This is a genomic window from Halorubrum tibetense (genome assembly GCF_055396225.1).
In genome coordinates this window covers 946744-1002675 of the sequence record NZ_AP043742.1, presented here as the reverse complement: position 1 = coordinate 1002675, position 55932 = coordinate 946744, and the positions used below count along the sequence as shown (strand labels likewise).

Annotated in this window: 58 protein-coding genes (2 of these 58 cut by a window edge); 33 read left to right on the top strand and 25 right to left on the bottom strand. The window is 67.2% G+C overall.

What is annotated here, in order from left to right:
- Together ACZ5TV_RS05085 and ACZ5TV_RS05080 are read right to left on the bottom strand one after the other, a co-directional pair.
- On the bottom strand, positions 1 to 1330 hold the 5' portion of the coding sequence (locus ACZ5TV_RS05085) for a stage II sporulation protein M (protein WP_379781589.1). It extends 179 nt beyond the left edge of the window; only the first 1330 of its 1509 coding nucleotides appear in the window; it begins with the start codon at positions 1328 to 1330; its stop codon lies off the left edge, out of view.
- Between the two features lie 78 nt (positions 1331 to 1408).
- Positions 1409 to 2047, bottom strand: a complete 639-nt coding sequence (locus ACZ5TV_RS05080) for an MBL fold metallo-hydrolase (RefSeq protein ID WP_379781587.1) — start codon at positions 2045 to 2047, stop codon at positions 1409 to 1411.
- A gap of 133 nt (positions 2048 to 2180) precedes the next feature.
- On the opposite strand from ACZ5TV_RS05080, the gene ACZ5TV_RS05075 reads away from it, so the two are divergent.
- From ACZ5TV_RS05075 to ACZ5TV_RS05025, 11 genes are all read left to right on the top strand, one after another.
- Complete coding sequence (locus tag ACZ5TV_RS05075) at positions 2181 to 2363, top strand: DUF5786 family protein (protein WP_379781585.1); 183 nt, start codon at positions 2181 to 2183, stop codon at positions 2361 to 2363.
- 1 nt (position 2364) lies between these two features.
- Positions 2365 to 2937 (top strand): endonuclease dU, encoded by a 573-nt coding sequence (locus ACZ5TV_RS05070; RefSeq protein ID WP_464384189.1) that lies wholly within the window; start codon positions 2365 to 2367, stop codon positions 2935 to 2937.
- A gap of 101 nt (positions 2938 to 3038) precedes the next feature.
- The gene (locus ACZ5TV_RS05065) at positions 3039 to 4550 is read left to right on the top strand and encodes a glycerate kinase type-2 family protein (RefSeq protein WP_464384188.1); all 1512 of its coding nucleotides are present in this window, start codon (positions 3039 to 3041) and stop codon (positions 4548 to 4550) included.
- A 124-nt stretch (positions 4551 to 4674) separates the two neighbouring features.
- The gene (locus ACZ5TV_RS05060; protein WP_379781912.1) at positions 4675 to 5286 is read left to right on the top strand and encodes a uracil-DNA glycosylase; all 612 of its coding nucleotides are present in this window, start codon (positions 4675 to 4677) and stop codon (positions 5284 to 5286) included.
- A 135-nt stretch (positions 5287 to 5421) separates the two neighbouring features.
- The gene (locus ACZ5TV_RS05055) at positions 5422 to 6495 is read left to right on the top strand and encodes a substrate-binding domain-containing protein (protein ID WP_379781914.1); all 1074 of its coding nucleotides are present in this window, start codon (positions 5422 to 5424) and stop codon (positions 6493 to 6495) included.
- Positions 6496 to 6522: 27 nt separating this feature from the next.
- Positions 6523 to 7308, top strand: a complete 786-nt coding sequence (locus ACZ5TV_RS05050) for a phosphonate ABC transporter ATP-binding protein (RefSeq protein WP_379781916.1) — start codon at positions 6523 to 6525, stop codon at positions 7306 to 7308.
- Positions 7309 to 7328: 20 nt separating this feature from the next.
- Positions 7329 to 8414, top strand: coding sequence for a phosphonate ABC transporter, permease protein PhnE (phnE, locus tag ACZ5TV_RS05045; RefSeq protein WP_379781918.1), 1086 nt, complete (start codon positions 7329 to 7331; stop codon positions 8412 to 8414).
- A 121-nt stretch (positions 8415 to 8535) separates the two neighbouring features.
- Positions 8536 to 9195: an imidazole glycerol phosphate synthase subunit HisH gene (gene hisH / locus ACZ5TV_RS05040; RefSeq protein WP_379781920.1), complete on the top strand. Its 660-nt coding sequence runs from the start codon at positions 8536 to 8538 to the stop codon at positions 9193 to 9195.
- A gap of 12 nt (positions 9196 to 9207) precedes the next feature.
- A complete protein-coding gene (locus tag ACZ5TV_RS05035; RefSeq protein ID WP_464384187.1) occupies positions 9208 to 11370 on the top strand; it encodes a hydantoinase/oxoprolinase family protein in 2163 nt (720 codons plus the stop codon).
- Positions 11367 to 13016, top strand: a complete 1650-nt coding sequence (locus ACZ5TV_RS05030; protein WP_464384186.1) for a hydantoinase B/oxoprolinase family protein — start codon at positions 11367 to 11369, stop codon at positions 13014 to 13016. The genes ACZ5TV_RS05035 and ACZ5TV_RS05030 overlap by 4 nt, the downstream gene beginning before the upstream one ends.
- Before the next feature lie 106 nt (positions 13017 to 13122).
- Complete coding sequence (locus ACZ5TV_RS05025; protein WP_379782413.1) at positions 13123 to 13293, top strand: hypothetical protein; 171 nt, start codon at positions 13123 to 13125, stop codon at positions 13291 to 13293.
- Positions 13294 to 13354: 61 nt separating this feature from the next.
- Here the strand turns inward: ACZ5TV_RS05025 and ACZ5TV_RS05020 are convergent, their stop codons facing one another.
- From ACZ5TV_RS05020 to ACZ5TV_RS05010, 3 genes are all read right to left on the bottom strand, one after another.
- Entirely contained in the window at positions 13355 to 13843 is a 489-nt protein-coding gene (locus tag ACZ5TV_RS05020; protein ID WP_379782411.1) for a thioredoxin family protein, read from the bottom strand.
- A 94-nt stretch (positions 13844 to 13937) separates the two neighbouring features.
- Entirely contained in the window at positions 13938 to 16016 is a 2079-nt protein-coding gene (gene fdhF / locus ACZ5TV_RS05015; RefSeq protein WP_379782409.1) for a formate dehydrogenase subunit alpha, read from the bottom strand.
- Between the two features lie 70 nt (positions 16017 to 16086).
- Positions 16087 to 17070, bottom strand: a complete 984-nt coding sequence (locus tag ACZ5TV_RS05010) for a hypothetical protein (protein ID WP_464384185.1) — start codon at positions 17068 to 17070, stop codon at positions 16087 to 16089.
- Between the two features lie 118 nt (positions 17071 to 17188).
- Between ACZ5TV_RS05010 and ACZ5TV_RS05005 the strand changes: the two genes are divergently transcribed.
- A complete protein-coding gene (locus ACZ5TV_RS05005) occupies positions 17189 to 17899 on the top strand; it encodes a helix-turn-helix domain-containing protein (protein ID WP_379782527.1) in 711 nt (236 codons plus the stop codon).
- A gap of 102 nt (positions 17900 to 18001) precedes the next feature.
- Here the strand turns inward: ACZ5TV_RS05005 and ACZ5TV_RS05000 are convergent, their stop codons facing one another.
- From ACZ5TV_RS05000 to ACZ5TV_RS04950, 11 genes are all read right to left on the bottom strand, one after another.
- Positions 18002 to 19690: a cobyric acid synthase gene (locus ACZ5TV_RS05000; RefSeq protein WP_464384184.1), complete on the bottom strand. Its 1689-nt coding sequence runs from the start codon at positions 19688 to 19690 to the stop codon at positions 18002 to 18004.
- A gap of 35 nt (positions 19691 to 19725) precedes the next feature.
- On the bottom strand, positions 19726 to 20451 hold the full coding sequence (locus ACZ5TV_RS04995) for a cob(I)yrinic acid a,c-diamide adenosyltransferase (RefSeq protein ID WP_379782531.1): 726 nt from the start codon (positions 20449 to 20451) through the stop codon (positions 19726 to 19728).
- Entirely contained in the window at positions 20448 to 21206 is a 759-nt protein-coding gene (locus ACZ5TV_RS04990; protein WP_464384183.1) for an adenosylcobinamide amidohydrolase, read from the bottom strand. Before ACZ5TV_RS04990 ends, ACZ5TV_RS04995 begins: the two co-directional genes overlap by 4 nt.
- Positions 21203 to 22225 carry a pyridoxal phosphate-dependent aminotransferase gene (locus ACZ5TV_RS04985; protein WP_464384182.1) on the bottom strand — a complete coding sequence of 341 codons (1023 nt, stop codon included), beginning with the start codon at positions 22223 to 22225 and terminating at the stop codon, positions 21203 to 21205. The genes ACZ5TV_RS04990 and ACZ5TV_RS04985 overlap by 4 nt, the downstream gene beginning before the upstream one ends.
- Positions 22222 to 22917 (bottom strand): NTP transferase domain-containing protein, encoded by a 696-nt coding sequence (locus tag ACZ5TV_RS04980; protein ID WP_464384181.1) that lies wholly within the window; start codon positions 22915 to 22917, stop codon positions 22222 to 22224. Before ACZ5TV_RS04980 ends, ACZ5TV_RS04985 begins: the two co-directional genes overlap by 4 nt.
- On the bottom strand, positions 22902 to 23687 hold the full coding sequence (gene cobS, locus ACZ5TV_RS04975; RefSeq protein WP_464384180.1) for an adenosylcobinamide-GDP ribazoletransferase: 786 nt from the start codon (positions 23685 to 23687) through the stop codon (positions 22902 to 22904). The genes ACZ5TV_RS04980 and cobS overlap by 16 nt, the downstream gene beginning before the upstream one ends.
- Positions 23684 to 24811, bottom strand: a complete 1128-nt coding sequence (locus ACZ5TV_RS04970; RefSeq protein ID WP_464384334.1) for a CobD/CbiB family cobalamin biosynthesis protein — start codon at positions 24809 to 24811, stop codon at positions 23684 to 23686. The genes cobS and ACZ5TV_RS04970 overlap by 4 nt, the downstream gene beginning before the upstream one ends.
- A gap of 5 nt (positions 24812 to 24816) precedes the next feature.
- Positions 24817 to 26151: a cobyrinic acid a,c-diamide synthase gene (locus tag ACZ5TV_RS04965; RefSeq protein WP_464384179.1), complete on the bottom strand. Its 1335-nt coding sequence runs from the start codon at positions 26149 to 26151 to the stop codon at positions 24817 to 24819.
- Complete coding sequence (locus ACZ5TV_RS04960; RefSeq protein ID WP_464384178.1) at positions 26148 to 27242, bottom strand: nicotinate-nucleotide--dimethylbenzimidazole phosphoribosyltransferase; 1095 nt, start codon at positions 27240 to 27242, stop codon at positions 26148 to 26150. The genes ACZ5TV_RS04965 and ACZ5TV_RS04960 overlap by 4 nt, the downstream gene beginning before the upstream one ends.
- 134 nt (positions 27243 to 27376) lie before the next feature.
- Positions 27377 to 29506: a type II secretion system F family protein gene (locus ACZ5TV_RS04955; RefSeq protein ID WP_464384177.1), complete on the bottom strand. Its 2130-nt coding sequence runs from the start codon at positions 29504 to 29506 to the stop codon at positions 27377 to 27379.
- A complete protein-coding gene (locus ACZ5TV_RS04950) occupies positions 29503 to 30084 on the bottom strand; it encodes a hypothetical protein (protein WP_464384176.1) in 582 nt (193 codons plus the stop codon). The genes ACZ5TV_RS04955 and ACZ5TV_RS04950 overlap by 4 nt, the downstream gene beginning before the upstream one ends.
- Positions 30085 to 30148: 64 nt before the next feature.
- Between ACZ5TV_RS04950 and ACZ5TV_RS04945 the strand changes: the two genes are divergently transcribed.
- Genes ACZ5TV_RS04945 through ACZ5TV_RS04935 form a run of 3 tightly spaced genes read left to right on the top strand, consistent with a single transcriptional unit; the run spans position 30149 to position 32125 of the window.
- Entirely contained in the window at positions 30149 to 30589 is a 441-nt protein-coding gene (locus tag ACZ5TV_RS04945) for a hypothetical protein (protein WP_209485687.1), read from the top strand.
- Entirely contained in the window at positions 30586 to 31035 is a 450-nt protein-coding gene (locus tag ACZ5TV_RS04940) for a hypothetical protein (RefSeq protein ID WP_209485689.1), read from the top strand. Before ACZ5TV_RS04945 ends, ACZ5TV_RS04940 begins: the two co-directional genes overlap by 4 nt.
- A complete protein-coding gene (locus ACZ5TV_RS04935) occupies positions 31028 to 32125 on the top strand; it encodes a tyrosine-type recombinase/integrase (protein ID WP_379780901.1) in 1098 nt (365 codons plus the stop codon). Before ACZ5TV_RS04940 ends, ACZ5TV_RS04935 begins: the two co-directional genes overlap by 8 nt.
- On the opposite strand, the gene ACZ5TV_RS04930 is transcribed toward ACZ5TV_RS04935, so the two are convergent.
- Complete coding sequence (locus ACZ5TV_RS04930; RefSeq protein ID WP_379780903.1) at positions 32126 to 32725, bottom strand: hypothetical protein; 600 nt, start codon at positions 32723 to 32725, stop codon at positions 32126 to 32128.
- Between the two features lie 411 nt (positions 32726 to 33136).
- Here ACZ5TV_RS04930 and ACZ5TV_RS04925 point away from each other — a divergent pair, with 411 nt between their 5' ends.
- The 5 genes from ACZ5TV_RS04925 to ACZ5TV_RS04905 all read left to right on the top strand — a co-directional run bounded on the left by ACZ5TV_RS04925 (position 33137) and on the right by ACZ5TV_RS04905 (position 37871).
- Positions 33137 to 33298, top strand: a complete 162-nt coding sequence (locus tag ACZ5TV_RS04925) for a hypothetical protein (protein ID WP_379780905.1) — start codon at positions 33137 to 33139, stop codon at positions 33296 to 33298.
- On the top strand, positions 33295 to 36039 hold the full coding sequence (locus ACZ5TV_RS04920) for a phage/plasmid primase, P4 family (RefSeq protein WP_379780907.1): 2745 nt from the start codon (positions 33295 to 33297) through the stop codon (positions 36037 to 36039). The genes ACZ5TV_RS04925 and ACZ5TV_RS04920 overlap by 4 nt, the downstream gene beginning before the upstream one ends.
- A gap of 334 nt (positions 36040 to 36373) precedes the next feature.
- On the top strand, positions 36374 to 37072 hold the full coding sequence (locus tag ACZ5TV_RS04915; protein ID WP_464384175.1) for a hypothetical protein: 699 nt from the start codon (positions 36374 to 36376) through the stop codon (positions 37070 to 37072).
- Between the two features lie 119 nt (positions 37073 to 37191).
- Positions 37192 to 37461 (top strand): DUF8136 domain-containing protein, encoded by a 270-nt coding sequence (locus ACZ5TV_RS04910; protein WP_209485832.1) that lies wholly within the window; start codon positions 37192 to 37194, stop codon positions 37459 to 37461.
- Positions 37458 to 37871 (top strand): hypothetical protein, encoded by a 414-nt coding sequence (locus ACZ5TV_RS04905; protein ID WP_379780911.1) that lies wholly within the window; start codon positions 37458 to 37460, stop codon positions 37869 to 37871. Before ACZ5TV_RS04910 ends, ACZ5TV_RS04905 begins: the two co-directional genes overlap by 4 nt.
- Positions 37872 to 38006: 135 nt before the next feature.
- Here ACZ5TV_RS04905 and ACZ5TV_RS04900 read toward each other — a convergent pair whose 3' ends face one another.
- Positions 38007 to 38378, bottom strand: a complete 372-nt coding sequence (locus ACZ5TV_RS04900; RefSeq protein ID WP_464384174.1) for a hypothetical protein — start codon at positions 38376 to 38378, stop codon at positions 38007 to 38009.
- 210 nt (positions 38379 to 38588) lie between these two features.
- Between ACZ5TV_RS04900 and ACZ5TV_RS04895 the strand changes: the two genes are divergently transcribed.
- Both ACZ5TV_RS04895 and ACZ5TV_RS04890 read left to right on the top strand, forming a co-directional pair.
- Positions 38589 to 38930, top strand: coding sequence for a p24 family protein (locus tag ACZ5TV_RS04895; protein WP_209485828.1), 342 nt, complete (start codon positions 38589 to 38591; stop codon positions 38928 to 38930).
- A gap of 100 nt (positions 38931 to 39030) precedes the next feature.
- Positions 39031 to 39288: a DUF8118 domain-containing protein gene (locus tag ACZ5TV_RS04890; RefSeq protein WP_464384333.1), complete on the top strand. Its 258-nt coding sequence runs from the start codon at positions 39031 to 39033 to the stop codon at positions 39286 to 39288.
- Here the strand turns inward: ACZ5TV_RS04890 and ACZ5TV_RS04885 are convergent.
- Both ACZ5TV_RS04885 and ACZ5TV_RS04880 read right to left on the bottom strand, forming a co-directional pair.
- Positions 39180 to 39626, bottom strand: coding sequence for a hypothetical protein (locus tag ACZ5TV_RS04885; protein WP_464384173.1), 447 nt, complete (start codon positions 39624 to 39626; stop codon positions 39180 to 39182). The genes ACZ5TV_RS04890 and ACZ5TV_RS04885 overlap by 109 nt on opposite strands.
- Before the next feature lie 530 nt (positions 39627 to 40156).
- Complete coding sequence (locus tag ACZ5TV_RS04880) at positions 40157 to 41962, bottom strand: type II/IV secretion system ATPase subunit (RefSeq protein WP_464384172.1); 1806 nt, start codon at positions 41960 to 41962, stop codon at positions 40157 to 40159.
- A gap of 494 nt (positions 41963 to 42456) precedes the next feature.
- On the opposite strand from ACZ5TV_RS04880, the gene ACZ5TV_RS04875 reads away from it, so the two are divergent.
- The 3 genes from ACZ5TV_RS04875 (at position 42457) to ACZ5TV_RS04865 (ending at position 44502) form a co-directional block, all read left to right on the top strand.
- Complete coding sequence (locus ACZ5TV_RS04875; protein WP_379781613.1) at positions 42457 to 42672, top strand: hypothetical protein; 216 nt, start codon at positions 42457 to 42459, stop codon at positions 42670 to 42672.
- Positions 42673 to 42864: 192 nt separating this feature from the next.
- Positions 42865 to 44250: a cryptochrome/photolyase family protein gene (locus tag ACZ5TV_RS04870; RefSeq protein WP_379781615.1), complete on the top strand. Its 1386-nt coding sequence runs from the start codon at positions 42865 to 42867 to the stop codon at positions 44248 to 44250.
- A gap of 45 nt (positions 44251 to 44295) precedes the next feature.
- Entirely contained in the window at positions 44296 to 44502 is a 207-nt protein-coding gene (locus ACZ5TV_RS04865; RefSeq protein WP_379781617.1) for a hypothetical protein, read from the top strand.
- Positions 44503 to 44530: 28 nt separating this feature from the next.
- Here the strand turns inward: ACZ5TV_RS04865 and ACZ5TV_RS04860 are convergent, their stop codons facing one another.
- Positions 44531 to 45820, bottom strand: a complete 1290-nt coding sequence (locus tag ACZ5TV_RS04860) for an MFS transporter (protein WP_379781619.1) — start codon at positions 45818 to 45820, stop codon at positions 44531 to 44533.
- Between the two features lie 166 nt (positions 45821 to 45986).
- On the opposite strand from ACZ5TV_RS04860, the gene ACZ5TV_RS04855 reads away from it, so the two are divergent.
- From ACZ5TV_RS04855 to ACZ5TV_RS04845, 3 genes are all read left to right on the top strand, one after another.
- A complete protein-coding gene (locus ACZ5TV_RS04855) occupies positions 45987 to 46502 on the top strand; it encodes a copper resistance protein CopD (RefSeq protein ID WP_379781621.1) in 516 nt (171 codons plus the stop codon).
- Positions 46503 to 46622: 120 nt separating this feature from the next.
- Entirely contained in the window at positions 46623 to 47207 is a 585-nt protein-coding gene (locus tag ACZ5TV_RS04850; RefSeq protein WP_379781623.1) for a hypothetical protein, read from the top strand.
- 93 nt (positions 47208 to 47300) lie between these two features.
- Positions 47301 to 47750, top strand: coding sequence for an acyl-CoA thioesterase (locus ACZ5TV_RS04845; protein ID WP_379781625.1), 450 nt, complete (start codon positions 47301 to 47303; stop codon positions 47748 to 47750).
- A gap of 507 nt (positions 47751 to 48257) precedes the next feature.
- On the opposite strand, the gene ACZ5TV_RS04840 is transcribed toward ACZ5TV_RS04845, so the two are convergent.
- Both ACZ5TV_RS04840 and ACZ5TV_RS04835 read right to left on the bottom strand, forming a co-directional pair.
- Entirely contained in the window at positions 48258 to 49136 is an 879-nt protein-coding gene (locus tag ACZ5TV_RS04840) for an ABC transporter permease (protein WP_464384171.1), read from the bottom strand.
- A complete protein-coding gene (locus ACZ5TV_RS04835) occupies positions 49133 to 50278 on the bottom strand; it encodes an ABC transporter ATP-binding protein (RefSeq protein WP_464384170.1) in 1146 nt (381 codons plus the stop codon). The genes ACZ5TV_RS04840 and ACZ5TV_RS04835 overlap by 4 nt, the downstream gene beginning before the upstream one ends.
- A gap of 80 nt (positions 50279 to 50358) precedes the next feature.
- On the opposite strand from ACZ5TV_RS04835, the gene ACZ5TV_RS04830 reads away from it, so the two are divergent.
- The 3 genes from ACZ5TV_RS04830 to ACZ5TV_RS04820 all read left to right on the top strand — a co-directional run bounded on the left by ACZ5TV_RS04830 (position 50359) and on the right by ACZ5TV_RS04820 (position 52233).
- Positions 50359 to 50814 (top strand): hypothetical protein, encoded by a 456-nt coding sequence (locus ACZ5TV_RS04830; RefSeq protein ID WP_379783464.1) that lies wholly within the window; start codon positions 50359 to 50361, stop codon positions 50812 to 50814.
- A 69-nt stretch (positions 50815 to 50883) separates the two neighbouring features.
- Positions 50884 to 51831, top strand: coding sequence for an ABC transporter substrate-binding protein (locus tag ACZ5TV_RS04825; RefSeq protein ID WP_464384169.1), 948 nt, complete (start codon positions 50884 to 50886; stop codon positions 51829 to 51831).
- Between the two features lie 153 nt (positions 51832 to 51984).
- The gene (locus ACZ5TV_RS04820) at positions 51985 to 52233 is read left to right on the top strand and encodes a DUF7861 family protein (protein WP_379782666.1); all 249 of its coding nucleotides are present in this window, start codon (positions 51985 to 51987) and stop codon (positions 52231 to 52233) included.
- 37 nt (positions 52234 to 52270) lie between these two features.
- Here the strand turns inward: ACZ5TV_RS04820 and ACZ5TV_RS04815 are convergent, their stop codons facing one another.
- Complete coding sequence (locus ACZ5TV_RS04815) at positions 52271 to 52897, bottom strand: class I SAM-dependent methyltransferase (protein ID WP_379782664.1); 627 nt, start codon at positions 52895 to 52897, stop codon at positions 52271 to 52273.
- 223 nt (positions 52898 to 53120) lie between these two features.
- On the opposite strand from ACZ5TV_RS04815, the gene ACZ5TV_RS04810 reads away from it, so the two are divergent.
- Positions 53121 to 54914, top strand: a complete 1794-nt coding sequence (locus ACZ5TV_RS04810) for an L-aspartate oxidase (protein ID WP_379782662.1) — start codon at positions 53121 to 53123, stop codon at positions 54912 to 54914.
- A gap of 95 nt (positions 54915 to 55009) precedes the next feature.
- On the opposite strand, the gene ACZ5TV_RS04805 is transcribed toward ACZ5TV_RS04810, so the two are convergent.
- A complete protein-coding gene (locus tag ACZ5TV_RS04805) occupies positions 55010 to 55615 on the bottom strand; it encodes a class I SAM-dependent methyltransferase (RefSeq protein WP_464384168.1) in 606 nt (201 codons plus the stop codon).
- Between the two features lie 157 nt (positions 55616 to 55772).
- Between ACZ5TV_RS04805 and ACZ5TV_RS04800 the strand changes: the two genes are divergently transcribed.
- A protein-coding gene (locus ACZ5TV_RS04800) for a metal ABC transporter substrate-binding protein (RefSeq protein WP_379781902.1) crosses the window boundary here: on the top strand, positions 55773 to 55932 show its start. 938 nt of this gene lie beyond the right edge of the window; only the first 160 of its 1098 coding nucleotides appear in the window; the start codon lies at positions 55773 to 55775; the stop codon falls past the right edge of the window.

Sequence of the window (55932 nt, the reverse complement as noted above, 5' to 3'; positions counted from 1 at the left end):
GCGCGCCGGCGACGAAAATGGCGGGGATCTCGAAGACCCCGTGCGGGATCACGAACGCGAGCAGCGCCTCACGGTTCACCTCCAGCGCGGCGGTTCCGCCGAGCACGACTCCGTTGAACACGATCGCCGAGAGCGCCGGGATCACGAGCGCGACCCCGCCGAGGGCGGTCGATATCGCCACGGTCCAGTTGTTCCCGAAGAACTCGAGAGTCGCGACGGGGGCGATGTGATCCGCCAACCGCGCCTCGATCGATGTCGGGACGCTGCCGACGAACGGCTCCGCGATCGTCCAGCCGACGACCCCCGAGCCGACGCCGAGCGCGACGACGAACAGATGGGTCCCCGGCGTTCGAGCGACGAATCCGACCATCTCGCGCCATCCGCGACGGACGCCGCCCGAGAACTGGCTCCGGAGGGAGGCCGCCGGCGGCTCGACCGGATCGACTGTCCCGCGGTAGTCGCCGTAGAGAACGGTCTTCAGCAGATCGAGCGCGGGCGCGACGACGACCGCGCTGATGAGTGCGACGACCGCCCCACCGCCGAGGAACGCGAGCCCGGAGGCGGCGGAGGCGATCGCCACGGTGACGCCGATCGCGACGACGAGATACGCGGCGGCGTCCGCGGGGTTCGAGCGGATGAACCCGCCGGCCCCGCCGAGCGACCCGAAGACGCCGGCGTCGTCGACCACGATCGACGCCGGAGCGAACGCGAACACGATACGGATCGCCACCAGCACGACCGCCCCGACGAGGAACGCGCCGAGTGCCACGACCGCGCCGAGGAACGGGTTGATCACGAACGCGACGGCGATCGCGACGCTCGCGAGCAACACCACGCCGACCCACAACAGGAACTCCGCGACGTACAGCCCGAGGAACGTCACCCAGCGCTCCCGAACGCCGGCGATCCCGGCGGTCAGTCCCCGCTCGCTTCGGAGCCGGGCGACCACGGCGCTCATCTGGCCCGCCGAGACCGCGGCGTACGTGAGGATCGCGAGGAGCACGGTGGCGAGCAGTCCGGCGACGAGCAGCGCGCCGGCAGTCGGGGTCAACAGCGGTTCGAAAGCGGGGATCAGCCCCTCGGCCCACCGTTCGAGCGCTTCTGGATCCTCGACGTCCGGCGGGGCCAGGTCGGCGTCCGCGAACGCGTCGCGGACGGCACCGAGACGGCCGGACAGCTCGTAGTGGAGGTACACGCCGGCGAGCGAGACGAGGAGTCCCATCCGGGCGACGACGGGGACGGCCGTTCCGAGGAGGTAGAACGGTAACAGGTCCGCGGGTCGCCGCCGGAGGGTCGAGACCGTAGCGGAGACGGCGGTCGAGAGGTCCATACCCGATCTTCGGCGTACGACACTTAAGAACCCCGAGTCCGAAACCCGACCGACCGCCGGGCCGCGGCCGAGCGCCCGTCACTCGGGGTATTTCGGTTCCCGTCGCTCGGCGCGGTCGGTCGCGCGTTCGATCACGCCACGCACCGTGTCCGGACCGTCACCGTCTCGATACGCGTCGCCGTGTCCGGGATACATCGCCTCGACCGTCTCAGGCAGTTGATTCATCAGCGTGTGCAGGCTCTCTATCAGCTGCTCGCGTGACTGTCCGGCCATGTCGGTTCGGCCGAACGAGCCGTCGTCGAACGCGCCGTCGTTGTACACGACGACGTCGCCGCTGTACAGTCGCTCCTCGCCCACGAACGAGACGTGGTCATCGGCGTGTCCGGGCGTGTACACGACCTCACAGGGCTCGTCGCCCACGAGGATCTCGTCGCCGTCGACGAGCGCGACGTCCCGCCGCGGGTGGTCCGCGTACGCGAACAGCGTCGGGTCGAACCGGTCGAGCACGGCGTCGAGCTCCCCCACGTGGTCGCCGTGCTGGTGCGTCAGGATCACCCGGTCGAGGTCGTCGACTCCAGCGTCGGCGAGCGCGTCGGCGATCACGTCGTCGACACCCGGCATCGTCCCGGCGTCGACGAGCGTCGGGGCGTCCCCGAGAACGAGGTACGCGTTACAGGTGAACTCCGTCGCGTCGGCGGTGACGTTGATCGGGTCCATACCCTACCACGACACGCGACTGATAAAAACGTGACCTGACGCCCGGCTATCGGCGTCGGACCCGCCTGATGGCCGGGTTCCCGTGAGGGCGTCCCGGGATTTATACCGTACGACTCCCTATCATCGAGCGAACATGGGCTTCGGAAGCTACGACGAATCCGAACAGGAGAACCAGGACCTGGACGCGGACTTCGACGACGACGACGGCGTCCAAGCCGCCCAGGAGACCCACGACGGGTCCGTCGAGTACGAGCCCGGCGCGTCGAACGACGAGCTGCTCGACCGTCTCCAGGAGATCAAGTCCGAGGAAACGTGAGGTGACATCGCCGAGCAGAACGCTTGGCATCGCCTTTTCTGGGGGTACCCATGTCAGTTACGTTGCCGGCGCGGTCGTCCGCGGCGACTTCGCTCTCGACGGACTGGCGTACGACTCCTGTTCCGTCGGCGGGACAGACGCGACCGACGCGATCCGCGACTTAGCGACCTCGCTCGACCGGCCGGACGTCAGGCACGTCTGTCTCGCCGGCGTCGCCCCCGCGTGGTTCAACCTCGTCGACCTCGACCGGCTCCACGCCGCCCTCGACCGGCCGGTCTCCGCCGTGAGCTACGAGCCGAGCCCCGGGCTCGAACCCGCCCTCCGTGAGGCGTTCGACGGTGACGCGCTCGCCGACCGCCTCGCCATCTATCGGTCGCTCCCGCCGCGACAGCGGGTCGCCGGGCTCCCGGACGAGGCTGACCCCCTGTTCGTCCGCGCGGTCGGGATCGACCCGGCCGACGCCGCGGCGACGGTCGGGGCGCTCGTCCGCGAAGGGTTCCGCCGTCCGGAGCCGGTCCGCGTCGCGTCGATCGCGGCCAGCGCTCACCGCGAGGCGGTCGCCACCGACGGCTGAGTCGGGTCGACGCCGGCGGTCAACCCGGGCCGCCACCGACGCCCGCGTCGCACGCCGAGTTGCACGCTGGATATATGTCCTCCCGGCCCGAGCCGTGAGGCGTGACCGAACCGACGTTCGCCGACCGCGACGCGGTCGCCCGGACCGACGCACACGGCGTCGCGCTCGACTGTCTCGCGGCCGGGATCGCCGCCGCGCTCCCGGAACGGATCGTCGCGGACCGCGCCTCGGTCGCCGACGGCGTGCTCGGCGTCGAGTCCGTCGACGGGACGCACGTCGAGTACGACCTCGACGACTACGACGAGGTCCGTCTGGTCGGTGCCGGCAAGGCGGCCGGCGGGATGGCGAACGCCCTCGCGACACGGCTCGGGGACCGGCTCGTCGGGGGCGCGGTCGTCACGGTCGACGAGGGCGACGAGAGCGATGAGGGCGACGGGGGCGACGAGAGTGATGAGGGCGACGGGGGCGACGAGAGTGATGAGGGTCACGAGGCCTCGCCCGTCGACGTCCTCCCCGGAGACCACCCGCTCCCGAGCGACCGCGGCGTCGCCTCGACGCGACGCGTCATCGACATCGCCGACGGGGCGGGACCGAACGACCTCGTGATCGCGGTCGTCACCGGCGGCGGTAGCGCCCTGCTCGCCGCGCCGGCGGACCCGATCTCGATCGACGACTTCCGAACCGCTACCGCGGAACTCCTCGCCTCGGGTGCGTCTATCGACGAGATCAACGCGGTCCGGAAACACTGCTCGGCGGTCAAAGGCGGTCGCCTCGCCGGGATCGCGGCCCCCGCGACCGTCCTCACGCTCGCGGTGAGCGACGTGGTCGGCGACGATCTCGGCGTGATCGCTAGCGGCCCGACCGCGCCGGACCCGTCAACGTACGCGGACGCGCTCGCGGTGTGGGACCGGTACGAGCTCGATCCCCCGGCGACCGTTCGCGAGCATCTTCAGGCGGGTGTCGCGGGCAACCGACCGGAGACGCCGACGGCTGCCGACCCGCTCTTCGAGCGAACCCGAACCCTCGTCGTCGGGAACGCGCGGACCGCGCTCGACGCAGCGGCGACGGCGGCCGCCGACCGGGGGTACGACCCGCTCGTGCTCGCTGCGGGGGTCCGGGGCGAAGCGCGGGAGGCGGCGCTCTCTCACGTCGCGATCGCCGAGGAGTGTACGGAAACCGGGTCGCCGGCGACCCCGCCCTGTGTCCTGTTGTCCGGCGGCGAGACGACGGTGACGCTCGGGACGGCCGACGGTCGGGACGGACGAGACGGCGAACTGAACGGACACGACGAGCGGGACGAACGACACGGCGAACCGGCCGACGGCCGCCACGGCGGGCCGAACGGCGAGTTCGCGACGAGTGCCGGGGTCGCCCTCGACCGCGACGGGGTCGTCGTCGCGAGCGTCGACACCGACGGGATCGACGGGACGAGCGGTGCGGCGGGCGGGATCGTCGACGCGGCGACGCTCGACGCCGACGCCGCGCGGGACGCGCTCGCCCGTCACGACGTCGCGCCGCTGTTGGACGCGGCGGACGCGCTCCTCCGAACGGGGCCTACCGGGACGAACGTGAACGACCTCCGCGTGCTGGTCGTGACGGGACCGGCGGAGTGAGTAGCGAAAGCGGAGCGAGCGGCGGCAACGGAGCGAGCGGCGGCAACGGAGTGAGCGGCGGTGGAACGTCACTGACCGGGTGGGATCGGCGGCGCTTATGTCGCTCCCGTTCCGAACCGATCCCATGAGCGATGACGCGGCCGCGCTTGACGAGGAGCTCCGCCTTCAGTCGTGTGAGCGGTGTCCGGCGCTGGTGGAGTCACGGAGCCGTATCGTCGACGGCGTCGGCCCCATCGACGCCGACCTGCTGTTCGTTGGTGAGGCCCCCGGCGCGACGGAGGACGAGCGGGGCGAACCGTTCGTCGGTCGTTCCGGTGACGTGCTCGACGAGGCGTTGCGGGACGCGGGGCTCGCCCGTGCGGACGTCCGCATCACCAACTGCGTGCGGTGTCGTCCGCCGGACAACCGTGATCCACGAGGCGAGGAACTGGCGAACTGTCGCGGCCACCTCGAGACGGAGATCGATCGGCTCGACCCCGATCTGATCGTGACGCTCGGGAAGGTTCCAAGCGAGCATCTGTTGGATCGATCGGTCGCCATCACCTCCGAGTCCGGGAGCGTCGTCGACGCCCGGCTCGGCGGCTCTTCCCGCCGTGTGCTGCTGTCCGTTCACCCGGCGGCGACGCTGTACGACCGGAGCCAGCGCGAGGGGTTCTTCGAGACGGTCGCGCGGGCAGCCACTCTCGCAGGGGTGGCGGAGGGATCGAGCGGACAGTCGCGACTCGGCGAATTCTGACTTGGCGTTCTGCCCGGTCCCTGACTCGGCGTTCCACCCGGTTCGGAGTTCTCAGCGCGTGAGGGTCGGTCTCATGGGATCTCTCTATAGAAAACATAGAAAACGATTAGTTACCCCAGTAAAGTTATCCTGTGTATGTCCGACAACAGGTGGTCGGCGAATCGGCGAACGTTTTTGAAAACAGCGGGTGCGGCAAGTGCGGTTGGGTTGGCCGGATGCGCAAGTGACGTGGCGGAAAACCAAGTCACGTGGGTGATGAATCCGGCTGAAGAGGAGATCGACATTCAGGTACAGTACGCGCCCCTTTTCGAATACATCGAGTCCGAAGTCGACGTGGAGATCGATGGACAGCCGACGGCGGACTACTCCGCGACGGTCGCGGAGCTCCAGCGTGCCGAGGAGAACGACCGGGTCTTCGCGGACACCTCTCCGGGTGCGGTCGCACAGATCGGCGACGAGATCGACGTTACGGGGATGCGAGTCGCGTTCGGTGCACAGCAGTACTTCTCGCTCATCACGACGACGCCGGACAGCGGCATTGAGTCGTTGAGCGACCTCGAAGGCGAGATCATCGCGTCCGGTGCGCCGACGTCCGTGTCGGGGACGCTGTTCCCACTCTTGATGCTCGAAAACGCCGGTCTCGACATCGGTGGGGCGCCCGGAACCAGCCCGGAGGACTTCGAACTTCGAACCTCCGATCACACGACTGCGCGCACACAGATGGTCGACGACGACTCGATCGCCGCGGCAGCGACCGGGGCGTTCTCGACGGGGCCACACGTCCCACAGGAACAGTTCGACGAGATGTCACAGGAGTACGTCGACATCTCTGCCGAGTACGACGGGGCCGGCTCGCGTGATCCGGAGCTCCAGCTGCTCGCCGTCTCCGACCCGATCCCGCGTGCGCCGATCGTAAGCAACGCGGCGTGGGACGAGTCGCTCAAGACCGAGGTACGGGAAGCGATGCTCAACGCGCCCGACGAGGCGTTCGCACACGACTCCGATGCCGATATCGCGGAGGCGCTCAACATCGATCCGGAGCTGCTCGAGATGGACGAGGACGAGCTCTCCGACAGCGAGCTCGACGATGTCGAGCTCGTTCAGGACCACGAGCTCTGGTTCAGCGGTATCGTTGAGGCAACGCACGAGGACTACGACCCCGTCGTCGAGCTCGGGCAGTCGCTCGGACTCGACTGGGGCGACCTCTAAGCAGCCAGTTCCCTCTCACCCTCCTTTATGAGCTACATCGAAGTAGACGGCGTTACGAAACGGTTCGGCGACGTCGTGGCGCTCGACGACGTATCGTTCGAGGTCCCTGCCGGCGAGTTCGTTATCGTTCTCGGCGTCTCGGGGTCCGGGAAATCGACGCTCCTGCGGACGATGAGCGGGCTGCTCTCGCCGACGGAGGGTGAGATCCGGATAAACGGCTCGCCGATGGTCGCTCCCCGACCGGAGGTCGCGATGATCTTCCAGCAGCACAACATCATCGGCGACATGTCCGCGTACTCGAACGCGCTCTCCGGCGGTATCCACCAGTTCGGGTTCCTCTCTAGCGTGCTCCAGCTACAGGACGAATCGGAGAAACACCGCGCGCTCGACGCGCTCGACACGGTCGGGCTGCTCGGCGAGGCGGAACAGAAAGCCAGACGGATGAGCGGCGGTCAACAACAGCGCGTCGGGATCGCCCGCGCGCTGGTCCAGCGACCGAACGTGCTTCTCGCCGACGAGCCGGTCGCGAGCCTCGATCCGGGAAGCGCGCAGGACGTGATGGGGTACCTCCGCAGCGCCTCCGAGGAACGCGATCTGACGACGTTCTGTAGTCTCCATCAGGTGAACATCGCACGGAAGTTCGGGCACCGATTCATCGGCCTCCGAAACGGAAAGAAAGTGTTCGACGGCTACCGCGATGAACTGACGATCGACGTAATAGACGACCTCTACGGCGATATCGACACGGAAGGGATGTTCGTGAGCCGAGATGACGGAACCGACGGTGCGGCGGAAGACGTGGCGACGACCTAACACGAATCGAGCTGATATACGTGACAACTAACCAATCTACATCCGACGGAACGAACGGTCCCGAGTCGGGCCCCGACGAGGCCGGCGCATCGGATCGGATCGTCGAACAGTTCGAGAACATCAGGCGAACGCGGCGACGACGGGCGCTCGGCTGGTTCGGCCTCCTCGGCTTCATCGTGTTCGCGACGATCCAGGCGTTCGCCGCGACCGAACTGCTCGATCCGGACGCCCGGATCGGGACGTTCCTCGACTCGCTGAACGAGTTCTTCCCCATCACGTTCTACTTCGACGTGATCCCGTTCCTCGATTTCGGACAGTACATCGAATTCATCCGGCAGGCGAACCTGCTGTACGACCCCGAGATCGGCGGGCTCCTGTTCCAGTGGCCACCGAGCGCGACCGACGCGTACGCGTTCTTCTTCACGGAGCTCGGTATCTTCCAGATCTTCGGCGAGGCCGGGATCACGCTCGCGATGGGGTTCGTCGGGACCGTCGTCGGCTTTCCGTTCGCGCTGGTGTTCGGGACGCTCGGCTCCGGGCGCGTCACGCCGTTCCCGTTTAACTTCATCTTCCGCGGGACGATGTCCTTCATTCGGGCGGTTCCCGCGATCGTCTGGACGCTCATTTTCATCCCGTTCCTCGGACTCGGTCCCGCCTCCGCGGCGCTGGCGATCGCGTTCGACACGATCGGGAACCTCGGACGGCTGTTCGTCGACGAGCTCGAAGAGATCGAGGAAGGGCCCGTCGAGGCGATGCGAACGACCGGGGCGAACAAGCCGCAGATCGTCTTCTTCGGCATGTTGAGCCAGGTCCGGACCGCGTTCATCGCGTGGACGCTGTACGTCCTCGAGATCAACGTCCGGATCGCCGTCACCGTCGGCGTCATCGGAGCCGGGGGGCTCGGGTTCATCGTGACCTCCCAACAGAACCTGCTCCAGTTCACGAACATGATGGCGACGCTGATCTCCATCTTCCTCCTCATCATCTCCGTCGAGCTGTTCAGCCAGCGGCTCCGGTCGCGGCTCCGCGCCGACGACGTGGAGATGGGGATCTGGGAGCTGATCACCGGCTTCCCGCGCCGGATGGCTGACTCGGCACTGAAGTAACGCCTCGCGGGACTTCCCCCCGCTTTCCGCCACACCCGCCGTCCGTTCGAGTCGGCTGAACGGTCGTCCACCGATCTGCCACAAGGGAAACCGACTTTTCGGTCGGCCTCGGAGGGGACGTATGCACACCTTCGAACCGCCCGCGGAGACGCTGGCGGATATCGTTCTCGTCGACTACGGGCTCGGGAACCTCAGATCCGCGACTCGCGGACTCGAACGGGCCGGCGCTTCAGTCGAGATCACCGACGATCCGGAGGCGTTCGCGGCCGCCGACGGCGTCGTCCTCCCGGGTGTGGGCGCGTTCCGCGAGGGGATGGAGAACGCCGGCCCCCTCCGGGAGGCGCTCACCGACCACGCCGCGGCGGGCCGCCCGCTGTTCGGGATCTGTTTGGGGATGCAGATGCTTCTCACCACGAGCGAGGAGGCGGACCACGAGGGTGAAGGCGAGGTGACGGGGCTGGATCTGGTTCCGGGCACCAACGTCCGGTTCGACGTCGACCGAAAGGTCCCACACATGGGCTGGAACGAGCTGGAGGTCGCCCGCGAGCACCCGCTCGTCGAGGGAGTCCACGGGGAGTACGCCTACTTCGTCCACTCGTACTACGCGGAGCCGGACGACCCGGACGCCGTCGTCGCCACCGCGGATTACGGCGTCGACTTCCCGGCGATCGTCGCCAACGACGCGGGCAACGTGTTCGGCACGCAGTTCCATCCCGAGAAGAGCGGGGAGACGGGGCTGCGGATCCTGCGTAATTTCGTCGAGTACTGCGCGGACCGGTAGATCGAGCGAGCGATGTCACGCGACCACTCCGTCCGGTTGGGCGTCGACGTCGGCGGCACGTTCACCGACGTGGCGCTGCTCGTCGACGGCGCGCTTACGACGACGAAAGTGCCGACGACGGAGCCGCAGAGCGAGGGCGTCCTTCGGGGGGTCCGTGAGGGCTGTGCCGCCGCGGGGATCGAACCGAGCGACGTCGACGCGTTCGCCCACGCCATGACCGTTTCGGTGAACGCGCTGCTCGAACGCGACGGCGCGACGACGGCGCTGGTGACGACGGCTGGGTTCCGTGACGTCCTCGAGATCGGCAGACAGGACCGGCCGTCGCTGTACGACCTCGGCGCGGAGAAGCCCGCGCCGCTCGTGCCGCGCCGGCGACGGTTCGAGGTCGACGAGCGCGCCACCGTCGACGGGATCCGCGACCGGGTCGACAAGGACGCGGTTCGCGACCTCGCCGCGCGCATCGGGACGGAACCGGGCGACGCGAACGACGAGCAAATCGAGAGCGTCGCCGTCTCGTTGCTTCACGCGTACGCGCATCCCGAGAACGAACGTCGAGTCGCGTCGCTCCTCCGCGAGGCGCTCGACGTTCCGGTGTCGGCCTCCCACGAGGTTCGCCGCGAGTTTCGCGAGTTCGAGCGGACGGCGACGACCGTCGCCGACGCGTACGTGACGCCGGCGATCGAGGGGTACCTCGGGCGGCTGCTCGACGAGGCTCGCGACGCCGGGCTCCCGGATCCGCGCGTGATGCGGTCGAACGGCGGGGTAGCCGACATCGAGACGGTTCGGTCGAACGCGGTCACGACGGTCCTCTCCGGGCCGGCGGCGGGGGTCGTGGGTGCGGCCGCGGTCGCCGACGGGGCGACCGTTCCGAAGACGAACCGTCCTGGCGCGGGGGCGACACCATCGGACGGGGGCGGGAATACCCCCGAGAGCCACGCGAACGTCGTCACGTTCGATATGGGCGGCACGTCGAGCGACGTGAGCCTCGTCCGTGACGGCCGGGTCGAGCGCGCGTCGTCGCTCACGATCGGCGGCGTCCCGATCCGGACGCCCGCAGTCGACGTCGAGACCGTCGGGGCCGGCGGCGGGTCGGTCGCGTGGACGGACGCGGGCGGCGCGCTCAGGGTCGGACCGGAGTCGGCGGGGGCCGATCCCGGCCCGGCGTGCTACGGCCGCGGTGGAACGGACCCGACGGTCACCGATGCGGCGGTCGTGCTCGGCTACATCGGTCCCGACGCGGCGCTCGGCGGCGACCTCGACCTCGACGCCGCGGCCGCCCGCGACGCGCTTGCCGAACTGTCGGCGGAGGCGGGGTTACCGACCGAGGACGGTGACCCGGACCCGATCGCGGCCGCCCGCGGCGTGTACCGCGTCGCCAACGCGACGATGGCGCGGGCGATCCGCTCGGTCACGGTCGAGCGCGGGCACGACCCGCGGGGGTTCACGCTCGTCGCGTTCGGCGGGGCAGGGCCGATGCACGCGGCGGCGCTCGCCGACCGGCTCGGGATCACCCGCGTGCTCGTTCCGGGGCCCGCGGGCGTGCTCTCCGCGTACGGACTGCTTGCCGCCGACGAGACGCACGACGCCGTTAGAACGGTCCGGTTCCGACTCGGGGACGACGACGCGGTCGAGGTCGCTGTGGACGCGCTGGCCGACCTAACCGACCGGGTGCTCGCCGACGTCTCCGACCCCGACGCCGCGACCGTCGAGTGGCGCGTCGACTGTCGGTACGTCGGCCAGCGGTTCGAGCTGACGGTTCCGGTGGGTGAGCCGATGGGCCCCTCGGATGGTGACACCCTCGGCTTCGATCCCCAAGCCGTCGCCGAACGCTTCGCCGCCGCACACGAGCGGGCCTATGGGTACACGCTCGACGCCGACGTGGAGGCCGTAACGCTGCGGGCCGCCGCGACGATCGAAAACGACCCGCCGACGGTTCTGGGGGCCGCCTCCGGCGACGACGACCCGGAGCGGGGGACACGGGCGGTCCCGTTCTCCCGGGGCGAGGCCGTCGAGACGACCGTGCTCGATCGTGACGCGCTGACGGTCGGGACGCGGGGATCGGGCCCGGCGGTGCTCGCCGGCGGGGAGAGCACTACGGTCGTTCCCCCCGACTGGTCGTGGCGGGTACGCGCGGACGGGACGGTCGTCCTCCTGCAGGCGGGTGATCGGTCGTGAGCGCGCCCGAGGACGTCGACCCGGTCACGCTGGAGGTGTTACGTCACGCGTTCGAGGGGGTCGCCGAGGAGATGGGCGCGACCCTGATACGCGGGGCGTACTCGCCGAACGTCACGGAGCGTCAGGACTGTTCGACCGCGCTGTTCGACATCGACGGCCGGATGGTCGCACAGGCGGAGCACATTCCGGTCCACCTCGGGGCGATGCCGGAGGCGGTGGCGGCGGTCCGCGACCGCGATCCGGTTCCCGGCGACGTGTTCGTCCTCAACGACCCGTTCACCGGGGGGACACACCTCCCCGACGTGACGCTCGTCTCGCCGCTGGCACGCAACGGTGACGTGCTCGGCTACGCCGTCTCGCGCGCCCACCACGCCGATGTCGGCGGAGCCACGCCCGGGAGCATGCCGGCCGGTGCCCGAGAGATCTACGAGGAGGGGCTCCGGATACCGCCGACGCGGCTCGTCGCGGGCGGTGAGCGACGGGAGGACGTGTTCGATCTCCTGTTCGCGAACGCCCGGAACCCCGCCGAGCGGCGGGCGGACCTCGCGGCCCAGCTCGCCGCCAACCGCCGAGCGGACGAGCGGGTCGCGGCGCTGATCGACGACTACGGTCGCGACCGGATCGAACGCGGCTTCGACGCGGTGATCGGCTACTCCCGCGACCGGATGACCGCCGCCATCGACGACCTCCCGGACGGGACGTACGAGGCCGCAGACGTACTGGAGGGGGACGGCGTCACGGAGGCGGACGTCCCGATCCGGACCGCCGTCACCGTCGATGGCGGGTCGCTTACGGTCGACTTCGCGGGCACTGCCGACCAGGTGGCGGGGAACCTGAACGCGCCGCTCGCGGTGGCGAAGAGCGCGGTGTACTTCGTCGTTCGCTGCGTGACGGACCCGGAGATACCGCCGAACCACGGCTGTTACGAGCCGGTGACGGTTCGCGTCCCGGAGGGCTCCCTGCTGGACCCGAACCCGCCGGCTGCCGTCGTCGGGGGGAACGTCGAGACGAGCCAGCGCGTCACCGACGTCGTCCTCGCGGCGTTCGCCGAGGCCGTCCCCGACCGCGTCGCCGCCGGGAGCCAGGGAACGATGAACAACCTCACGATCGGGAGTCGCGGGGGCGGAAGCGGCGGGACGGCCGATCGAGGGAACGGCGACGCGTCCGGCCCCTTCACCTACTACGAGACGATCGGCGGCGGGTTCGGCGGTCGACCGGGCGCCGACGGGATGGACGGCGTTCAGGTCGGGATGACGAACACGCTCAACACGCCCGTCGAGGCGCTCGAAGCCGCCTACCCGCTCGAAGTCGAGCGGTACGCTTTCCGCCCCGGAAGCGGCGGCGCGGGGCGACACCGCGGCGGGCTCGGGCTCGAACGCTCGGTTCGAACCCTCGTCGACGCCACCGTCTCGCTGCTCACCGAGCGGCGGAGACACCCCCCGGCGGGGCTTGCGGGCGGAGACTCGGGCGCTCGCGGCGAGAACCTGATCGACGGTGAACCGGTCCCGGCGAAGACGACCCGCGACGTCCCCGCCGGAACGACGGTAACGGTCCGAACGCCGGGCGGCGGTGGGTACGGCGATCCCGCCGACCGCGACCCGGACGCGACGGCCGCGGACCGTGACGACGGGAAACTCGAGGAGTGACCCGACGACGGACCCGTGCCACCCGTTCCGTCGACGCGACGCTCCCTTGGACGCGCCGGCCCGCGTGATCCGATGGTTAACCCGTTCGCGCGCCGTACGGCGAGCGATGACTGGCCTCCAGTATCTCTCCTGTGAGCGCTGTTCGACCGTCTACGCCCGTCCGGTCGGCTACGACGTCGACACGGATGTCCGGTGTTCGGAGTGCGGATCGGGACGGCTCGTGGACGTCTCCAACCGCCTCGACGACGAACCGTACTTCACTTCGGCTCTGCGATAACGACTCCCGGTCCGAGGCTCCGTTCCCGGCACCCTGTCCCACCCGGCGGCTCCCGGCGCGATCACGCCTCGTGATCCCGACTCCGCCGCTTCCCGAGGTGTGGCCGCATCGCCGACTCCAGCGTCCCGCGGTCCTGTGCGCCGACGAACCGGTCGACCGCCTCCCCGTTCGCGTACACGAGGAACGTCGGGACGCCCCGTGCGCCTAGCTGCTGTGCGAGCCCGGGGTGTGCGTCGACGTCGACTTTCGCGACCGCGGCGTCGGTCTCGCTCGCGACGGTCTCTACCGTCGGCTCCATCATCTGACACGGGCCACACCAGTCGGCGTAACAGTCGACGAGCACGACCTCGTGCTCGGATACGACTCGCTGGAACTCCTCGGTGCCCCTGATCTCGACCGGCTCGTCGGGGGTCGATCCGTCGTCCGTCGAACCCGACCCGCTGTTGCCCGTCTTTCCGGACACAGCGCCGTCGTCGGCGAGTCGTTCGCGTAGCTCCTCGCGTTTCCGCTCTCGGATCCGCTCCCGCTCGCTTTCTGCCGCGTCACTCATGCGATAGTATTGTGGATATTCAGCAATATAGTTTGCGGGGGTGACGCGGCCGCATCGCTATCGCGGTCGACTGGCTCGGTCGGCTTCGATACGTCTAGTCGGCTTCGACCGGGGGTGCGACCGGCTCGACTCGCACCGCCGAGTGTTTGTACTCGGGGATCTCGGCGACCGGGTCGAGCGCGTCGCCGGCGAGCGTGTTGACGAGTGGCTCCGCGTAGTGGAACGTACAGAACACGACGCCCCGGCGGACGGCGGTCGTCACGTCGGCCGTGACCGTCACCTCACCCCGCTCGTTCGCGACCGACACCGTGTCGCCGTCCTCGATCCCCCGGTCATCGGCGTCGTCCGGGTGGATCTGCAGGACGTCCTCCCCCCGCATCGCCATCAGGCGGTCGGACCGGCGGGTAAGCGCTCCGCTGTTGAAGTGCTGTAGTACTCGACCGGTGGTGAGCGTCAGCTCGCCCGTATCGAGGGTGTCCGCCGGCGGGGTCGGGTCGACCGCCGAAAGCGGCGCGGTTCGCTCCCCCGTGGCGAACGTCTCCGTGTGTAACACGTCGGTCCCCGCCTCGGCGTCGACCGGGAACGGCCAGCGTTGATACCCGTCGCCGATCCCGTCGTAGCTCATCCCGGCGTAGATCGGTGCCACTCGCGTCAGCTCCTCGAACACGGCCTCCGGACCGTCGTACTCGAACTCCTCGGGGACGTCGGTGAGTCGCCGACCGATCGCGGTCAGGATGTCCAAGTCGCGACGCGCGTTCCCCGGAAGGGTCGCGTTCGGTCGCATCCGCATCACCCGTCGGTCGGTGTTCGTGACGGTTCCAGCCTTCTCTGCCCACGAGCTCGCCGGTAACACCACGTCGGCGTGTGCGGCCGTCTCCGTCTCGAAGAGGTCGATGACGACACAGAAATCGAGCTCGTCGAACGCCGACGCGACCGCGGTCGCGTTCGGCTCCGTCACCGCCGGGTTCTCGCCGAAGACGACCGCCCCGTGGACGTCCTCGCCGAACCGGTGGGTCGCGGTCACTTCCGTGAGCCCGGGTTCTGCCGGCGGCTCGACTCCCCACTCGTCAGCGACACGCGCCCGGGCGTCCGGGTCGGTCACCGGCTCGTACCCCGGAAGGACTCCCGGAAGCGCGCCGACGTCGCTCGCGCCTTGGACGTTGTTCTGTCCGCGGAGCGGGTTGACGCCGGTCCCACGCCGTCCGATGTTCCCCGTCAAGAGGGCTAGGTTAAGCAGCGCGTGGACGTTGTCGGTCCCACACCGGTGTTGGCTCGTTCCCATCCCCGTGATCACCGCGCCGCGGTCCGCTTCTCCGAACAGCCGTGCGGCCTCGCGGATCGCTTCCGGGTCGACCCCGGCCGCACGGGCGTTCGCCTCGACGTCGACCGACGCGAGATGCTCTCGGAACGCGTCGACACCCGTGACCCGCTCCGCGAGGAACGCGTCGTCGACGAGCTCCTCTTCGAGGAGGACGTTCGCGATGGCGTTCGCCACCTCGATGTCCGTCCCGGGTTCGAGCGGCAGGTGAACGTCGGCCGCCTCGGTGGTGTCGTTCGCGCGCGGGTCGACGTGGATCAACGACGCGCCGTCGCGGATCGCCGGCAGCAGGTACGACCGGAACGCGACGGGGTGCTGTTCGGCGGGGTTCGCCCCGTTGACGAACAGACAGTCCGTCTCCGAGAGGTCATCGAGGGTGTTCGTCATCGCGCCCGCCCCGAGTCGCTCCCCCATCGCGGCTACCGTCGAGGAGTGACAGAGCCGCGCACAGTTGTCCACGTTGTTGGTGCCGAGGACGCGAGCGATCTTCTGGAAGACGTAGTTCTCCTCGTTGGTGCAGTTCGAGGAGGCGAAGAACTGGATCGCGTCCGCCCCGTGATCGTCGCGGATCCGGCCGAGACGCTCCGCGACACGGTTCAACGCCTCTTCCCAGGGAGCAGTGACGAACCGGCCGTTGTGTCGGACGAGCGGTTCGGTGAGGCGGTCGTCGTGCGTGACGACGTCGAACGCCGCCGCGCCTTTCGGACAGATCTCACCGCGGGTGTTCACCGGTCCCTCGACGCCGGTCGTCGTTTCGTTCCCGGCATACTCGATCGTACAGCCGACGCCACAGAACGGACACACCGTCCGCTCCGCTTCCACGGTTCGTTCCGACGGCTCGTTCGGGTCGGTCATCACCGTGTCATACGCGGGCGACCCCCCTCCGGTTGCGGCCCGAGTACTGCGGTGTTTTAAATCGTTGCGGTTACCCGGAGACGCCGGCGAGCGGCGACGGCACGAGGGTCTTCCCCAGCGAGCGGATCCCGGCGGTGAACAGGCACGCCGTGAACGCGATGGTTCCGAGCTTCCCGCCGAAGCCGACGAAGTACGGTGCGGCCCCAACGAACACGAGCCCCGAAACCGCCCCGGCCACGATCATTGCACCGGTTCCGGGGATCCGTTCCGGCGTCGCCATGCCCGCGAACGACGCGCAGAACGCGACTGCGGCGACCGTGTCCCCGGCGGCGAGAAGCGGCGGACAGACGAGCCCGGCGAGGAGGCCGACGATCGCGGAGCCGACGACCGGTCCGTGGTCCAGTCCGACGCTCACGACGAACGTGGCCGCGGCGGCGAGCGCCGCCACGACGACGAGTACGGCGGCGACGTCGCCGGCCGGTACCGTCCCGCTTCCGGGACCGAACCCGCCGAGCGCCGCTACGGCGAGACAGCCGACGAAGGCGGTCGTCCCGAGCTTTCCCCCGAAGCCGTTGAAACCGCGTTTCGCGGCGACGAAGACCCCGGCGGAGACGACACCCGCGGCGCTCACTGCCACGATATCGGCACCGGCAGCGGGCGTCGCCATCCCGACGAACGAGCCACAGTACGCGGGTGCGGCGTACTTCTCGGAGAGCACGTACGCGAAGAGTCCGACGAGCGCGGACGCGACTACCGGCCCGAGCCCGACCTCGATGGAGAGGACGTAGGTGACCGGCGCGCCGGCAGCCACGGCCACCGCGTTGCCGAGATCGGTCCGGGTCACGTCGAACCCGTCGGTGCGGAGCGCCCACCGCGTCTCGCGAGCGGCGACGTAGCCGAGAGGCACCACGACAACGGCGAACAGCGCGGCCCAGCCCGCCAGGTCGCCGCCGCCCACTTCCGTCACTCCGCTGATCGCCGCGATCCCCATGCCCGTTCCGGCACCGGCCAGTGCCAACGCCCCGGCCGCGTGGATGCTTCGGTACACGGTCATCGTTCGGGGCGGCGAACCGATACGGACCGGCCCTCAGTATTGCGGGTGTTCTCGACGGAGTGATTTTGGTACTCGTTCGGGGTCACGGTTTTATGTTCACCGACCCACCCTCCGATCGATGGGAACGCGACCCCGCCCAGTAGATGATCCACCGGCAGACGAGTCCGACGACGTGACGCCGACCGGCGTCCGTGCCGAGCTCGCCCTACACGGACTGAACGGCTGCCCGCTCGCTACCGCGTCGGACACCTCGGACGATCCGATCACCGGGATCAGCTGGTCCCGCGTCGACGGCCGCCACACCGAGGAGTTCCGCGTCCGCGACGACGACTTCGTCGAGCGGGCGGAGATGGACCCCGAGCCCGAGTCGGTTATCGACCTCGGTGCCGAGCGTGTGTATCGCTATGCCCGATCGGACGACCGGGAGTGTGCCTGCCGGATCGTCGAGTCCTTGGACGTCCCCGTCGCCGACACCCGTGCCGAGAACGGGGTGTTGTACGTGACCGTCCATCTCCCGGACCTCGATCGGCTTCGTGACGTGGTCTCGGCGCTGGGCGAGGTCTCGGACCGTGTCGCCGTTCAGTACCTGCTTCAGGGGTCCGGCGGGCCGGATGCGGTCACTGACCGTCAGGTAGTCGATCGCGGTCGACTCACGGAACGACAGCGGGAGGTCCTCCGAACCGCCTACCGAATGGGCTACTTCGAGCGCCCGCGAGACGCCAACGCGAGCGCGGTCGCCGACGCGCTCGACATCGCGCCGTCGACGTTCGCCGAGCATCTCGCCGTCGCGCAGCGAAAGCTGCTCGAGGAGACGCTCACGGAGTGTTGACGCCCGATCGGGGATCGCTTCCGTCTGTCGAGTTCGACCGCCAACCGAGTTCGACCGCCGACCGAGTTCGACCGCCGACCGAGTTCGACCGACATCTCCCGTCTACGGCGAGGAGGCGGACAGGTCGGGAACCCCGAGCGGACCCAGTTTGAGCGCGTCTTCGACGAGGTCCGCCGCTCGGTCGTACGGCGTGTCGGCCGTCGAGCCGGTTCTCTCCGGATCGGCTTCTTCCGAGCGAGTCACCGCTGAGCCGGTCGACGGGCGTGACGTGGCGGCCGCGTCGAACACCGTCTCCACGAACGCCTCGCGAACGCCGCGGTTCTCGAACAGCCCGTGGAGATACGTTCCGAGGATCCGGTCCGTCGCGACGCTTTCGGGACCGATCGGTCGCTCGACAGTCGCCGTCGGGGAGGACCGCCCCATGTGGATCTCGTACCCGGTGGCGGCTCCGGTCGCCCCCGTGATCGGCCCGCCGCCCTCGACCGACCGCGTCACCCGCTCGACACGCTTGTCGGTCGTGAACCGCGTCTCGACCGGAAGCAGCCCCAGTCCGTCGATCGTCGATTGCTCTCCGGTCCCCTCAACGTCGGCACCGGTGATCCGCTCGCCGAGGAGCTGGTAGCCGCCACAGAGCCCGACGATCGGCCCGTCGAACGCCCGGATCGCGTCGTCGAGCCCGGCCGCTCGGAGCGCGAGGAGGTCGTCGACGGTGTTTTTCGACCCCGGGATCACGACCGCGTCGGCGTCGGCGAGGGGTGAGCCGGTGTCGGCGAGGGGTGAGCCGGTGTCGGCGTTGGACGGGTCGGTGTCGGCGTTGGACGGGTCGGTGTCGGCGTTGGACGGGTCGGTGTCGGTGTCGGTGGACGGTTCGACCGGAACGTACGCCACCCGCACCCCGGGTTCACGAACGAGCGGTTCGAGGTCGGTGAAGTTCGAAATGCGCGGCAGCCGCGGGACCGCGATCCGCACGGACTCGGCGTCGGAGACGCCGTCGTCATCGCCGAGGACGGCCCGCTCGGCCCCCGTGGTCGAGCCGTCCACGCTCCCCGCCCGTCCGGGCAACGAGAGGCTGTCCTCCGCGGGAAGTCCGGGGTCGTCGTACGGGACGACGCCGAGCATCGGGACGCCGGTTCGGGACTCGATCTCCTCGATTCCCGGCTCCAGCAGCGAGCGGTCGCCGCGGAACTTCGTGATCACCGCGCCGACGACTCGGTCGCGAACGTCCTCGGGGAGCAGTTCGAGCGTACCATAGAGGCTCGCGAACGCCCCGCCGCGCTCGATGTCGGCGGCGATCACGATCCGCGCGTCGGCGAACCGGGCGCACTCGATGTTCGCGAGGTCGCGGTCGTGGAGGTTGATCTCGGCGATGCTGCCCGCACCCTCCGCGACGACGACGTCGTGGTCGGCCGCCAGCCGACGATGAGCGTCGCGGGCGGCGGTCAGGGCCCGCTCCCAGTGCGACTCGTAGTAGTCGCCGGCGGCGAAATGGCCGACCGCCTCGCCGTCGATCACCAGCTGGCTCTCCCCGTCGCCACGGGGTTTGAGCAGCACGGGGTTCATATCGGTCGTCGACGGGGTTTCCGCCGCGCGGGCCTGGACGTACTGGGAGACGCCGATCTCCCCCCAGTCGCCGTCGGGCGTGAGCGCCACCCGAGCGTTGTTGCTCATGTTCTGGGCCTTGAACGGCGCGACGTCGACGCCGCGACGCGCGAGGAGCCGACAGAGTCCGGCAGCCAGCGTGCTCTTGCCGACGTGGCTCGCGGTGCCCGCGATCAGGATCGTGTCGGTCATCGCGTGGCCGGCCGGTGGGGAGTCGCCGTCATCGCTCAGTACTCCGTCCCTCGCCGAGCCCGGTGACCCGCGTCGAACGGGTGTCTCACCTTCCGGACGTTCGTGATCAGGTCGGCGACCGCCTCCAGATACGTCGGCTCGGCGTGGCTGCCGGTGAGGACGAGCTCGAGACGGTCCGGTTTCGAGCGTGCCAGTTCGACGACCCGATCGGGGTCGACGAGGCCGCGATCGGCGGCGTACAACAGCTCGTCGAGGATCAGCAGGTGGACTCCGTCGTCGGGGTCGGCGTCGAGCGGGATCGGCTCGGTCAGATCTGCCTCGGCCGCCCCGTCGACGAGGGTCTCGGCGCGCTCGAAGGCGGCCGTCGCCTTCGCCGCGTGCTCGTCGTCCGCGGAGCCGTCGAGCAGCCCGTGCCAGCCGTAGTGGCCGGCGTTCTCGTAGGTGAACCCCGGCATCGCGGCGATCGCGTTGTACTCGCCGCGCACCGCGTCGACGCTGTCCGCCCCGCCCTTCATGAACTGAAGCATGTGGACGCGGTAGCCGTGGCCGGCCGCGCGGAACCCCATTCCCATCGCCGCCGTCGTCTTCCCCTTGCCGTCCCCCCACCACGCCTGAACGAGCCCGAACTCGTCGGGCGCGGCGGGGTCGATGGGCTCCGGTTCGGGAGCGGTGCCGCCCCCGGGCGTCGACGGGTGCGGATCGTCGGTGCTCCCGTCCGTCTCCGTGCCAGTGCCGTCGGTGTCGTGTGTCTCGTTCGTCATGGTTCGAATACCTCCGCGGTCTCGTCGGCGACGACGCCGTGTTCGGCCTCGGCGGCCGGTCCGGGGAAGTCGCCGTCCGGGTACCGCGACCGCAGGCTCGCCCGTATCGCGTCCCGGACGCAGATCCGGGCCGACCCCCCGACGGTCGTCGCGCTCCCCGAGAACGTCGCCGGCTCGCCGGCCGGGTCGTCGCCGATGACGACCGCGTCGCTCGTGGTGCCCGGTACGCCGGCGGTCGCCAGCAGCGTCGTCGCCTTCGCCTCCGCCGCGACCGCGACCAGGTTCGCCGCCGCGCCGTCTGCCAGTCGTCGGGTCGTCCCGACGATCAGGTTGACCGTTCCGGTCCGATCCGGGTTGGGGTCGCCGTCGCCGCCGGCGGTCGTTCCCGGATCCATCGGGAGCATCGCCGGGTTCGAGAGCCCGGCGGTGGCGTAAACGACGACCGGCCCGTGGCGCGCTCCCCGGGCGTGTTCCATCGAGACGCCGGTGAACAGCGTCGGCGGGGCGGTCGACTTGGACGAGTCCGGCCCGTCGGATCCGCTCGCAGCGAACTCGGCCCGGGAGAGACGCTCGTCGCGATACGCGTCGAGGTCGGTCCGGTCGAACCCCTCGGGAACGGAGACGTTGTACGCCACGTCTCCCCGCGACTGCCCGCCGCGCCATCCCGTCGAGAGCCAGCGGGTCTCCGGGCGTCGCAGTCGGAACACCCCGTCGCGAACGGTCGCCTCGAAGCCGGCGGCCCTGGCTCCGCTCATTCGTCACCGACCCCCATCGCCGCGAGCAGTCGGTCGTTCTCCGCGGGCAGCCGCACCGCGACCCGGACGTGTGTGTCGAGCCCGCGGAACGTCGTCGCGTCACGGATCGCGACACCGCGGTCGCGGGCGTCGGCGACGACCCTTTCGACGGTCCGCTCGTCGTCCCCGACATCTACGAGAAGGAACGGGGCGTCGGACGGGTGGACGGCGTACCGCTCGGCGAGCGCCTCCCGCATACGGTCCCGCTCGGTTCGGACCCGCTCGCGGGTCTCGGCGATGAACGCCGACTGGTCCAGGCAGTACGTTCCGGTGGCGAGCGCCGGCGCGCTCACGTTCCACGGTCGCCGGGTGCGCTCCAGCGCCGATCCGAACCGCCCCGTCGCGACCGCGAAGCCGGCCCGAAGCCCGGGCGTTCCGAACAGCTTCGTGAGCGAGCGGGCGACGACTACCCCGTCGGTGCCGGCGAGCGATCGACGGTCGGTGAACCCGAGAAACGCCTCGTCGACGAGCAGCGGGGTCCCGGCCGCCCGACACCGCTTCGCGAACCGGCGCAGCGCCGACTCCCCGTACGCGGTCCCCGTCGGGTTGTTCGGCTGACAGACGATCGCCAGTGCGTGGCCCGCGGGATCGGCATCGAGCACCCGGTCGGCGGGAACGAACGCCGGCTCCCCGCCCTGGAGGCGAACCTCTCGCGCGTACTCGCCGAAGCTGGGGGCGGGAACGAGTACGGTGTCGTCGGGGTCGACGGCGAGGGCGATCGTCGCGCGGATCGCGGCGAGCCCCCCGGGTGTCGGTGTCACCGCCTCGGGCTCACAGCCAACGTAGTCGGCGGCCGCCTCGCGGAACGCCGCGGGCGGCTCCCGCGGATACGTCCGCGACGCGGCGAACGCCTCCCGATACACCGCTTCGAGCCCCTCCGGCACGACCGGGTTCGTGTTCGCGGAGAAGTCGAGCAGCTCGGGGTCGTCGCTGCTTCCGTGCGGCGCGCGGTCGAGGTCGGCGGCGGTGTCGACGTTCATCGATGGTCCTCCTCGGTCGGTTCGTCGGGCGTCGCCGCGAGCAACGCCTCGGCGATCCGCACGTCCGATGGGTAGTTGACGTTGACGGCCACCCGGCGGTCGTCCGTGACGTGGACCGTTCTCTCCCCGCTCTCGTCAGTTTCAGTGGCGACGACGTTGATCCCGGCGGGCACGAGCTCTCGCCCGTCGATCACGGTGGCCGTGTCGGCGCTGACGCCCAGCTCGCGTTTGCGCGCCGCGGGCACGTAGACCGCGACCGAGTCGGCCTCGGCGGTCCGTGCCGCCTCACGGACGGCGTCGACCGCCTCGCCGTCGAGCAGCGGGAGGTCGGCTGCGACGGTCAGGACGCGCGACCCGTCGAGCGGGAGGGCGTCGAGCGCGTACCGCAGATCGGCGACGTACCCCTCGCCCGGCGCATCGACGACCCGCACGTCGGAGCCGTCGCCAGCGCTGCTCTCATCACACCGTCCGTTCACGTCGTCCCGATCGCCCCCTCCGCCCCGCCCCGCGAGGTGCGCCCCTGTTTCGGGTGCGTGCGGTGAGACGACGGTGTACGCCGTCCCAACGCGGCTCTCGACGAGCGCGTCGTGAACCCGGTCGATCATCGGCCGACCGCGAACGGCGACGAGCGGCTTCTCCGTGTCGCCGCCGAGGCGCGTCCCCCGGCCGCCACACATCACGAGAGCGTCCACGCGATCACCCCCGTGTGCAGCGCGGCGACCCGAGCCAGCTCGATCGTCGCACCCAGAACGTCGCCGGAGATGCCGCCGAGTCGCCGGTTCGCCCACCACCGGAGGGCGGCAGCCGTCCCCAGCGCGGCGACAAGCGCGGCGACGACGGGGATGAGCCGTGGCCAGCCGAGCGCGACGGCGGGAACGGCCAGCGCGAACACCGGCAGCGCGGCTCGCGGCCCCGATGGGTCGATCACCGACGACCCGAGTCCCGTGTGTGCGGCGTCGCCGAGGCAGACGAGGAGGCCCGCCGCCGCCCGCGCGGACACCTCGGCCGCGACGACGAGCCCGGCCGCGGCGACGAGCCCCCCGCCGGCGGGTGCGCCGGACGACCCGACCTCCACGACGCCGAGCAGTCCCGTCAGTACGCCGATCACGACGAGCACGAGCGCGAGGGTGCCGCCGACGCCGAGGGCGGAATCGTGCATAACCGCCCGACGGTCGGCCGCGTCGCCGTGGACGACCGCGGCGTCGCCCAGATCCGCGACCCCGTCGAGGTGGGTGATCCCCGTCACGGCGTAGATCACGAGCACGGCCGCTAGCGCGACGGTCGCCGCTGGAAGCGGGCGAACCCCGGCGAGAAGTATGGGCGTGACGGCGACCGCGCCGACGAGGTAGCCGACGACCGGGAACGTCCAGGGGGCGCGAACGAACGCCTCCCACGCCGCGTCGCTCCGCCCGACCGGGATCCGGGTGAAGAAGCCGAGTGCGCCCCGGAGCGCGGCCATCATCGCGTGACCACCTCCGGTAGGCACCCCACGAACGAAACGACGGGGTCGCCGATCAGCGTGGCGAGCCAGCCGATCGTCGCGGCGGCTGCGAGCAGGGTCGCTGCCGCGACCAGCGTCGCCGCCGTGGCCGCGACCGCGACGCCCCCGGCGATCCGAACGAGCCGGACGGCTCGCTCGGCGTCCGCTTCCGTGGGGAGCTCCGCGGCCGGGTTGAGCACGTAGTGGCCGGGTTTCTCTAACCGAACGTCGAGCGCGACCGCGGCGGTCGCCATCGGCCACCCGGAGTTCGGCGAGCGTGGCACCCGCGCCCATCGGCTCGCCCGGCGGAGCGTGTCAACGGAACCGACGGGTGCCGCGGCGACCGCGAGACAGCCGGCCGTTACGCGTGCCGGGACGTACATGACCGCGTCGTCGAGGCGTGCGCTGGCCCAGCCGACTGGCTTCGATCGATAGCCGAGCATGGAGTCGAGCGTGTTGACGGCTTTCACCCAGACCGCGCCGGCCACGGCGAGGGAGAAGACGAGCGTGCGACCCCCGGTCGCGATGGGGGTCCCCGCACCGAGTACGAGGCCGCTCCCGAGCCCGATCCCCACACCGAGCCCGATAATCGCCCCGAGGACGACTCCGACGAGCGGCGCGACGAACCCGTCGGCGAGGTTCTCGGCGGCGCTCTCCACGGCCGCGCTTCGGAGGGCCGGCGGCGGGAGGTCGGCTGTCTCTCGGCCGACGAGCGCGCGGATCGATCCGCGGGCCGCCTCGGGGTCCGATGCCGTGAGCGCGACCACCTCCGCGGTGACGTCGAGCAGCATCCGAAGGCTCATCGTCGCGGCGAGGATCACGCCGGCGGCGAGGATCCCGGGAGCCCAGCCGACACCGCCAGCGACGGCTGCCACCACGCCGCCGCTGACGACGGCGGCGGCGAGCGGGAGGCCGACCGCGACGACGACGCCGACCGACCGCGGCCGCGACCACTCGCGGTCGACGCGCCCGACGATCGAGCCGAACCACGCGACCGGGTGGAACCGCGTCGGCGGTTCGCCGACGGCGAGATCGATCGCGACGGCGACGCCGAGCGCCGCGAGGAGCGGGCCAGCGACGGACACGAATGAGGACGCAGCGAGGATCACGGTCACAGCCCGTCGAGGAACGCGTCGAACGCTCCGCTCTCCGGATGGACGTGACAGTACGTCCCGAGCGTTCGGTGTTCGATCAGTCCGTCGTGGTCGCCGTCGATGCCCGTGCCGCGCTCCACGTCGAAGGCGAACCGGGCGTCGTCGTCGACGTCGGCGGCCGAGTAGTGGAACTCGTGGCCACGGCGCGTCTCTCCGGATCTGGCGGTCGGCCCGTCCCGTTTCGCCCGCAGTTCGACGTGATCGAGCGCCCGATACCGGTCGTGCATCCGCACGTCGGCGGGGAGCACGCCGGCCATCCCGTGCGTGTCGCCCTCGGCGGTCGTCAGCGTCGACGCGAGCGCCATGAACCCGCCGCACTCGCCGAGGACCGGCCTCCCTTCGGCGGCCGCGGCGGCGATCCCGTCGAGCGCCGGGCTCGCGGCGAGCGCGTCCGCGTGGAGCTCGGGGTAGCCGCCCGGGAGGTACACCCCGTCACAGTCGGGGAGCGGGTCGCCTGCGGTCGGCGCGAAGGTCACCACGGTCGCCCGCTCACGCAGCCGCTCGATCGTCGCCGGGTAGACGAACCGGAACGCTTCGTCGCGGGCGACCGCGACGCGCGGGCGATCGGGGTCGGGCGTGGAGCCTTCTCGGCCCCCCTCGACGACACCCCCGTCCGACGGCGACGTAGCGAGGTTCGGCTCGCGAGCGACACCGAGGAGACGATCGACGCTCAGTTCGGCGGCGGCCACGTCGAGCGCCCCGTCCGCTATCGGTGCCTCCTCGCTCAGATGGAGTCCGAGGTGTCGCTCGGGGATCTCCAGCCCGTCGTCGGGGGCGATCCGGCCGAAGTACGTCAGGCCGTCAGGCAGCGCCCCGCGGATCCCCGCCTCGTGTCGTCCCCCGTGCGCTCGCTGGGCGATGACACCCGCGACGTCGACGTCGCGTCCGGCGTATGTGGCGAACCGCTCGAATCCGAGCGCGGTCGCCGCCACGCTCTCCATCCCCGCGTTCGCGTCGGCGACGAGCACGACCGGCAGGTCGAGCGTCTCGGCGACCATCGCCGTACTGGACACCTCGCCGTCGTACAGCCCCATGGCCCCCTCGACGACGCACACGTCCCCCTCGCCGCGTGCGTAGTTGCGGCGGAGGCCCTCCGTACCCTGTAACCACGGGTCGAGCGTTCGGGAGGGCCGACCCGCGACGGCGGCGTGGTGGCTCGGATCGATGAAGTCGGGCCCGGCCTTCGCCGGCTGGACCGCGTGGCCCGCGTTCGACAACGCCCGGATCGTCGCGAGGGTCGCGACCGTCTTCCCGACGCCGGAGGCCGTCCCGCCGATGACGACCCCTCTCACAGCCGATCACCCTCGACCTCGATGTCTTGAGCGCCCGCCCCCGACCCGTGCTCGGCGACCAGCCGGTCCGTGAGCGACGCGACGCGCTCGCGCACCGTCGCGGCAGGGACGCCCGCCCGGTCGGCGAGCGCCAGCGCGCCACCCATCCCGACGCCCTCCTTCACCTCGCCCCGGGCGTACGCCCGCATCGCCGGATGGTCGCTCCCGTCGAACCCCGGATCGGTCGCGAGGAGCGCGAGGTCGAGGTCCGCGGCGAGCCCCGCCACGTCCGCGGTCGGGTCGTCGGCGACGAACGACGTCGTCGCCAGCGGCAGCCGCCGGTCGACACCGGCGTGACGAGCCAGCGCGGCGACCGCGGCCAGCTGGGTTCCGCCCGCTAGCGCCACGTCGACGTCCGCCGCGGCGGCACCGACGAGAAGCCCTGTCGCCGCCGCTAACACCGGATCGCCCATCCGACGAACTGCCGACGCCGGGTCGCCCGCCGCGTCGCCGGGCGCGAGGCCGCTGGCGGCGAGTCCCTCGTCGACGACACGCTGCTTCCGTTCGACCGGGTTCGCCGCCAGCGAGGAGGAGACGCTCGGTCGTTCGCCGAGCGCGGTCAGCGTTCCCAGCGCGGTCGTCGTACCGCCCGGGATCGTCTCGGCGATCAGGAGCTCGTCGGGCGGACCCGACCCCCTCTCGTGGTCGGTCGCGGCGACCTCCCCGCTCGCGATCTCGCCCGCCAGCTCGCGCCCTCGATCGAGTATCGCCGCCGCGTCCGGGACCGGCTTCGGGTTCCGGACGTCGCCGCCGGGCTCCGCACACGCGTCTCGGGTCGGCGTCGCGGTTGGCACCGCGAGCCCCGCGTCGACGCCGACGACGTCGAAGTCGACGAGCTCCCGAACCGCCCGCGTGATCACGGCGGGGGTCGGACTGCCCGACGGACTGATGGGAAGCGGGGAATCGGCCGCCGGACGCCCGTCGGTGACGATCTCGAGATCGGCACTCGGCGTGTGTCTTCGGAGCGTCGGGTCGGCTCCCGCGGCACTGATCCCGTCGATCGCGGCCGTCTCCGTCGTCCCCGCGACGACCACGAGCGAGACGCGACTCACGAGTCACGCTCCGTTCGCCGCCCGTACTGCGCGTACCGGTCGTCCGGGAGATCCGATATAACCACTAGCCATGGATTAGTACAACCCGACTTTAATCGATCGGGTCGATCGGGGCGGCCCGTTCTCGAACCCCGTCACACGAGTCCGGTCGACCAGAACGCGACGTAACAGAGCCCGACGAGGATCCCCGAGTGGAGCAGCGCCCCGTCTCGCCCCCGAGCGGCGGCCCCGGCGAACCAGCCGGAAGCGAGCATCGTCGCCTGGGCGACGGCGTACAGGCGGAACCGCTCGACTTCGGGGTGGACCAGATCGGGGTCGAACGGGAGGTCGAGCGCAGCCCCGAGTGCGACCAGCCGATCCGCCTCCATCACCTGCGCGTTGATCGCGGCGACGGTCCCCGCGACCACGAGCGCGGCGACCCACCCGACGGAGACGTACCGCCGCATCGCCGCTCGAAGCGCTCGCTTCTCGTGGGTCAGCCGGTCGACCTCGACACGGAGCGTCCCGAAGACGTCGTCCACGGTGCTCCCGGCGTGGAGCGCCCCGCTCACGAGCCCGACCGTTCGGTCCGCTAGCGGCGTTCCGACCCGCTCGACGAAGCGGTCGAGCGCGGCCCCGCGCACCTCGCCTCGGCCGTCAGTCACCCGTTGGCGGTCCGTTACCGGTCGACCGGCAGCGTCGGTACTGCCCGCGCGGCCCCCGGCGGCGTGGCCGGCGGGCTGTACGTCGCCGCCCTCGCTCTCGCCGGTGACCCCGCTTCCGTCGGTGACATCGCTCCCGCCCGTCGTCGTCACCGAGAGATTGAACGCGAGGTCCGCGACGTCGCGTTCCAGGGGTCCGAGATCGACCTCGCGCGCCACGGCGGCAACCGCCTCCGGGAACGGTCGTCCGACCGACGCACGCTCGGAGACGGCGTAGACGAACGCCGCCACGTGGCGGTCCTTCTCGTCGTCGATGCGGTCCCGCCGGGCCGCGACGAGTCCGACTGGAACTGCGAAGACGACGTACGCCAGAAGCGAGAGGTTCACCAGAGTGTAACCGGCGTACGCGAGCCAGACGGCGACCCCAACCGCCGGTACGAACGCGACGACCGCCGCGCTCGCGGGGTTCGTCGACGCGGACGCGAGGACGCCCCGAGCGGTGTCCGGCCGGCGGTGTCGTCGTCGCGAGTCGATCGGGCGAAGCGCGCCGACCGCCGCGATCCCGACCAGCCCGATCGCGAGGAGGAAGCCGATGGAGGTGTACACCGCGACCGCTCGCGGCGATACCGCCCCGACCGGCGTGTCGATCAGTCGCGAGAGATCGGGTGCGAACACGCTGGTCACCGTCACCGCGACGACGAGCAACGCCGGCAACACCAACACGAGCACGAACAGCTCCGCGAGCGGCTTGAGATACCGTCGTGCGCGGGTTTGCGCGTGCTCCTTCCGGTGGGCCAGGAGCCGGCTCTCGGTTCCGAGGAACTCGGCGAGCGCATCGTCGCCCTGTGAGACGTGCTGTCTGAACTTCAACAGGAACGGCGCGAGCAGGTCACGCGAGGGCGTGTCGCGCGCGACCCGCGCCAGTCCCGTGTCGAGGCTACCGGTGAGCCGGGCGGCGTTGAGCGCCTTTCGGAACGAGACGGCGGTCCCGCCGTAGGCGTCGTTCCCCGCCACCTTCGCGAGCATCGTCCGGGCGTCGTCGCTCCCCGACGAGAGCGCGTGGAGGTACCGGACCGCCCCCGGGAGGGTCCGCTCGATCCGCGTCCGCCGGGCGGAGACGAGCCACCGGAGGTACGCTCCCCCGGCACCGATCGTCCCGCGCTTGGCGAGCAGCCCGACCGCGACCGCGACGCCGACCGCGAGGGCCGGCTCCGGCAGGTCGCCGATGCTGACCGCGAGGCCCCCGTCTAGCGCGGTGGCGACCGCTCCGTCCACCGTTGCCGCGGCCGTCCCGACGACGGGCCGAGCGACGAGGTACGTGACACCGAGAACGATCAGACACACGACCCACGAGAGGGCGTACACCCGGGAAACGTACGTCTCGAACCCGGTCGTCGGATCACAGCCGCGGTATCTGCGTCGGTCGACCGCGTGCCGTCGGTCGTCGGCGTGGCGCGCGAACAGCGCGTACACGCCCCGGTCGACGCTCGGGAGGCCGGTGTCGTGTCCGGTATCCCGCGTAGCGGTGTTGCCCCCATCTCGCCGTACGACGGTGTCGCTCTCGTCACGTCGCCCGGCTCGACGGCGTTGCCCCGGGTGTCCCGCCTGCTCCTCGCGGCTCACTGGCCGCCGCCCTCGCGTCGTATCCGCGCGGCCCGCTCCACGGTGGCGGCCTCGTCCGCCCGGAGGTCCGCGAGGAACTCGAACAGCTCGTCGAAGTCGTCGATCCCGTCACGGACGAGGTACTCGACGTATCGGCGCTTGGCGGCGAACTCGGCTTCGACCGCCTCGACGTCGCGGTCCGTTCGCTCCGCGAGTCGAGCCAGCGCGTGGATCCGGCGGCCCTCACCGGCGTCGACGGTGGGTTCGGTACTTCCCGCGTCCGGAACCCCGTCCATTCGGAACGTCCCGTCGGCGGTCCGCCACGCGACGGTGTTGTAGTGGACGGCGGTCCCGCCCTTCTCCACGACGCCCGCTCCGCCGTGTCTGGGGTCCCCGGTTCGGCTTCGACGGGCTGCAGGGTCGAGCGACTCGTACTCGTCGGGCGAGAGCGGCTCGACGGCTTGCGTGACGTACCGATCGCCGCCGACCTGTCGCGGGAACACGACGAGGTCGACCTCCCGGAGCAGGTACGGCGGCACGCCGCGCTCGATGACGCGGTTGACGAGAGTCTCGATGTCCGCGGCGTGTGTCGTCCCCACGATGCCGTGACCGGTATAAAGCGAATAAGTATTAGTAAGAGGGGACGCAACCCTCTTACATACCATGACAGGCGACGACACACAACCGGCCATGACCTACCCGGCGACGGACCAATACGAGGATTGGAAAGCCGACGCCGCGGACATGGATATGTCTGTGTCCGAATGGATACAGGCGATGGTCGAAGCCGGTCGCAAGAAGTTTGACGCGAGTGTTGAACCGGACGAAACGGTCCGTGAACTACGCGAGCAACGCAACGACCTGAAAGCCGAACTGGAACACGCCCGCGACCGGATCGACAAGCTCGAAAACCAGTTACACCGTGGCGAGCGTGAGACGATCCGCCGGTTCGTGGAACAAAACCCCGGAGCGACCCGCGCGGAGATCGGCCAACGGCTCGCGGACACGGTGCCCGAGCGGTTGAACCCCCACCTTGACGCGCTCGAAGGTGTGGACCTCGAAAAGAAGGGTGGCGAATACTACCCGACGGGAGGTGGGACATGAGCCGCGCAGAACCGCCGTATGACCGCCTTGGTGTGTTCAAGGAACTGTCGGACGTGCCGGACGGGCGACGGCTCTACAACCTTGCTCCGGCCTATGAGGGGCGCGACACATGGGCGGACTATCGGGCGACCGTTGAGCTATCGGATCGAATGAGTGAGGAATGGGATCTATTCGCCCGGCGGTGGAAAGAGCACATGGACGATCGCGGCCGACACCATGCCCTTGCCCGCCCTGACGACGTGGAAGCGTGGTCCGCGGAGTTGGTGCGACGGTTCAGTATCGATCGGGCCTATCAGCACTGGAACGTGATTGAAGGCTTCTACGACTGGTTGCTATGGCACACGGAGCACCAACACACCTACAACCCGTTCCACATGGCCGTGGTCGACGCGGAGAATAGCGCGCGTGAGATATGGAACCGGAAACTGGAGAAAGCAAATGAGTGACAACGACGCCCGCCGACAATTGGCCGACGCGTTCGGCCGTGAGTTAGACCCGCTTGCACAGTACGCGAGCACCTTCGAGGAAACTGGGATCGACCCATTCGAGGTGTACGTTGAGGAACGACTGTCGACCAAGGACATATCGGATTCCGCGGTCGGGGAGTACCACCGGACGTTTCGGGAGTGGAAAAAGCACATGAGCACCGTGGATCGGCATCCCGCGTGCCCGAATGAGGACCACGTTAAGGGCTTCATAGACTACTTGCGTGACGACCGTGGCAACGCGCCGGGGACGGTCAAGAACCGCCTCATGTACCTGAACGCGCCGTATCAGTATTGGCAGGACGATGCCGCCTTTCCCCACCCAACGGATTACAACCCGATCGAATTAGCAAAGGATACGGTCAACCTGAACGGTGGCGGTCCGAAAGAGCCGCCACGGCTGACGCTTGACGAACTACAGGATGTAGTGTCCGACATTACCCACATCCGCGACCGGGCGATCGTGGTCTTACAGCTCAAGCTCGGCCTTCGAGCGACCGAAGTGTGTAACATCAAACTCTCCGAGTTACACATCCAGAACAGCGACGTGCTGGACCACTATGACGACATGGGGACCGCGAGCGGTCTACAAGGACGCAAGAACGCCCTGTATATCCCTCACAACCGCAAGGGCAACAAGTCGCGCCGGCCGCGCCTACTCCCGCTTGACGACGAACTCCGGGCGGTGTTGGTCCGTTACCTACTCATTCGGCCTGATAACGGTGAGCCGTGGCTATTCCTCTCGAAAAACGGTCGGGTACAAATGCGTAAGACCGCGATCAACAGGGACGTGTGGAAACCGAATTTCCACCCCGAGTATGCCGAAACCGAAGACCACCGGGCGATTACCTCACACTTCGGCCGGCACTACTTCACGACTTACTGGCGCGTGAAAGAGGATCTGAACCAAGAGTTAGTGAAGTATATGCGTGGGGACACGGTTGGCGGGACGCAACTAAGCGATCAGGGTGCGATTCGCCACTACCTCCACACGTACTACGAAGACATTGAGGAGGAGTACCGGGAACGGATCTTCAAACTGAACGTGTAGTTAGTCGTCTACAAGATGCTGTTCAATTAGATCATCCATTTCGTTCACCTGAATTTCCCGATCCAACTTGTCTGAAAGTCGATCATGTAGTTCCTGATATTCAGATCTGGATAGTGGCATGTCTTTTTGCCACTTCTCTAATGGATCGGTGTGTACCTCAATATCTTCCGTTAGTTCCAACTCGGCAGAAACATCTTGAATGCGGACGCCGTGGTGATCAGCTTCCGCCTTCCGGATCGCATTCTCTAAAATAGACTTGACAAACTCATCGGAGTCCATTCCATTCAGTTTGTAGCCGCGGTATGCCATTCCGATAATAGCTTCAATTTCACTCGTTTCCTTCGGCATCTTCATTTGGTATGCTGACTCATCGGGTGCGGATTCAGGGAGCCGAGTGTAATCTTCAAATAGTGTTTCTAACATTCCGTCCTCGGCGGCCTCATTGAACACCTTCAATTCAAATAGCGCTCCCTTGATTCGTGCCCGAATTTGTGATTCTGTAGCATATTTTGAGTTTCGCGTGCTGGGCTCATGGTTGCCGTGGAGGTACGACCGTTGCAAATCGGCTAGGAACCGCCCCTTTGATCGCTCGGAAGTCATCTTAACGTATTCTCATTAAGGTACTTACGCCCTTTATGTGTTACGTTCTATACGAATGTGAACATGCCCAAGGTGGATACACGACTCCCGTGTTCAACTGAAACTCGGGATGAGATTCTATACCCGCTCAAAGAGCCGGGTGAGAGTTACGACGATTTGATCCGACGGCTTGCTGCGGATGCTGGTCACTACGAGGGTGACGCCTAACGATGAGTAGAAAGAAGGCACCCGCGTGGGGGCGCGGGCACGGCGGAAGTGGGCTTAACGACGGGTGGTCGTCATGAGCAAGTACGCGCTCCGGGCTAATTACGCTTGCCCCGGTTGTGAGCGTGACACACTTGCGGAAACGCCGGATGAGGTGGTTGCCTACAAGTGCGCCGTCTGTGGCGAGCGCGTCCGTGAGGGTCAACTATGAGCCGGGAAGCGAAAGTGAGCAACGCCGGGTGTGGGATTTTTCTCACCGCGGCCGACCTTCACACGCTCGGCGTTGATCCCGAAGCCATTGACGCTGTAGAGTACGACGTTACGGAGTCCGGCTTGGTTGTGACCGATCCCGGTGGGGGTGGGGAATGAGCCGGGCGGAAAGTCCCAACCGTACGGACACGGACCCGTACGAAAACGTCCCCGATGAGCTGAAAGAACGCGATCAATGGCTCTTGTGGGACGCGGGTGCAGACACTCCCCGTCGCCCGCACTGGAAGGGTGACTTTCAGATTAGTTGGTCTGAACCGGACGCATGGCGCTCCTTTGAGGAAGCCGTTCAAGCCGCCCGCTCACGCGAGACGTGGGGGATCGGCTACGTGACGGCCGCGGATAACGACGACTACCCTGCAGGTGCGTTCGGTGTGATTGACATTGACGGCGGCGTTACCGATAGTGGCGACCTGAAAGAGTGGGTGCCGAGCTTGGATCGGTTCAGCAAAGCGGCGACCTACATCGAGCGGTCGCCGAGCGGCACGGGGATCCACATCCCGATTGACGGGAGTAAGGTGCCTGATTGGTGGTCGGATAGCCAAATCGGCGATCATGAAGGCGTTGACGTGTTGACTAACAAGTTCTGCACCTTCACTGGTAATTCCGTGCCGGAATCGGGGAGTGCGATCGCCGCGATCGACCCTACCCCGTGGTTGTTTGACGCCTATGAGGAACTACGCGGTGAGCCGCCGCGACTGAACGACGCCGCCGGCGCGCCCGATGAGTACGACGGGGACGAATGGCTTGATGAGTCCGACGTTGAGGAAGCTCTAAGCCATATTGATCCGGACGTTGGACATTCGGAATGGGTCCGCCTTGCCTATGCGGTTCACGACTACGATAGTGGAAGCCGCGGGCGGTCGCTCTTTGAGTCGTGGTCGCAACGCGGATCCAAGTACGACGCCGCCGCCGAGAACCAGATTGAATCGATTTGGTCCGACGCGTCCGCCGGCGCGGGTGTGAGCGTTGCGACGCTCGTACACAACGCGAAAGAAGCCGGTTGGTCGCCGCCGTCGTCAACGCGTCCGGACCCATCGAAGCGGGACGCGCCGCGATCGGTAACGTTGCGTCCGGACGACCTGCAGGCGTACGCCGGCCTTGGTGAAGACGGGGAGATCTCCGACCTCAACGACCGGCAGAAAGCGGCGTACACTTGGGAGTTGATCAAAGCGTCCGAGGAGTGTTACGTCCGCGTGAGCCGCGAGAACGGCGCGCTATGGGCCTACGATTCGGAACGTGGCACATGGAACGCGGACGGCGAGCGGGTCTTAGCACAAGCCGCACGGAAGACGCTCGACGCGGTGAACTACGGCGGCAACGTGCTTGAGGAGTTAAAGAATCAAGCCGCGGCCGATCCCACCGTTGAGGTTTCAACGGATACGTTCGGCCTTGACCCCGGAACGCTCGCCGTCAAAAACGGGTTGCTGAATTTGGAAAAAGCGGCTCGGGACGATCCGAACGCGCTCCGGGAGTTGCGGCCGGACGATTACGCACAGACGCGGCTCCCGGTTGACTACAATCCCGATGCGGACGGGGAGTGGAAACCGTTCGTTGGTGAGGTAGTTGAGAATGAAATGATTGACGCTGTTCAGGAATACATCGGCTACTGCTTACACCGGGATGCCACGTTCGAGCGTGCGCTTCTCCTTGTCGGTGGCGGAGCCAACGGTAAGAGCACGTTCCTTGAGACGATCGGCGCGCTCCTCGGCGACGACAACACGACGAACATTAGTCCATACGACTTTGGGGACAAGCCGAGCAAAGCCGAGTTGCACGGTGGGTTAGCCAACATAGCGGCCGACCTATCCAGTGGCTCGATTACTGGCCGGAGCCTTGGTGAGTTTAAGAAGCTCACCGGCGGCGACGCCGTGACGGCAAAGCGGTTGTATAAGGATCCGTTCAAGTTCACGTACACCGGCGGGATGCTGTTTGCGGCGAATGAAGTGCCGGACGTGCCCGTGAGCGACGACGACACCGCCTTTTGGCGGCGTTGGATTATCGTTCAGTTTGATAACTACTTCCCCGAGGGTTCGGACCGGCGCGACCCCATGCTTGGCGACCGCCTGCAGGAACCCGAGAACTTGTCCGCTGTTCTCAACTGGGCGATTGAAGGATGGACGCGCCTTATGGAACGCGGCGAGTTCACGAACGTGCCGGGGTCGCCCGACGACACACGACGCAAGTGGCAAACGTGGGGTGACAGTCTCGATTACTTCTTGTCCAACGTTGCCGAGCACGATCCGGACCCGCCGAATATCACAACGGGTGAGGCGTGGGACGTGTACCGTCGTTGGTGCCGCGAGAACGGTGAGGATCCGGTCGGGCAAAACAAGTTCACGAACGCCGCACGGGATTCGGGTGCCGACCTTGGGTATGTTAGTAGCGTCCGAACCGATCGGCACGCAACGCCCCGCCGTGGGTACAAGAACTTTGGAACCGTTGAGGGCGAAACCGATCCAATCGATGTAATCTCGGCGTCGGACGGCAGTGACGACGACGACGATGACACCGAACCCCGCTCGATTGACGATTACGACGATGGAAGCGCGCCGACCGAAAAAACGGCCGACAAGAGCGGTTCAGACACACCCGACCCCAAGGGTGAAGACACGGAAGATCCGGCTCCAGCACCCGATAGTTCGGGCGTTGGCTACCCGTCGCTTCTTGCGGACGTGCAAGCGGCATACACCGACGGCGACACGCTCACACCGGACGCCGTTGCCGAACAGCTCGGCAAGTCGGAACGCTACGCCGAGTTAGGGCTGGCGTGGTTGTGCGACGAATTTGACGGCCATGTATTGACCCGCGAATCCGAGGGGGTGTACCAGTACCATGAGTAGGGACCCGTGGCGGATGCGGTGCCCGCGCGGGCACACTGGATACACACACCGGCACACTAAGAACGAGATCCGGTGCCGCACTTGTGGGGAGGAGTACGCCCGCAAGTGGGACGCGAAACGCGAGGTGTTCGTGCCCGTATGAGCGGGCTGCCGATGACCCGGGGCTTGGCAACTCACGGTGAGGCATACCGCCCGGTGGCTTCGAGAAATCCAAGTCCCTTAATGTCGATCTCAAGGTTTGGGGACGCGGCTGCCTTCACTTCGGACATCAGGCGCGGGAACAATCACACCGAAGCTACCGATCCGCGCGCGGTTTTCCGTACGGGTGATTTGCGTGATTAAGATCACCATTGACGACGAACCGGCGAGCGAACACATTAGCAAACTAAAACAAAAAATGAGCGACTATATGACCCAAGGTAACGACGTATCAGATCCCGACATAATCGAGGAATCGCCGTTCGAGCGCGTTTACGTACTCCCCCCGAACCGCGACGACGTGAACGTAGAACGCGCGCTTGAAGGTGCGGAGAAGATTCGTAACACCGTGTTGAATCGGGGTGGAATTGAGAACGATAGTGCCGTAGAAGACGCGTGTCCGTGGCCAAACGAAAACACAAGCCGATCGTGGGTGTACTACCGGATCGCTGGACCATTAGCCGTGACTGCGGAAGATATCCGGTGGAATACCGCATATCGGCTTAGTGACGACGCGCCCCATCCGGGATCAGACGCGTTCAAAGCCGAAGCCTCGAAGCTTGAAATCCCAGAAAGCTTTGAATGGACTTCCCGGCTCGTGTCTGACTACTACACCCACCTGTACGACATTAAGCAAAAAGACGATCGGCCATGTCACCCACAAGAGTTGTTTGGGGAATCGACCGTTCAAGCCAAAGATCGGACGTACGAGCGCGCGCTTTCCTACTTGGATAACCTCTCCTTTGTGATCGAACCCGAACGAAACGTGCCGGCTTGGGAAGCGGTCGATCAACAATCAGTTGAGGAAACGGCTACGGGTGAGGTTAATGTCTAAACTGTTCCCGTCGATCCTGCCGACTCAAGAGAACGACGACGAAGAGGAGGACGAAGAGATAAGCGGCGCTTACGATCAGGATAACACGAACGAATCCGGCGAAAACACGGGGTAAAAGCATGAGCGACGAACTTCAAGATAAAATCCAATCCGAGCGCGAAGAGGCGTTAGCGACATTAAGCGAAGTAGTGGATCACGCCCGATACAAGAGTCTGGGTGACGGAAGGATTAGAAATCCTGAGGCTGAACGTGTCAGATTGAAATTCCTCCGGGTGATTGTATCGGCTGAATCTGAACGGCGGAAGATACTGGCCGACAAAGAGCTTGAAGAGCTTGAAGAACGCCTCGAAGCGATTGAAGAGCGACAAAACAGCCACCGAATCAAATGAGTAAGAAAAAGATTGAACGGCGGCTTGAAGAACTTGAGCCGCGCGACGACGACGACGGACCGCCTATTATGATCCAAATGACCCACTTCGATCACGAGGGTCAATACCCGACCGTGGATGAAAGTCCACACCCGGAACTAACGGTTCAACAATTCCCAGAACAGCGACCGAAAAGCCTCGTGATCGCTGTGCCGAATATGCTCGCGGAACCCTACTGTAATCAACCACACCTCACGGTTGCGACGTGCGACACAGTAGGCAAACACACCCCGGAAGGAATCCCCGAAGAGAACGCGCCAGTACCGGCGTGTGAGCTGTGGGAAGCCTTAGACGAAGCCGACCTCGAACGTGAAAAAGAAATTCGCGAGGAGAACGGCGAGCCGATCCCGGAGTTGCTGGCTGAATACTAACCTTTGCGGTGAGCGTAAGCAAATAGGATACATAGGCTCTGTTGAAATCCTTCACAACTGATACGAACTGCGTGCTGAATACAGGGCGCGTATCGCTCAGTGACGTTTCGACGGTACAACCGGATTCAAGACTGCTCAGGTACAGTACGACTGCTCAACCCTCAGTTCGTCTTCTCCAATTACCACTCTCAGTCGGATGTTCGGGCAGCTGCCGACGTTCAGGCCGAACTCTTCTCGTCTTCCATCATCGAGAGCAACATCTACGTCGAATGAACCGCCTCCAAATGCTTCCTCTACTTCTACCGTCTGCCCTTCCTCAACGTAAATACTATTCTCGAAAACTGTGGCACCTGAAGAGGTCGGAGTGATTTCGATTTCGACGGTGTGTCCCGTAAAATCACGATTCCGAACATGGAGATCGCCACCCGGCTCTTCACCAATGCCGAACCACGCACACCCGCTCAAAAGAGGCACCAACCCAGTCGAAAGGAAGGCCCTTCTATTCATACTACTCATTTTGAAAGGTGTAGATAACTGTCTTGGGGTAGCCGTCAGCCACTCACAACCGTGATCTCACGCGACTAAACAAGCCCGACCCTCTGTATTCAGCACGGATCCAAGAACATATCATCGCTAGAGGATTTCAACAGAGCCGATACATACCTGTTTGGAGGACATGATTAGGACTTATGTAGATCGGATTGAATATTTGGAAATGTGAAAAGGCGAGAATATCTTGGCTGTGTATCAATCATGTCCGTGACCATGCTTTCGGGTTGTTCTGGATTGGACGCGGAGGAATCAGGAACGGTAAGGGCACCCGACGACGCGCTTCATAACATCGACGTTGAACAAGGGCAAACAATCCGGGTTGAAATAGATAACCGCGAGGGGTTCGCAACGGATGTAATCTTGGAAGATCCCGGAGGAAATGACGTATTCAATGAAATCGTTGAAACCGAAGGATCATTCACCCACACAGCTGAACAGAGCGGTGTATTCCGTGTGATTATATTCCCTGACGGGACCGCATCGTACGAGATATACATTGAAGATTGATTTTCACCACCTGTCTTTATTTTCCGAACAGGTCCTATAGCCTATCTCGTGATTGCCAAACGTGTCGAGGACGGTGTCGGTGGCCGCGTAAAAGTCGAGGATCTGTCTCCCCTGCGCGACCACCGGGCACACCGGCGAGCGGTTCGTCCGGTGTACCGGGTGCGGCGTCGAGGTCCTTCAAAGTGACACGCGACCCACCGGGACGGGTACGACGGTTCCGAGGAGTAACGACCCAGTAGTCCGACGTGACTATCCGTCGAACGTCCCGCTCGCGAAGTTTTCTTCAGGAACCGACACCTTAACTCGGTCAAGTTCTTCTTCAACGTTGATCAGGAACCCCCCGATGCTACCTTCATAAACGACAATCTCGAAGTTGTTGTTCGGGTACGTACTGCCCGGAACCACGTCACGAAAATCGACCGAAACGCGACCGCCGAACTCGGGGATCTCACCGACGTAGCGCATTTCATCATATCCGTCATCGAACTCGTGTTGGATACCGAACTCATCACCGGTCGTGTCCTCGGCAAAGTCAATGTGTATCAGTTGGCCGTCCCATTCCGTCGCGTCGATTTCGCTTGAAGTGACACCCGCCATCACGTCGTCGAGTGCAGCGCACCCACTCGTGAACGCCACCGTACCGACGCCGAGGGACGCGAGCCACCCGCGGCGGCCGATTGAATCAAGATCCGGCATATATCAACACATAATGTGAGGTAACTTAGGTTCCGTGGGTGCCTCGCGTATCATGAATTGATCCGACCTAATACGTCTATACGCCGATCCGCGTCAGACACGTTTCCACAACCTTAGGTATCGGATCGAACATGGCCGATGACGTAGGGGTCGTACTTGGACCGCTCGAAGCCGTCACTCTCAAAGCGGTTGTAACCGCCCGATTGCTTTTTCGCCGGCGATCCCGCTCGCCGACCGACTACACTCCTCAACCCCCGACTACGGATATTCAAGGGTCTAAGGCTACCCAACTACCAGTACCCTTGGGGTGTAGTCGGTGTAGCCGGGGGTGAAGTGAAACTCGTGATTGTGAGAGAGTAGAACCGGCTTAGGCAGTAGTATATTGTAGAAAAGAAGGTTGGGGGGTCCCCCCGACTACACCGACTACATTTGATGAATCGGTGCCGAACCGCCGTCTTTTATTTTCCCGTGAATTGAACGTAGCCGTGTACGGGCCTTTCTCTGGTAAGATGTACTAACATCCCAACGCTTTAACCGGTATTGATGCTCTCCGCGAACGTTTCGAAGCTGGCCGGGGTGTTGATCTCCGCTATCACCTCCACGTCCGGGTTGAGGTAGTTCGCTTCGGTCATCAGCGACGCCATGCTCACCGCTTTGTACGAGTTCTCGTGGTCCCGGGTGGTGAGCGCGACTCCCGTCTCGTGGGGCAACCGGACCTCCCGTGACCCCTCGTCGATCGAGATCGGTCGGTCGTCGAAGGGGATGAACGGCATGTGGGCGTTCATCAGCGTCGTCTTCCCCGCGCCGGTCGGCCCCGCGAACAGAACGACGCCGTGGTGTTCGTACAGCAGCCACAGCAGCGTCACCAGGTCCGCCGACAGCGTCCCACTGTTCACGAGGTCAACGGGAGTCAACGCGTCCGCGGCCTGCTTTCGGATCGAGACGTGCGGGCCGTCCTCGGAGATAACCGGCAGCGCGACCGCACAGCGAACCGTTTCCGACACCTCCGGGACCGAGAGGTTCACCTTCGCGGATGGGGTCGCGGCGTTCAGCTCGACCCCGTCGCGCGCGGCGAGTCTGGTGACGACGTCGACGAAGCGACCCTCCTCCGCGAACGCGAGGTTCGTCGGGATCCGGCCGCCGCCGCCGAACGGGTTTATACCGCTCCGACCGTCCGAGCTGCGTCCCTTGGTCGCCTCGTTCTCTCTTCCGGCGTTCGATTCACCGCCTGCTCTCCCGTTCGATTCACCGTTCACGCCGCCGGCCGCGACCATCGCAGGGCGGGGGACGACCTTCACTCGCTCGCCGACGCGGTTGGCTTCGATGTCCTCCAGATGCGGGTCGCGGATCGGAACGGTGAGCGGCCCTTCGCCGACGAAGTCGCGGAGGACGTAGTAGACGAGGTCGTCGATCCGGTCGTCGTCGTACCGCGGGTCCACCGTCGGCGTCGCGAGCCCCCTGTCCGCGAGCGCGCGTTGCAGGCGGGCACGTCCCGACGCGGCCCAGTCGCGGGCGTCACCGGCAGTCAGCTGCCGGGAAAGGTGTTTGCGGGCGTGTTCGGCGACGAACGCGGTCCGGTCGTCGACGAGGCGATCCACCGGCGTCTCCCAGATCCGGCGCTCGCACTCCCGTATCAGCGCGTCGTCGCCGGGAAGGAGGTCGGGTTCGAGCACGGCGTACTTCGTCTCGAAGGCGTCCGACCCGAGCAGTCGCTCCCGATAGACGACCACACTGACCGAAAAGCCGGCGAACTCGACGGCGTACCTGGCGATGCGCTCGCCGGCGGCCCGCTCGACGTAGTCCGCGGTAGCGTCGACGCCGGTCTCCAATGGCGCGAACGACTCCGTGTGAACGACGAGCTCGCGGTCGTCGCCGACGTCGGCGACGGCGACCCGTTCGTCGAGCGCGATCGCTGTGAGATCGCCGAGCAAGCGGAGCTCACACAGCGCGTGGTGGTTCACGCGACGGCGACCCGCCGCGGTCGTGTCGAGCAGGCGGTCGAGGACGCGGGCGTACTTCGGTTCGAACCCGGCCTCGGCGCGCTCGACCGCACCCGCCCGAGTGAGCGGCCGCCGGTGGTCCACCTCGGAGAAGTGCTCCCGAACCGCGTCCAGCGCGCGCTCGTCGGCGGGCGAGAGAGGCGGCTCGCGAGCGTCGTAGCTGAACCGGCCGCCGTCGCGTTCGCGTATCGTCGCGACGACCCCCGGCGCGGATTCGTACTGCGCGCGGACATCGGGCGCGTACCAGGCTTCGGGGTCGTCGGGTGGGATCGGAGCGGGAACCGCGGCGTCGCCGCCGTCGGTCCCACCGCCGATCCGTAGGGTGGGTGTCGTCACGTCGGATCTCGCTTGCTCGACGGGAGTTCGACGATCGGATATAAGTGTTCGTTTCTTGCCTGATGGGGTTGTTTCAGAGTCATGAAATTCTGTAGGATACACACGACGATCGTCGGCCCTGCTCGTTGGGGGCATCCGCCACTCCCGTCGGTCGTGTCGACCCCGCTCAGGCGTTCACTCTCTCCCTCGACTGTCGGCCCACGGTCTCCGCGGGATCGTCCTTTCGGCGTCTGCGTACGCAGTCAGCGGAGCGAGCGCCCCCGACGACACCCGATGAGGGACGCTCGATATCGGGTCGGATCCGGGTCGAGTCCGGGGGTTCCGAAGCGGCTCCGGCGGTCACGGACTGGCCCCTGTGACACCGGTAGCGATCCCCGCACACGGTGTTTCAGGCCCGGCGTGAACCGGCTTCAACCACTGCTACCGTTCCTTCGGGCGGACCAATACTACATACGAACGGCCCTATCCCCGAAACGAACGACGGGGTCATCCTCATGGACGAAAACCAGGGCAACGATCGGACGTCTCGAGCGGGCACCAGCCTCGTGACCGATATCAAACACGTCCTCGGACTGACCGCGCTGATCGTCGGCATCGCCGCGCTCGTAGCGGGCGGTGCGGCGTTCGGCGGGACGGTCGCGAGTGCCGTCTTCGGCACGGCGTTCCTCGCCACCCCGGTCCGACCGCTCACGCCGAGCGGTCGGCGATGAGCAGTGTCGCGGCCGACCGTGACCGGCGGCGTAGGCGACCATGCCGCGGTTAGCCGTGAGCGACCACGCCACGGTTAGCCGTGAGCGACCACGCCACGGTTAGCCGTGAGCGACCGAGACGCTCCCGCCTTCACCGCTGATACCTAACTGGACGGGGGACAACGATTACCCTCCGCATCCCCTTCCGATCTCATGCACCTGTTCTGGCATCGGTGGGACCCGCGACTCCGGGACAACGCCGGGCTCGCGGCGGCTGCACGCGCGGGAACCGTCCTCCCCGTGTTCGTCTACGACACGGACCTGTTCGGGACCGTGGGCGCACGACAGCGCGCGTTCTTCCTCCGGCACGTCGCGGCGCTGAAACGACGGTATCGGGAGCGCGGAAGCGACCTCGTCGTCCGGGCGGGCGACCCCGAGACGGTCCTCGCCGAGCTCGCGGCGGCGTACGACGCGGACACCGTCTTCTATAACGAAGGATACCGACCTGCCCGACGAAACCGCCAGCGGGCGGTGGCGGACGCGCTCGCGGAGATCGGCGTCGACGCCGACGGCCGGACGGACCGCGTGTTGGTCGATCCCGACCGACTGGAACCCCGCTACGAGAACCACAATCGGTTCCACGACGACTGGACGGCGGTCCCCAAACGGGGCCCGTACGCCGAACCCGACGCCGACACGCTCGCCGACGTCTCGGACCCGAAGACGGTGCCGCAGCCCGACGCCGACATCGACCTCCCGGAGGCCGGGTACGCCGGCGCACGCGAGCGGTTCGACGACTTCCTCGCGAACGGGATCGACACGTACAACGACACCCGCGACGACCTCTCGCGGGCGGTCGAGACCCCGACACACGCAGTCTCGCGCATGTCTCCGTACCTCGCCACGGGCGCGATCGGGATCCGGGAGGTGTGGGCGGACGCGAGCGACGCCTACGACGCCGCGACCGGCCGCGAGCGGAAGAACGTCGACAAGTACCGCTACGAGCTGTCGTGGCGCGAGCAGATGTACCACCTGCTGTACTACACCCCGGATCTCGCCGTCTCGAACTACAAATCGTTCCCCAACGAGATCGCGTGGCGCGACGACGACGACGCCTTCGAGGCGTGGACGCGCGGCGAGACGGGGTACCCGCTCGTCGACGCCGGGATGCGCCAGCTGAACGAGGAGGGGTACGTCCACAACCGCCCGCGACAGGTCGTCGCCAGCTTCCTCACGAAACACCTCCTGATCGACTGGCGGAAGGGTGCCCGGTACTTCACCAAACAGCTGATCGACCACGACTACGCCTCAAACCACGGGGCGTGGCAGTGGACCGCCTCAACGGGCACCGACTCCGTCGACGTGCGGATCTTCGACCCCGTGAGCCAGATGGCAAAATACGACGAGAGCGCCCGCTTCGTGACGGCGTACGTCCCGGAGCTCCGCGACGTGCCCGCTGGGAAGGTCGTCGACTGGCCGACGCTCTCGAAACGCGAACGCGACTCCCTCGCACCCGACTATCCCGGCCCGATCGTCGACCGAAACGAGGGGTACGAGCGGGCCCAGCGGGTCTTCGAGGAAGCGCTCGGTAAACGGTAGCACCGCGAACGAACGCTTATACGGTAGTGCGGACCGATCGGGTGTATGGAACGCGTTCGTGCCGCGCTCGGCGGGCTCGCGGTCGTGATCGCGCTGTTCGGCGGGATGATCCTCCTGCGGACCCTGAGCCGGTTCCTCCGGGCGCTGGTCTGGTTCGCCGAGACCGTCGCGTTGTTCGCGTTCGCCGCGCTGTTCGGCTACCTCGCGTACCGGGTGCTGTGGGGCGGTAGCGACGACCCGCGACGTCACTGATCGAAACGACTCAGCTCGTTCTCCCGTTTCAGTCGGCCGCGGACAGCTCGCGCCGGTTTCTGTACGCGACTCGTGCCTGCCACGTGAAGCCGGTCGTCGCGAACGCGATGAACGCGGCCGCGAGCAGGAACCCGATCTCGGTCGACGTGAAATCCATCGTGACGCCGACGAGCACCGGTCCGACGACCTGCCCGACTTTCCAAGAGACGGAACGGAGGCTCATCGCCGACGCGACGGAGTCGTACGCCTCACCCTCCTCGACGAACAGGGACATGCTGGCGGGGAGCCGGATCGAGTCGGCGATCCCTAACAGGGAGTACGCGGCGAACAGCGCGAAGAACGCGCCGCCGAGCGTCTGTGAGTCGCCGAGATACGAGACGGTGACCGGCGACACCGTCCCCTCGAAGTACGCGGCAAGCGGTATCAGCGCGGTGCCGACCCCGTACAGGAACGCCCCGACCGCGACGAACCGATACGTCCGCTCGTATCGGTCCGTGAGGTCGCCGACGAACCCCTGCGTGATCGCCTTCGTCGCCTTCCCCCCCGCCATGATCCAGCCGATCGCGAACGCCGAGATACCGAACGTCGTTCGGGCGTAGATCGGGAGGAAGATGATGACCGCCATCTTGCCGACGCTGAACGTGAACCGGAAGAACACGAGCGACCGCAGCATCGGCAGGCCGAGCAGCGACCGGAACGTCTCGATCCCGCCCGCCTCCTTGGGGTCCTTCCGGCCGCCGGGGTTGTCACGCAGAAACGCGAACACGAGCGCAAACGCGCCGAGCGTGACAAGCGTCAACACCAGATACGTCTCGGTGAATCCGTAGGCGTACAGAAGGTAGCCGCCGATCAGGTCGCCGGCGAGCGACGAAAAGGAGGCAAACTGGTTGTACGAGCCGAGCCACAGCCCTCGTTTCCCGTCAGGACTGATCTCGCCGATGACGGTCGCGCCCGTGATCCACAGCACGCTCGCCCCCAGTCCTTGGAGCATCCGCACCAAGATCACGTGGACGGGGTTTCCGACCAGCATGAACCCGAGGAAGACGCCGACGTTGATCAGGAATCCGGCGAGCAGCCACCGCTTTGCGTTTCCCACATCGACCCACCGGCCGAGCGGGAGGACTATCAGCAGCTGGACGGCGGCGAAGGCGGTACCGAACAGCCCTTCGACGAAACCAGTCGTTCCGAACAGGTCGGCGTACAACGCGATCGCGATGAGGATCGTCGAGTACGCCTGACTGCGTGCGAACGCCGTCCCCGCCAGCGACGCGAACTCGCGGTTCGCGAGCAGTCGTATCGAGTTCCCGAACTCGGCCACGGCTGACCCACGTCGGTGCCATGCGATGGTGAGTGAAAAGGCCCAGCGAGCCGGCGGTCCACGTGGGGTTCGTGCGGACCGTGGACGGTGACGTCGGGCAGCGACGCCGAGACGGTACGCCGCTCCGGCGACCGGGTTTATATACGCGCCGACCGATCTTCCGGCTGTGCTGCTTACCGCTTCGTTCGTGTTACACGTCTTGTCGGCGGCGCTGTGGACCGGTGCGACGCTATACGTCGTCTACGCCGTCCTCCCACGGGCGACCGACGGAACGATGCGCCCGGCGACGTTCGTCGACGGCGCACATCGGCTGCTGCTTATCACCCGCTGGACCGGGGTTGTGCTTCCGCTCACCGGCGCGTACATGATCTGGGTCTTATATGCCCCGCTGGAACTGCTGACGACGACGACGCGCGGGTGGCTCGTTCTCGCGATGCTCTCGCTGTGGGGGATCATGAACGGCCTGATCGAGATGGGCGTGTTGCGGATGCGTCGCGAGATCGACCCCGACCTCGGCTGGGGAACGTACATGGCGGAGGGGTTCCCGTTCGAGGCGGTTCCCGAGTCGATTTCGACCGACCAACTGGCAACGGCCGGCCGACCGTACCTCCTCGCAAGCGGCGGATGTGCGGTCCTGTTGCTCGTCGACGCCGCGCTGCTGGCGGGCGGCGTTCCGTTTTAATTAATTCCGCTGAAATTCTGCTTGTGCGGATATTGAGTACCCTATATCTAGTATGGGCCTCGTGTCACCTCCGGACGATTTCAACGGGGTTTTTTTATTCCTCGTCAACTATCCTACACTATGCCCTCTGTGAAGCGTGGCTACATCACTACTGCGCTGGTGGTCATCGGCGTTGGGACGCTCGCGTATTCAGTACTCGTGGGTCAGATCATTACTGGTGGTGCGATCGCGATTTCAGCGCTTGTTGTTGCAGCACTGGTATCCGATACTGACATCGACGGCGGACCGTCAGAACCAGCGGAGTCACTGCGGCGGGTAGAGGCAGTAAGCCTCCTTCCAGTAGTCCTTGTGATCGGATCGGTCGCAGTCGCTGGTGACGATATCTCGGGGATTTTCGTTTTGACAGCCTGGCCGCTTGCCAGTGGAATCGCTTTTGTCGTCGTTGGCGCGACGACGCTCCGCCGCAAGGTATCGGATCAACTGTCACCGGATCGGCTCACTATCGGCTTTTTACTCATCTACCTCAGTGGTTGGGTGGTTATCTTTGGACTTGATTACCTCCTCTGGACGCTGGGATTTGAATCGGAGTCATGGGTACAGGAAGTCGGTCTCGGGTTAACAGTGGTTGCGATGCTCGGTCTCGTCGCTCACGTGCTGTTTAGAGAGTTCATCCCGTGGAACGCATTCAGCACCGACGAGCCGTAGCAGTTGGAGCGGATCTCGACAGGATCGAACTACGAGGGCGGCTCGCCCTATCGCTGCCGACGAGCCTTTGTCGCGGCCGACCGTCAACAGGGTATGCCGAGCGTCAGCGACACGTACATCGAGAACCGCCAGCGCGTTCAGCCGACTCACACGAACAACTACGAGTCCGCCCACGGGGGAAACATCGTCAAGTGGATGGACGAGATCGGCGCGATGTCGGCGATGCGCGCCGCCGGCGAGACGTGCGTCACCGCCAAGATCAACGAACTGGACTTCAAGCGGCCGGTGCCACAGGGAGACACCTGCCTCATCGAGTCGTACGTGTACGCGGTCGGGCGGACGAGTCTCCGGACGCGGATCCGCGCGTATCGGGAGTCGCCGCGGACGGGCGAGCGCGAGCTGACGACGGAGTCCTTTTTCGTCTTCGTTGCCGTCGACGAGGACGGGACGCCGACCCCGGTGCCGGAGCTGGAAATCACGGGCGACCGGTGCCGCGAGCTCCGCGACGAGGCGCTCGCAGCGGAACCCGACGAGGAACGGTAACGGGAACGCGGAGCAGCAAGGGCGGATCAGTGATGGACGCCATCGGCGTCTCAGTCACTCGCTTATACGTCGTCGCTGGCGCGGTATCCAGATTCAAAGCCCCAGCCTGCTCCGGTCGAGGGGCTCGCTTATAAGTGGTCACTGGTAGATCGACGGTGAACACGTTCAAAGCCCCAGCCTGCTCCGGTCGAGGGGCTCGCTGCGCGCTGGAACGGGCTCGCGACGCTCGCCCGTTCCAGTGCTTGCCTCGCCCGTCTTCCCGGAGCAGGCTGCCCCTTTGAGTCCCACCCCGCACCGCAACCGCCCCGCACCTCACACCTCCCCAGCCTCGCCGCTCACGCCCTACGGGCGTTCGCGGCGTCCCTCGCGGGCTCCTCGCGGCCGCTTATAAGCGGCCGCTCGGAGGCGCGCCACCGCTTCGATCGTTTATAAGTAGATGATCTCATCCTCCGGTATAATGGTTCCACGCTCACGGTGTAGGACCCGGCCGACTGCGGCGTCCTCGGCTCAGTAGTCGCCGAGCACGCCCAGTCGGCGCGCGCGCTTGGTCGCGTAGTGGAACACGAGGTAGCCGCCGAGGAGGTAGCCGACGGCGACGGCGACGAGCAGCGCGAGGTCGGCGAGCCCGAACTCCCACAGCCGCACGCCGTCGACCATCGCGCGCTGGAGCAGCGCGCTCCCGTGTGCCAGCGGGAGGAAGCGGGTCCACGGCAGCTCGAACACCGGCGCGGAGATGAGGACGATGAAGCCGAACTGGAGCAGGTTGAGCCAGTTCCCGATCCGCTTGTACAACACCGTGAGTCCGCCGGCGGCGAATCCGAGCCCGAGCACCGAGACGATCGCCAGCCCGGCGACCGAGACCACCGTGATCGGGTCGAGGCTGAGCCGCGTCCCGGTCAGGAGCAGCATGAACGCGAGCACGACCGCGCTCGTGAGGAACGTCCGGACCACCTTCGCGACCCCCTTCAACAGCGCGACCGGCGCGAACCCGAACGGGGTAGTGATGTGTCGCTCGAGGGTACCCCACTGGACCTCGCTGCCGATGTCGTTCGACACCGAGGAGTACGCCCCGACCGACAGCGTCCACAGGAAGTAGCCGGCGATGATCCCCTCGAGCGAGTCGGCGAGCGCCTGCCCGGCCAGCAGTTGCCCGCCGTAAAACAGGAGGCCGAAGAAGAACAGGGCGACGACGATCCCGCCGATCGCGTTCGCCGGGTAGCGGACGAAGATCAGGAACTCGCGGTAGAGCACCGCCCGCGCGAGGTGGTAGTAGGTGGCCGGTCGCGGGTCGCGGGTGTCGGTGGCGGTGTCCCCGGCGGCAGCGTCCCCGGCAGCGGTCCCCCCAGCCGCGACGTCCGACGCGTCGCCGGCGCGCTCCCGGCTCACGGCGACCCGCCTCCGGTTCCCGCCGTCGGGGCCGCCTCGGCCGGATCCCCGTCGAGCCCGCCGCCGTCCGTATCGAGTCCGTCCCCGTCGAGCGCGTCGGCGTCGACCCCGGTGACCGATACGAACACGTCTTCGAGGTCGGGCTGGACGGTTCGGAGGTCCTCGATCCGCACCCCGGCCTCCCGCAGCGCGTCCATCAGGGCGTACAGGTCGTCGCCGGCGGCCGCCACCTCGACGGTCGTGCGGACGGGGTCGCCGTCGGTATCGACTTCCGTGTCGACCGATCGAACCGCGAACCGGTCGCGGAGCGTCGACACCACGCGCTCGTTGAGGTCCGCGCTCGTCACCCGGACCGCGTCGCGGTCGGCGGCCGACAGCAGCGCCGAGACGGTGTCGTCGGCGACGACCCGCCCGCCGGCCATCATCACGACGCGGTCGCACACCGCCTCGATCGTCGTCATGTCGTGGCTGCTGACGACGACCGTGAGCCCCTCCTCGACCGCGAGCCGGCGGAGCTCCCGTCGGAGGGTTCGCGACCCCTCCACGTCGAGGCCGAGCGTCGGCTCGTCGAGGAACACGAGCTCCGCGCCGCCCGCGAGCACGCTCGCCAGCGACACTTTCCCCTTCATGCCGCGTGAGAGGTCCCGAACCGCGGTGTCGGCTTTGTCCGCCAGGTCGAGCCGTTCGAGGAGGCGGTCGTGGCGGTCGGCGACGGAGTCGGGGTCGACGCCGCTTATCGTCGCGAAGTACCGGAGGTTCTCGCGGACCGTGAGTCGCCAGTAGTCGTTGCGTGCACCCTCCAGCATCGCGTCCACGCGGGCGTATGCCGCCCGCCGACCGCCGCCGGCGACGTCGGTTCCGAACACTCGAACGGAGCCGGAGTCGGGCAGGACGATACCGAGCGCACACTTGATCAGCGTCGTCTTCCCCGCGCCGTTCGGCCCGAGGAGGCCGACGATCGACCCCTGCTCGACGGTCAGGCTCACGTCGTCGACCGCGAGGACGGCGTCGTCGCCGCTCCCGAAGCGTTTCGAGACGCCGTCGATCGCGAGCGCCGGGGGGTCGGCGTCGGTTGGAGGGTCGGCGTCGGTTGGCGTGGTCGTGTCGATGGAGGGTGCCGATCCGGCCGCGGGGTCCGTCATACCGGATCCACGGGCCGATCACGGATAAACCGTGTCCGAAAGGTCCGAGGACGTTTCACCCGGCGACCCCTTCAGATCGTATGGACCTCGATCGGTTCGCGGCCGACGCCCCCGTCGACGACGCACCCGGCGACGCCAGGGTCTGTGTCGTCGCGACGCAGGCCGAGACGTTCGAACGGTGTCGCGCGGGCTACTACCCCAGCCCGCGCTCGTACGACCGGACCCGCGCGGACTTCGAGTACATGGCGTTCTATCGGACTGCGCCGGTGTCGGCGATCACTCACTACGCCCGCGTGACCGACCGGACGGAGCAGGTCCGTGGCGGCCCCGGCCCGATGGATGAGGCCGACTGGGCGGCGCTCATCGACCCGTTCTCCGAGGAGCGTGTCGTGGTCGTCTTCGAGCTCGGCCCGCTCGTCCCCCTCACACAGCCGGTCGAGAACGACGCGAACGGCGTTCGCGGCGCGTGGTACTGCACCGTCGATGAGCTCCGTGCGGCGTCGACGCTGTCGGCGCTGTCGAAGCGCGGGAAGTGAACCGAGGGACGACGGCGGATTCGCGACGACCGGGGAGACGTTTTTCTCCCTCCGACGACGAAGTGTCCCATGCGTGTCGTCACGCTGTTACCCTCCGCGACCGAGACGCTGTTCGCGCTCGGCGTCGAGCCAGTCGGCGTCTCCCACAGCTGTGATCACCCGCCAGCTGCCCGCGAGCTACCGACGCTCACGAGCACCGTCGTCGACCACGAGGGGCGTGAGGCGGCCGATATCGACGCACAGATGCGTGGCGTCGAGGGAGCGGTGTACGATCTCGACGTGGACCGGCTCGCCGGCCTCGATCCCGACCTCGTCATCACGCAGGCGACCTGTGACGTCTGTGCGGTCGACGCGGGGGCGGTTCACGCGGCTGCCGCATCGATCGACGCCGGCCCCGAAACACTGACGCTCGATCCGCACTCGTTCGCCGACGCGCTCGACGACGTGACACGGATCGGCGCGGCTGTCGATCGACGCGACGCGGCCGCGACGCTGCGGGCACGGCTATCCGACCGGGTCGACCGGGTTCGGAAGCGAGCGGAAGCCGCCGTCGCGGCGTCGGGACGTCCGCGGACCGCCGTCCTCGACTGGACAGATCCGCCGATCCGCGCCGGCCACTGGGTTCGGGATATGGTCGAGCTCGCCGGCGGCGACCCGGAGTTCCAGCCCTGCGGCCCGTCCGAGCCGGTCGCGTGGGACGATATCCGCGCGTTCGAGCCCGAGGTGCTCGTCGTCACGCCGTGCGGGTTCGACCGCGACCGCGCCGTCGCGGCGGTCGACGACCTGGCGGCCCACGCCGGGTGGGAGTCGATCCCCGCCGTCGGGAACGGCCGGGTGTACGCGGTCGACGGGAACGCGCTGTTCAACCGCCCGAGCCATCGGCTCGTCGACTCGCTGGAGGCCCTCTTCGCCTGTCTCCACCCCGACCACGCGGCCGCGACACCGTCGACGATCGACCGGATCGCGCGTGTCGACCGTCCCGTGACGACGCCGTCCGTTCGCCCCGACGGTGACTGAGCCGTGCGGACGGTTTTGTCTCTCGGGCACGTACGGTAGAACATGGACGATTCGTCGAAGGCGAGCGCTGCCGTCACCGACATCGCGGACCCCGACACGAACGAAAGGTGTAGGCTCGTGGCAGATCCGACTGGCGGAAACGGGGGATAGCCGGTGCCACACGACCGGATCCACGCACGACGACCGAGCCATCACGTCGACCGGTGGTCGGACGGACGGATCGAATCCATTGGGACCCGGGACGGGCACTGCGTCGTGACGGTCCGGCGGCCCGACGGCGAGACGGTCGAGCTCGTCGTCACGTTCGCCGTTCGCGACCTGTTCTTGGACCGGCTGGAGACGGACGGCGGATCCCCGGTCGGCGAGCGGGTGTGGTATCGAAAACGCGGCGACGGGCTGTGAGGGCCCGGGGGACCACGGCCGGGATCGCCGGCGACGCCTATCGCTCGGCGTCGGACGACGCCTGGCCCCCGACGAGCGCGTAGAAGGGGTCCCCGGCGCTCTGCACCTCCGTGATCCGCTCGGTCACACCCATGTCGCCAGCACGGAGGTAGTCGGCGACGAGGGCCGCGCGTCCGTCCATCGGCGCCTCGCGCCAGGCGCGGATCGCCTTCGTCGGGAACATCCGATTCGAGAAGCTCACCACGACGACCCCGCCGGGAGCGCGAACGCGGTCGAACTCGGCGAAGACGGCTTCGGGGCGTTGGAGATACTGTACCGACAGCGCACAGCAGACGGCATCGAACGCGTCGTCCGCGAGTGGGAGCGTCTGCTCGCCGTTGAGGTCCTGTACGAACCACTCGTCGTATCGGTCGTTCGCGCGTAGCTCCGCCTCGTTGAGGCCGTGACCGACGACGCGCCCGAGCTGCGTCTCGGGGAAGTGTGACACCCAGCTCCCCATCGCGTCGAAGACGCGGTCGCCGGGCTCGAATACATCAGCATACAGATCGGTCAGCCGATCGAGAAACGCGTCGTCGGCGTGTGTGACGTATCGCGGCGAGTCGTAGAATCGTCGGTCGTCCGTCTCGTCGAGTTTCCGACGGTCGGTCTCGGAGAGCGGTTCCATGACGGATCGTACGTGATCTGCGTACATCAACTGCTGGGCTCGATACGGGTGCGCCAACGCGTGATCGGTGGTGAAGCCGTTCTCACCCGGTGATTCGTCTCGTTGCTGGGGTTGTCGGGGGGTCCGTCTCGGAACCCTGTGTCATCTCATCACTGCGGGTTCCTTCCCGTCGTGCGCGCACGCGCGCGAGGGGTTAATGCGTGTCCGGCACGTTGGTTCACGTATGGGAACTGCGAGCGAAAGGGGCGGCGACGAGGCGATCCCCGACTACGAGCGCGTGGACGTCTCCGTGCTCGTTATCGGCGCGGGAGCGGCCGGCGCCCGGACGGCGATCGAGCTGGCAGACCGGGGCGTCGACGACGTGCTCGTATTAGGAAAACGGGGACACGGCGACGCGCACACGACGTGGGCTCGCGGGGGTATCAACGGCGCACTCGGAACCAACGACCCGGAGGACGATTGGGCGATCCACGCCGCCGACACGCTCAACGAGGGCCATTTCCTCAACGACCCCGAAAAGGTGGAGACGGTCACGAAGCAGATGCCGGATCGACTCCGCGAGCTGGACGAGTGGGGAATGGCGTTCTCGCGGACCGACGACGGCGGGATAGATCAGCGCTACTTCGGCGCACAGTCGTTTCGCCGGACCGCCTTCGCGGGCGACCACACCGGTGAATCGCTCCTCGACACGCTCGTCGGCGAGGCGCGGGAACGCGACGTGCCGTATCGGGAGAACGTCATGATCACGAAGCTCCTCTCGGACGGCGACCGCGTGCACGGGGCTGTCGGGTTCGATATGGACACCGGCGAGTTCGTGCTGATCAACGCCGGAAACGTCGTGCTCGCCGCCGGTGGGTACGCCGCGATCTACAACCGGCACACGTCCCGTGACGACGAGAACAACGGCGACGGCCCCGCGTTGGCGTACGACGCCGGGGCGACACTCATGGACGTGGAGTTCGTTCAGTTCCATCCGACCGGGATGGCTGTCGACGAGGACGACCCTGAGTGGGGACCGTGGAGCGGTCGGCTCGTGACCGAGGCCGTTCGCGGCGAGGGCGGGAGGCTGTACAACGCCGAGGGCGAACGGTTCATGGAGCGGTACTCGCCCGACCAGATGGAACTCGACGCGCGGGACGTTGTCGCCCGTGCCATCGCGTCGGAGGTCGCCGAGGGGCGCGGCACCGAGACCGGCGGGGTGTACCTCGACGTCTCGCATCGTGACGCCGAGTTCATCGCCGAGCGACTCCCCCGGATGTACGAGCGGTTCGCGGAGCTGGGCGTCGACATGGCTGAGGAACCGGTCGAGGTCGCGCCGACCGCGCACTACGGGATGGGCGGCGTCCGCGTTGATGCACACGGCGAGACGGCCGTCGACGGGCTGTTCGCCATCGGCGAGACGATGGCAGGGGTCCACGGGGCCAACCGTCTCGGTGGCAACTCCCTCGCCGAGACGGTCGCGTACGGCGTCGTCACCGGCGAGCGGATCGCCGACCGGGCCGACGGGCCGGGAACGGTGCCGGAGGGGGTTATCGAAGGGGTCTTCGAGCCACACGTCGCGGACCTCGCCGCCACTGCGGGCCAGGACGGGAGACACGACGCCGAGGCGCTGCTCGCCGAGCTGCGTGACCTCATGTGGGAGCACGCGGGGATCCTCAGGGAGGAGCCGTCCCTTCGGGCGGGGCTCGACCGTCTCGACGCGATCCGAGAGAAGGCGGCTGACCTCCGCGTCGGCGCCGTGACCGACCCGTCGTTCGAGTTCGCGATCGACCTCGGGTTCAGCCTGACGGTGGCCGAAGCCGTCCTCCGCGGCGCGTTAGAACGGACGGAGTCGAGAGGAGCCCACTACCGTACGGACCGGCCGGAAACGGCCGAGGAGTGGCGGCGCAACGTCCTGTTCGAGCCGACGGACATCGGTGGGATGGTCCCCAGCACGGCTCCCGTTGGAACGCCGAGCGATGCGGTTCGGGCCGCGCTCGACGAGGGGTACGAGCTGGACTATCACCAGCTCGAATGATCCGGCCGGCCGCGGGCACTGCGATCCGCCGTGGGCACCGTAGCCGATCCCGTCAGCCCGTCGGTAAGGCCCGGGGGTAGCGCGGTTCCGCGACCTCAGCGGTCCGCCGATCGCGTCGCGAAAACGAACTCGGTGCTGCTTCCCAGCGGATCCGTCGCGGTGACCGTCCGTATCCCCTCGAATCCGGCGTCACGCAGCTGTGCGAGCGTCCGATCGCGGCCCGGCGCGGAGAAGAACATCCGACCGCCCATCCAGCCCCGACGTACCGTCTCGAACCGACCGCTCGGGAGGGTCATGAGCAGTCGGCCGCCGGGCCGGAGAACGCGAGCGAAACCGTCGTATACTGCCGGATGACGCTCACGGGAGACGTGGAAGACGGCGTGGTACGCCGTGATCGCGTCGAAAGTGGCGGTCGCGAACGGGAGCGTCGCGAGGTCGCCCTGGACGAGCCGAGCGCGTGGCGTCCCGTCGGCAGCGAGCGCGAGCCCCCGGCGGGAGACGTCGAGACCGACGCTGTCGGCGGGGAGGTTCGCGAGCGTCCGCGCGCCGTCCCCGCAGCCGACGTCGAGGACGGCGGGCTCGGGCGGGAGCTCGTCGAGCAGGTCGTCTATCAGTGCCGCGTCCGACCCGTCGGGGTCCCGACGGGACGCGTACGTCTCGGCCACCGCGTCCCACGCCCGACGGACCTCGTTTCGATCCATATCCGACGGACGGGAGCGAGCCGCTTCACTCCTTTGACGATCCGTCGAGATCGGGTTATGGGGCGCTGAAATGCTTGCTGGTGGAATTTTTAGACGCATCTAATTATTTTGTTTGTATCGTAACGTATATCCCTCGCTCCCGACTGAGTATTCGGTGATGACCGATCTCAGGGACGAGACTAGTCGGCGCGGATCGAGACGGAACGATCGATCGCCGTCGGGGCGGGCCGGATCGACCGGGTCGACCGGCTCGGCCAGCTCCGCCGAGTCGGGCGATCGAACGCTCTCCAGGCGCGCCGCGCTCGGCGGTATCGCGG

Coding starts and splice junctions, on each gene's coding strand:
- ACZ5TV_RS04810 (WP_379782662.1), top strand. CDS start 53,121: ATGGGAACTGCGAGCGAAAGGGGCGGCGACGAGGCGATCCCCGACTAC.
- ACZ5TV_RS05060 (WP_379781912.1), top strand. CDS start 4,675: ATGAGCGATGACGCGGCCGCGCTTGACGAGGAGCTCCGCCTTCAGTCG.
- ACZ5TV_RS04830 (WP_379783464.1), top strand. CDS start 50,359: ATGGACCTCGATCGGTTCGCGGCCGACGCCCCCGTCGACGACGCACCC.
- ACZ5TV_RS05020 (WP_379782411.1), bottom strand. CDS start 13,843: ATGAGTGACGCGGCAGAAAGCGAGCGGGAGCGGATCCGAGAGCGGAAA.
- ACZ5TV_RS04875 (WP_379781613.1), top strand. CDS start 42,457: ATGGACGAAAACCAGGGCAACGATCGGACGTCTCGAGCGGGCACCAGC.
- ACZ5TV_RS04845 (WP_379781625.1), top strand. CDS start 47,301: ATGCCGAGCGTCAGCGACACGTACATCGAGAACCGCCAGCGCGTTCAG.
- ACZ5TV_RS05050 (WP_379781916.1), top strand. CDS start 6,523: ATGAGCTACATCGAAGTAGACGGCGTTACGAAACGGTTCGGCGACGTC.
- cobS (WP_464384180.1), bottom strand. CDS start 23,687: ATGATGGCCGCGCTCCGGGGCGCACTCGGCTTCTTCACCCGGATCCCG.
- ACZ5TV_RS04940 (WP_209485689.1), top strand. CDS start 30,586: ATGAGCCGCGCAGAACCGCCGTATGACCGCCTTGGTGTGTTCAAGGAA.
- ACZ5TV_RS04865 (WP_379781617.1), top strand. CDS start 44,296: ATGGAACGCGTTCGTGCCGCGCTCGGCGGGCTCGCGGTCGTGATCGCG.
- ACZ5TV_RS05035 (WP_464384187.1), top strand. CDS start 9,208: ATGTCACGCGACCACTCCGTCCGGTTGGGCGTCGACGTCGGCGGCACG.
- ACZ5TV_RS05000 (WP_464384184.1), bottom strand. CDS start 19,690: ATGACCGACACGATCCTGATCGCGGGCACCGCGAGCCACGTCGGCAAG.
- ACZ5TV_RS04850 (WP_379781623.1), top strand. CDS start 46,623: ATGCCCTCTGTGAAGCGTGGCTACATCACTACTGCGCTGGTGGTCATC.
- ACZ5TV_RS04815 (WP_379782664.1), bottom strand. CDS start 52,897: ATGGAACCGCTCTCCGAGACCGACCGTCGGAAACTCGACGAGACGGAC.
- ACZ5TV_RS04920 (WP_379780907.1), top strand. CDS start 33,295: ATGAGCCGGGCGGAAAGTCCCAACCGTACGGACACGGACCCGTACGAA.
- ACZ5TV_RS04905 (WP_379780911.1), top strand. CDS start 37,458: ATGAGTAAGAAAAAGATTGAACGGCGGCTTGAAGAACTTGAGCCGCGC.
- ACZ5TV_RS04985 (WP_464384182.1), bottom strand. CDS start 22,225: ATGAACGTCGACACCGCCGCCGACCTCGACCGCGCGCCGCACGGAAGC.
- ACZ5TV_RS04825 (WP_464384169.1), top strand. CDS start 50,884: ATGCGTGTCGTCACGCTGTTACCCTCCGCGACCGAGACGCTGTTCGCG.
- hisH (WP_379781920.1), top strand. CDS start 8,536: ATGCACACCTTCGAACCGCCCGCGGAGACGCTGGCGGATATCGTTCTC.
- ACZ5TV_RS05010 (WP_464384185.1), bottom strand. CDS start 17,070: ATGACCGTGTACCGAAGCATCCACGCGGCCGGGGCGTTGGCACTGGCC.
- ACZ5TV_RS04930 (WP_379780903.1), bottom strand. CDS start 32,725: ATGACTTCCGAGCGATCAAAGGGGCGGTTCCTAGCCGATTTGCAACGG.
- ACZ5TV_RS05075 (WP_379781585.1), top strand. CDS start 2,181: ATGGGCTTCGGAAGCTACGACGAATCCGAACAGGAGAACCAGGACCTG.
- ACZ5TV_RS04900 (WP_464384174.1), bottom strand. CDS start 38,378: ATGAATAGAAGGGCCTTCCTTTCGACTGGGTTGGTGCCTCTTTTGAGC.
- ACZ5TV_RS04945 (WP_209485687.1), top strand. CDS start 30,149: ATGACAGGCGACGACACACAACCGGCCATGACCTACCCGGCGACGGAC.
- ACZ5TV_RS04805 (WP_464384168.1), bottom strand. CDS start 55,615: ATGGATCGAAACGAGGTCCGTCGGGCGTGGGACGCGGTGGCCGAGACG.
- ACZ5TV_RS04835 (WP_464384170.1), bottom strand. CDS start 50,278: ATGACGGACCCCGCGGCCGGATCGGCACCCTCCATCGACACGACCACG.
- ACZ5TV_RS04910 (WP_209485832.1), top strand. CDS start 37,192: ATGAGCGACGAACTTCAAGATAAAATCCAATCCGAGCGCGAAGAGGCG.
- ACZ5TV_RS04870 (WP_379781615.1), top strand. CDS start 42,865: ATGCACCTGTTCTGGCATCGGTGGGACCCGCGACTCCGGGACAACGCC.
- ACZ5TV_RS05055 (WP_379781914.1), top strand. CDS start 5,422: ATGTCCGACAACAGGTGGTCGGCGAATCGGCGAACGTTTTTGAAAACA.
- ACZ5TV_RS05005 (WP_379782527.1), top strand. CDS start 17,189: ATGGGAACGCGACCCCGCCCAGTAGATGATCCACCGGCAGACGAGTCC.
- ACZ5TV_RS04925 (WP_379780905.1), top strand. CDS start 33,137: ATGAGCCGGGAAGCGAAAGTGAGCAACGCCGGGTGTGGGATTTTTCTC.
- ACZ5TV_RS04995 (WP_379782531.1), bottom strand. CDS start 20,451: ATGACGAACGAGACACACGACACCGACGGCACTGGCACGGAGACGGAC.
- ACZ5TV_RS05025 (WP_379782413.1), top strand. CDS start 13,123: ATGACTGGCCTCCAGTATCTCTCCTGTGAGCGCTGTTCGACCGTCTAC.
- ACZ5TV_RS05080 (WP_379781587.1), bottom strand. CDS start 2,047: ATGGACCCGATCAACGTCACCGCCGACGCGACGGAGTTCACCTGTAAC.
- ACZ5TV_RS04990 (WP_464384183.1), bottom strand. CDS start 21,206: ATGAGCGGAGCCAGGGCCGCCGGCTTCGAGGCGACCGTTCGCGACGGG.
- ACZ5TV_RS04885 (WP_464384173.1), bottom strand. CDS start 39,626: ATGCCGGATCTTGATTCAATCGGCCGCCGCGGGTGGCTCGCGTCCCTC.
- fdhF (WP_379782409.1), bottom strand. CDS start 16,016: ATGACCGACCCGAACGAGCCGTCGGAACGAACCGTGGAAGCGGAGCGG.
- ACZ5TV_RS04935 (WP_379780901.1), top strand. CDS start 31,028: ATGAGTGACAACGACGCCCGCCGACAATTGGCCGACGCGTTCGGCCGT.